At 66.0% G+C, this 56,528-nt stretch carries 50 protein-coding genes, 1 tRNA gene and 1 pseudogene (1 of these 52 only partly in view); 40 read left to right on the forward strand and 12 right to left on the reverse strand.

The window, feature by feature from the left end:
• Nucleotides 1-110 precede the first annotated feature (110 nt).
• The 6 genes from H7U20_RS08810 (at nucleotide 111) to pth (ending at nucleotide 4,493) form a co-directional block, all read left to right on the forward strand.
• On the forward strand, nucleotides 111-719 hold the full coding sequence (locus H7U20_RS08810) for an outer membrane lipoprotein LolB (protein ID WP_199758762.1): 609 nt from the start codon (nucleotides 111-113) through the stop codon (nucleotides 717-719).
• Nucleotides 720-775: 56 nt separating this feature from the next.
• Complete coding sequence (gene ispE, locus H7U20_RS08815) at nucleotides 776-1,654, forward strand: 4-(cytidine 5'-diphospho)-2-C-methyl-D-erythritol kinase (RefSeq protein ID WP_199758763.1); 879 nt, start codon at nucleotides 776-778, stop codon at nucleotides 1,652-1,654.
• A gap of 75 nt (nucleotides 1,655-1,729) precedes the next feature.
• Nucleotides 1,730-1,806: transfer RNA gene (locus H7U20_RS08820), tRNA-Gln, on the forward strand.
• 157 nt (nucleotides 1,807-1,963) lie between these two features.
• On the forward strand, nucleotides 1,964-2,914 hold the full coding sequence (locus H7U20_RS08825) for a ribose-phosphate pyrophosphokinase (protein WP_199758764.1): 951 nt from the start codon (nucleotides 1,964-1,966) through the stop codon (nucleotides 2,912-2,914).
• A gap of 176 nt (nucleotides 2,915-3,090) precedes the next feature.
• A complete protein-coding gene (locus H7U20_RS08830) occupies nucleotides 3,091-3,729 on the forward strand; it encodes a 50S ribosomal protein L25/general stress protein Ctc (RefSeq protein ID WP_199758765.1) in 639 nt (212 codons plus the stop codon).
• A gap of 179 nt (nucleotides 3,730-3,908) precedes the next feature.
• On the forward strand, nucleotides 3,909-4,493 hold the full coding sequence (gene pth, locus H7U20_RS08835) for an aminoacyl-tRNA hydrolase (RefSeq protein WP_199758766.1): 585 nt from the start codon (nucleotides 3,909-3,911) through the stop codon (nucleotides 4,491-4,493).
• Between the two features lie 319 nt (nucleotides 4,494-4,812).
• On the opposite strand, the gene H7U20_RS08840 is transcribed toward pth, so the two are convergent.
• The 3 genes from H7U20_RS08840 to H7U20_RS08850 all read right to left on the reverse strand — a co-directional run bounded on the left by H7U20_RS08840 (nucleotide 4,813) and on the right by H7U20_RS08850 (nucleotide 11,656).
• Entirely contained in the window at nucleotides 4,813-6,348 is a 1,536-nt protein-coding gene (locus H7U20_RS08840; protein ID WP_233410588.1) for a DUF3999 family protein, read from the reverse strand.
• Complete coding sequence (locus H7U20_RS08845) at nucleotides 6,345-9,632, reverse strand: DUF2339 domain-containing protein (protein ID WP_199758767.1); 3,288 nt, start codon at nucleotides 9,630-9,632, stop codon at nucleotides 6,345-6,347. The genes H7U20_RS08840 and H7U20_RS08845 overlap by 4 nt, the downstream gene beginning before the upstream one ends.
• A gap of 176 nt (nucleotides 9,633-9,808) precedes the next feature.
• Complete coding sequence (locus H7U20_RS08850) at nucleotides 9,809-11,656, reverse strand: DUF885 domain-containing protein (RefSeq protein WP_199758890.1); 1,848 nt, start codon at nucleotides 11,654-11,656, stop codon at nucleotides 9,809-9,811.
• Between the two features lie 103 nt (nucleotides 11,657-11,759).
• Here H7U20_RS08850 and H7U20_RS08855 point away from each other — a divergent pair, with 103 nt between their 5' ends.
• The 5 genes from H7U20_RS08855 to H7U20_RS08875 all read left to right on the forward strand — a co-directional run bounded on the left by H7U20_RS08855 (nucleotide 11,760) and on the right by H7U20_RS08875 (nucleotide 14,884).
• The gene (locus H7U20_RS08855; protein ID WP_199758768.1) at nucleotides 11,760-12,368 is read left to right on the forward strand and encodes a DUF1579 domain-containing protein; all 609 of its coding nucleotides are present in this window, start codon (nucleotides 11,760-11,762) and stop codon (nucleotides 12,366-12,368) included.
• 266 nt (nucleotides 12,369-12,634) lie between these two features.
• Nucleotides 12,635-12,847: a FitA-like ribbon-helix-helix domain-containing protein gene (locus tag H7U20_RS08860; protein WP_199758769.1), complete on the forward strand. Its 213-nt coding sequence runs from the start codon at nucleotides 12,635-12,637 to the stop codon at nucleotides 12,845-12,847.
• An 8-nt stretch (nucleotides 12,848-12,855) separates the two neighbouring features.
• Nucleotides 12,856-13,266: a type II toxin-antitoxin system VapC family toxin gene (locus tag H7U20_RS08865; protein ID WP_199758770.1), complete on the forward strand. Its 411-nt coding sequence runs from the start codon at nucleotides 12,856-12,858 to the stop codon at nucleotides 13,264-13,266.
• An 82-nt stretch (nucleotides 13,267-13,348) separates the two neighbouring features.
• Complete coding sequence (locus tag H7U20_RS08870; RefSeq protein ID WP_199758771.1) at nucleotides 13,349-14,119, forward strand: DUF4262 domain-containing protein; 771 nt, start codon at nucleotides 13,349-13,351, stop codon at nucleotides 14,117-14,119.
• Nucleotides 14,120-14,233: 114 nt separating this feature from the next.
• Complete coding sequence (locus tag H7U20_RS08875; RefSeq protein WP_199758772.1) at nucleotides 14,234-14,884, forward strand: glutathione S-transferase family protein; 651 nt, start codon at nucleotides 14,234-14,236, stop codon at nucleotides 14,882-14,884.
• 45 nt (nucleotides 14,885-14,929) lie between these two features.
• On the opposite strand, the gene H7U20_RS08880 is transcribed toward H7U20_RS08875, so the two are convergent.
• A complete protein-coding gene (locus H7U20_RS08880) occupies nucleotides 14,930-15,376 on the reverse strand; it encodes an acyl-CoA thioesterase (protein ID WP_233410589.1) in 447 nt (148 codons plus the stop codon).
• Nucleotides 15,377-15,568: 192 nt separating this feature from the next.
• On the opposite strand from H7U20_RS08880, the gene ychF reads away from it, so the two are divergent.
• The 4 genes from ychF (at nucleotide 15,569) to H7U20_RS08900 (ending at nucleotide 21,185) form a co-directional block, all read left to right on the forward strand.
• On the forward strand, nucleotides 15,569-16,660 hold the full coding sequence (ychF, locus tag H7U20_RS08885) for a redox-regulated ATPase YchF (protein ID WP_199758773.1): 1,092 nt from the start codon (nucleotides 15,569-15,571) through the stop codon (nucleotides 16,658-16,660).
• Nucleotides 16,661-17,023: 363 nt separating this feature from the next.
• Nucleotides 17,024-17,248 carry a DUF6429 family protein gene (locus H7U20_RS08890; RefSeq protein ID WP_199758774.1) on the forward strand — a complete coding sequence of 75 codons (225 nt, stop codon included), beginning with the start codon at nucleotides 17,024-17,026 and terminating at the stop codon, nucleotides 17,246-17,248.
• Nucleotides 17,249-17,391: 143 nt separating this feature from the next.
• A complete protein-coding gene (locus tag H7U20_RS08895; protein ID WP_199758775.1) occupies nucleotides 17,392-20,148 on the forward strand; it encodes a DEAD/DEAH box helicase in 2,757 nt (918 codons plus the stop codon).
• 11 nt (nucleotides 20,149-20,159) lie between these two features.
• A complete protein-coding gene (locus H7U20_RS08900; protein WP_199758776.1) occupies nucleotides 20,160-21,185 on the forward strand; it encodes an SWIM zinc finger family protein in 1,026 nt (341 codons plus the stop codon).
• 330 nt (nucleotides 21,186-21,515) lie between these two features.
• Here H7U20_RS08900 and H7U20_RS08910 read toward each other — a convergent pair whose 3' ends face one another.
• The gene (locus H7U20_RS08910; protein ID WP_199758778.1) at nucleotides 21,516-23,105 is read right to left on the reverse strand and encodes a pyridoxal-dependent decarboxylase; all 1,590 of its coding nucleotides are present in this window, start codon (nucleotides 23,103-23,105) and stop codon (nucleotides 21,516-21,518) included.
• A 276-nt stretch (nucleotides 23,106-23,381) separates the two neighbouring features.
• Here H7U20_RS08910 and H7U20_RS30890 point away from each other — a divergent pair.
• The 3 genes and pseudogenes from H7U20_RS30890 to H7U20_RS08925 all read left to right on the forward strand — a co-directional run.
• Nucleotides 23,382-24,201, forward strand: a pseudogene (locus H7U20_RS30890) (NYN domain-containing protein); the annotation flags it as partial.
• A 1,352-nt stretch (nucleotides 24,202-25,553) separates the two neighbouring features.
• Nucleotides 25,554-26,405 carry an MOSC domain-containing protein gene (locus tag H7U20_RS08920; RefSeq protein ID WP_199758780.1) on the forward strand — a complete coding sequence of 284 codons (852 nt, stop codon included), beginning with the start codon at nucleotides 25,554-25,556 and terminating at the stop codon, nucleotides 26,403-26,405.
• Between the two features lie 136 nt (nucleotides 26,406-26,541).
• The gene (locus H7U20_RS08925) at nucleotides 26,542-27,708 is read left to right on the forward strand and encodes a GGDEF domain-containing protein (protein WP_199758781.1); all 1,167 of its coding nucleotides are present in this window, start codon (nucleotides 26,542-26,544) and stop codon (nucleotides 27,706-27,708) included.
• Here the strand turns inward: H7U20_RS08925 and H7U20_RS08930 are convergent.
• Nucleotides 27,705-29,687: a monovalent cation:proton antiporter family protein gene (locus tag H7U20_RS08930; protein WP_199758782.1), complete on the reverse strand. Its 1,983-nt coding sequence runs from the start codon at nucleotides 29,685-29,687 to the stop codon at nucleotides 27,705-27,707. The genes H7U20_RS08925 and H7U20_RS08930 overlap by 4 nt on opposite strands.
• A gap of 109 nt (nucleotides 29,688-29,796) precedes the next feature.
• On the opposite strand from H7U20_RS08930, the gene H7U20_RS08935 reads away from it, so the two are divergent.
• From H7U20_RS08935 to hpf, 7 genes are all read left to right on the forward strand, one after another.
• Nucleotides 29,797-30,804, forward strand: a complete 1,008-nt coding sequence (locus H7U20_RS08935; RefSeq protein ID WP_199758783.1) for a KpsF/GutQ family sugar-phosphate isomerase — start codon at nucleotides 29,797-29,799, stop codon at nucleotides 30,802-30,804.
• Nucleotides 30,804-31,355 (forward strand): KdsC family phosphatase, encoded by a 552-nt coding sequence (locus tag H7U20_RS08940; RefSeq protein ID WP_199758784.1) that lies wholly within the window; start codon nucleotides 30,804-30,806, stop codon nucleotides 31,353-31,355. Before H7U20_RS08935 ends, H7U20_RS08940 begins: the two co-directional genes overlap by 1 nt.
• A 10-nt stretch (nucleotides 31,356-31,365) precedes the next feature.
• Complete coding sequence (gene lptC, locus H7U20_RS08945) at nucleotides 31,366-31,983, forward strand: LPS export ABC transporter periplasmic protein LptC (RefSeq protein ID WP_199758785.1); 618 nt, start codon at nucleotides 31,366-31,368, stop codon at nucleotides 31,981-31,983.
• Between the two features lie 58 nt (nucleotides 31,984-32,041).
• Entirely contained in the window at nucleotides 32,042-32,611 is a 570-nt protein-coding gene (lptA, locus tag H7U20_RS08950; protein WP_199758786.1) for a lipopolysaccharide transport periplasmic protein LptA, read from the forward strand.
• Complete coding sequence (gene lptB / locus H7U20_RS08955; protein ID WP_199758787.1) at nucleotides 32,611-33,366, forward strand: LPS export ABC transporter ATP-binding protein; 756 nt, start codon at nucleotides 32,611-32,613, stop codon at nucleotides 33,364-33,366. The genes lptA and lptB overlap by 1 nt, the downstream gene beginning before the upstream one ends.
• Before the next feature lie 2 nt (nucleotides 33,367-33,368).
• Nucleotides 33,369-34,847 (forward strand): RNA polymerase factor sigma-54, encoded by a 1,479-nt coding sequence (locus tag H7U20_RS08960; protein WP_199758788.1) that lies wholly within the window; start codon nucleotides 33,369-33,371, stop codon nucleotides 34,845-34,847.
• A gap of 75 nt (nucleotides 34,848-34,922) precedes the next feature.
• A complete protein-coding gene (hpf, locus tag H7U20_RS08965; protein ID WP_093390043.1) occupies nucleotides 34,923-35,279 on the forward strand; it encodes a ribosome hibernation-promoting factor, HPF/YfiA family in 357 nt (118 codons plus the stop codon).
• A 184-nt stretch (nucleotides 35,280-35,463) separates the two neighbouring features.
• Here hpf and H7U20_RS08970 read toward each other — a convergent pair whose 3' ends face one another.
• Nucleotides 35,464-36,447 carry a threo-3-hydroxy-L-aspartate ammonia-lyase gene (locus tag H7U20_RS08970; protein ID WP_199758789.1) on the reverse strand — a complete coding sequence of 328 codons (984 nt, stop codon included), beginning with the start codon at nucleotides 36,445-36,447 and terminating at the stop codon, nucleotides 35,464-35,466.
• Between the two features lie 202 nt (nucleotides 36,448-36,649).
• Between H7U20_RS08970 and H7U20_RS08975 the strand changes: the two genes are divergently transcribed.
• A complete protein-coding gene (locus H7U20_RS08975; RefSeq protein ID WP_199758790.1) occupies nucleotides 36,650-37,735 on the forward strand; it encodes an enoyl-CoA hydratase/isomerase family protein in 1,086 nt (361 codons plus the stop codon).
• 189 nt (nucleotides 37,736-37,924) lie between these two features.
• On the opposite strand, the gene rapZ is transcribed toward H7U20_RS08975, so the two are convergent.
• The 5 genes from rapZ to ilvA all read right to left on the reverse strand — a co-directional run bounded on the left by rapZ (nucleotide 37,925) and on the right by ilvA (nucleotide 43,452).
• Nucleotides 37,925-38,788 (reverse strand): RNase adapter RapZ, encoded by an 864-nt coding sequence (rapZ, locus tag H7U20_RS08980; protein ID WP_199758791.1) that lies wholly within the window; start codon nucleotides 38,786-38,788, stop codon nucleotides 37,925-37,927.
• Between the two features lie 180 nt (nucleotides 38,789-38,968).
• Nucleotides 38,969-39,904, reverse strand: a complete 936-nt coding sequence (hprK, locus tag H7U20_RS08985; protein WP_093390040.1) for an HPr(Ser) kinase/phosphatase — start codon at nucleotides 39,902-39,904, stop codon at nucleotides 38,969-38,971.
• A 97-nt stretch (nucleotides 39,905-40,001) separates the two neighbouring features.
• Nucleotides 40,002-40,484, reverse strand: coding sequence for a PTS sugar transporter subunit IIA (locus H7U20_RS08990; RefSeq protein WP_199758792.1), 483 nt, complete (start codon nucleotides 40,482-40,484; stop codon nucleotides 40,002-40,004).
• A gap of 479 nt (nucleotides 40,485-40,963) precedes the next feature.
• Nucleotides 40,964-41,797, reverse strand: coding sequence for an NADPH-dependent 7-cyano-7-deazaguanine reductase QueF (gene queF / locus H7U20_RS08995; protein ID WP_199758793.1), 834 nt, complete (start codon nucleotides 41,795-41,797; stop codon nucleotides 40,964-40,966).
• Nucleotides 41,798-41,916: 119 nt separating this feature from the next.
• A complete protein-coding gene (ilvA, locus tag H7U20_RS09000; RefSeq protein WP_199758794.1) occupies nucleotides 41,917-43,452 on the reverse strand; it encodes a threonine ammonia-lyase, biosynthetic in 1,536 nt (511 codons plus the stop codon).
• Nucleotides 43,453-43,665: 213 nt separating this feature from the next.
• On the opposite strand from ilvA, the gene H7U20_RS09005 reads away from it, so the two are divergent.
• From H7U20_RS09005 to aspS, 14 genes are all read left to right on the forward strand, one after another.
• A complete protein-coding gene (locus H7U20_RS09005; RefSeq protein ID WP_199758795.1) occupies nucleotides 43,666-44,157 on the forward strand; it encodes a YqaA family protein in 492 nt (163 codons plus the stop codon).
• Between the two features lie 223 nt (nucleotides 44,158-44,380).
• Nucleotides 44,381-48,406: a DUF3683 domain-containing protein gene (locus H7U20_RS09010; RefSeq protein ID WP_199758796.1), complete on the forward strand. Its 4,026-nt coding sequence runs from the start codon at nucleotides 44,381-44,383 to the stop codon at nucleotides 48,404-48,406.
• Nucleotides 48,403-48,849: an HIT family protein gene (locus H7U20_RS09015; RefSeq protein WP_199758797.1), complete on the forward strand. Its 447-nt coding sequence runs from the start codon at nucleotides 48,403-48,405 to the stop codon at nucleotides 48,847-48,849. Before H7U20_RS09010 ends, H7U20_RS09015 begins: the two co-directional genes overlap by 4 nt.
• 153 nt (nucleotides 48,850-49,002) lie before the next feature.
• Nucleotides 49,003-49,437 carry a gamma-butyrobetaine hydroxylase family protein gene (locus H7U20_RS09020; RefSeq protein WP_199758798.1) on the forward strand — a complete coding sequence of 145 codons (435 nt, stop codon included), beginning with the start codon at nucleotides 49,003-49,005 and terminating at the stop codon, nucleotides 49,435-49,437.
• 103 nt (nucleotides 49,438-49,540) lie between these two features.
• Nucleotides 49,541-49,822, forward strand: a complete 282-nt coding sequence (locus H7U20_RS09025) for a type II toxin-antitoxin system RelE/ParE family toxin (protein WP_199758799.1) — start codon at nucleotides 49,541-49,543, stop codon at nucleotides 49,820-49,822.
• 11 nt (nucleotides 49,823-49,833) lie between these two features.
• A complete protein-coding gene (locus tag H7U20_RS09030; protein WP_199758800.1) occupies nucleotides 49,834-50,130 on the forward strand; it encodes a HigA family addiction module antitoxin in 297 nt (98 codons plus the stop codon).
• Nucleotides 50,131-50,205: 75 nt separating this feature from the next.
• Nucleotides 50,206-50,940 carry a bifunctional demethylmenaquinone methyltransferase/2-methoxy-6-polyprenyl-1,4-benzoquinol methylase UbiE gene (gene ubiE / locus H7U20_RS09035; protein ID WP_199758801.1) on the forward strand — a complete coding sequence of 245 codons (735 nt, stop codon included), beginning with the start codon at nucleotides 50,206-50,208 and terminating at the stop codon, nucleotides 50,938-50,940.
• A 22-nt stretch (nucleotides 50,941-50,962) separates the two neighbouring features.
• Nucleotides 50,963-51,934, forward strand: coding sequence for a Tim44 domain-containing protein (locus tag H7U20_RS09040; RefSeq protein WP_199758802.1), 972 nt, complete (start codon nucleotides 50,963-50,965; stop codon nucleotides 51,932-51,934).
• Between the two features lie 110 nt (nucleotides 51,935-52,044).
• Nucleotides 52,045-52,707, forward strand: a complete 663-nt coding sequence (locus H7U20_RS09045) for a ubiquinone biosynthesis accessory factor UbiJ (RefSeq protein WP_199758803.1) — start codon at nucleotides 52,045-52,047, stop codon at nucleotides 52,705-52,707.
• Entirely contained in the window at nucleotides 52,704-54,272 is a 1,569-nt protein-coding gene (gene ubiB, locus H7U20_RS09050) for a ubiquinone biosynthesis regulatory protein kinase UbiB (RefSeq protein WP_199758804.1), read from the forward strand. Before H7U20_RS09045 ends, ubiB begins: the two co-directional genes overlap by 4 nt.
• Nucleotides 54,273-54,292: 20 nt before the next feature.
• On the forward strand, nucleotides 54,293-54,889 hold the full coding sequence (locus H7U20_RS09055) for a methyltransferase domain-containing protein (protein WP_199758805.1): 597 nt from the start codon (nucleotides 54,293-54,295) through the stop codon (nucleotides 54,887-54,889).
• 100 nt (nucleotides 54,890-54,989) lie between these two features.
• Complete coding sequence (locus tag H7U20_RS09060) at nucleotides 54,990-55,292, forward strand: FmdB family zinc ribbon protein (RefSeq protein WP_199758806.1); 303 nt, start codon at nucleotides 54,990-54,992, stop codon at nucleotides 55,290-55,292.
• 73 nt (nucleotides 55,293-55,365) lie between these two features.
• A complete protein-coding gene (locus H7U20_RS09065; protein ID WP_199758807.1) occupies nucleotides 55,366-55,983 on the forward strand; it encodes a DUF502 domain-containing protein in 618 nt (205 codons plus the stop codon).
• 74 nt (nucleotides 55,984-56,057) lie between these two features.
• Nucleotides 56,058-56,528, forward strand: the start of a protein-coding gene (gene aspS / locus H7U20_RS09070; protein WP_199758892.1) for an aspartate--tRNA ligase. It continues 1,329 nt past the right edge of the window; the window shows 471 of its 1,800 coding nt (coding positions 1-471); it begins with the start codon at nucleotides 56,058-56,060; the stop codon falls past the right edge of the window.

Below are 56,528 nucleotides of genomic sequence, written 5' to 3' on the forward strand. Positions count from 1 at the left end.
GGCCCCCCCCCCCGGTCCTGCGCCGCTGGGTTTTCCCGCCGTCGCCGGCCGGTGATGCCGAAGGCAAGCCGCCCCCGCCGGGGCCGATTCCACCTTTTTTCGCTACTTTTATGTCGATACGCCGTCTGCTTTCCTCCCTGCCAAGCGCGCTGCTGTGCGGCGCGCTGCTGAGCAGTTGCGCCACGCTGGCGCCGCCGTCCGGCGCGCCGGTGGCGGCCTACCGCGCCACGCTGGAGCTGAGCGGCCGCCTGTCGGTCAACTACAGCCGCGACGGCAAGGCCGAATCGCTGTCGGGCAAGTTCAACTGGACGCAGACGCCGCAGCGGGTCGACGTCAGCCTGGCCTCGCCGCTGGGCCAGATCATCGCCGCCATCAGCGTCACGCCGCGGCAGGCCACGCTGACCCAGGCCGGCAAGGCGCCGCGCACGGCCGACGACATCGACAGCCTGAGCGCGCAGACCCTGGGCTGGGCGCTGCCGGTGTCCGGCCTGCGCGACTGGTTGCAGGGCTACGCCACCGCCGCCGACGGCAGCCGCTTCGTCGCCAGCCCGGCGCACGACAGCGTCACCACGCGCGACGGTTGGCGCCTGCGCTACGTTTCCTGGCAGGAGGAGGGCGCCGCCGCGTCGCGGCCCAAGCGCATCGACGCCGAGCGCCTGGCCGGCGGCCAGGTCGACGAGATGGCGATCCGCATCGTCATCGACGAGCCCGCCTCCTGAGGCGGCCAGCCCCACTCCGAACAACCGCAACGCGCAAGCGCCAACCACTCCGCACCATGAACAGCCTGAAAAATTGCCCGGCTCCGGCCAAACTGAATTTGTTCCTGCACGTGAACGGCCGCCGCGCCGACGGCTACCATTTGCTGCAAACCGTGTTCCAGCTGCTCGACCACGGCGACAGCCTGGACTTCACGCTGCGCGACGACGCGCAGATCTGCCGCGTCAGCGAGATCGCCGGCGTGCCGGCGGAACAGGATCTGATCGTGCGCGCCGCGCGCCTGCTGCAGGCCGAGGTGCTGCGCCGCAGCGGCGCCTTGCCGCGCGGCGTGGACATCGCCATCGACAAGATCCTGCCGATGGGCGGCGGGCTGGGCGGCGGCTCGTCCGACGCCGCCACCACTTTGATGGTGCTCAACAAACTGTGGAATGCCGGCCTGACGCGCCAGCAGTTGATGGACCTGGGCCTGCCGCTGGGCGCCGACATTCCCTTTTTCATCTTCGGCCAGAACGCCTTCGCCGAGGGCGTCGGCGAGGCCTTGCAGCCGACCCGCACGCCCGACTGCTGGTATGTGGTGATCGAGCCCGGCGTCGCGGTGCCGACCGCGGCAGTTTTTTCGTCCGAGCTGTTGACAAGGGATAGTCCGCCTATCATAATAGCGGACTTTTCCAGCCACCTAGAAAGCCACACTGGTTTGACGGGCTACGGAAGAAACGATTTACAGCATGTGGCAACGAGTTTGTTCCCGCCGGTGGCCGAGGCGATAGAATGGCTCAGTGCCCACGGTGATGCCAGGATGACTGGTTCCGGTGCATGTGTATTTTGTGCAGTGGCAAACGAGGTTGACGCCGACGCGGTTTTGAGTAAAATGCCCGTCAAGTGGACAAGCTGGAAAGCCAAGGCGCTGATGCATCACCCGCTCGCCGCGATGTTGTAAGTAGGAAAAAAAGTTTTGGCTTGGCGTAATTTTGGTGATAGAATATCGCCGGTAACGACAAGCAGTCAGTTGCGTAGGGGAATCGCCAAGCTGGTTAAGGCACTGGATTTTGATTCCAGCATACCAAGGTTCGAATCCTTGTTCCCCTGCCATTCGTTTTCCCTGCAAATCTGTCGAGGCGAAGTTGGCCTCCAGTCAGGACGAAGACAGATGGTCCCGCCCAGCGCGGGTCATTCTTAGTACAGCGCCACGCGGACCTGCCGCTGGTGACCTTTCAAAAATTTTCATCGACTATCTCTGGGACTCCCAATGGCTTACGAAAACCTGATGGTTTTTACCGGCAACGCTAATCCTGCGTTGGCAGAAGGAGTCGCAAAAAATCTCGGCATCCCTCTCGGCAAGGCAAACGTCTCGAAGTTCTCGGACGGCGAAGTGATGGTGGAGATTAACGAAAACGTGCGCGGCAAGGACGTCTTCGTGTTGCAATCGACTTGCGCACCGACCAACGACAGCCTGATGGAATTGATCCTGATGGTCGACGCCCTCAAGCGCGCGTCCGCCGGCCGCATCACCGCCGCCATCCCCTACTTTGGTTACGCCCGTCAAGACCGCCGCCCACGTTCGGCGCGCGTCGCGATCTCGGCCAAAGTCGTCGCCAACATGCTGGAAGAAGCCGGCGTCGAGCGCGTCCTGATCATGGACTTGCACGCCGACCAGATCCAAGGCTTCTTCGACATCCCGGTCGACAACATCTACGCCTCGCCGATTCTGCTGGGCGACCTGCAAAAGAAAAACTACCAGGACCTGCTGGTGGTCTCGCCGGACGTCGGCGGTGTGGTGCGCGCCCGCGCCCTGGCCAAGCGCCTCGGTTGCGACCTGGCGATCATCGACAAGCGTCGTCCGAAGGCCAACGTGTCCGAAGTGATGAACATCATCGGTGAAGTCGAAGGCCGCAACTGCGTGATCATGGATGACATGGTCGACACCGCAGGCACGCTGGTCAAGGCCGCCGAAGTGCTCAAAGAGCGCGGCGCCAAGAAGGTCGTCGCCTATTGCACGCACCCGGTGCTGTCCGGTCCGGCGATCGAGCGCATCACCAACTCCTCGCTCGACGAGCTGGTGGTGACCGACACGATCCCGCTGTCGGACGCGGCCAAGGCCTGCGGCAAGATTCGTCAACTGACCTGCGCGCCATTGCTGGCCGAGACGTTCAAACGTATCATCAAGGGCGATTCCGTGATCTCCCTGTTTATCGACTAAGCTCAGACTAGAATAAACGAAAAAATCAGCGGTAACGGCGGCGCGCCTGGCTTTTAGCCGGCAGCGCCGTTGTGCATTTCCGGATTCATGGACGCGCGAGCGTCCATTCTCGAAGCACCCTGGTCGCGGGGGCTTCATAACACGGGGCGCGAGCCCTGTATATTTTGGAGTATCACATGAAAGTTGTTGCATTCAAACGCGAATTGCAAGGTTCCGGAGCGAGCCGCCGCCTGCGCATTTCCGGTCAAACCCCTGGTATCGTCTACGGCGGTACCGAAGCGCCGTTGAACATCACCCTGGACCACAACGCGCTGTACCACGCGCTGAAAAAAGAAGTGTTCCACTCGTCGATCCTGGATCTGGAAATCGACGGCAAGGTTCAACAAGTTCTGCTGCGCGACTTCCAAGTCCACGCATACAAACAACTGGTTCTGCACGCTGACTTCCAGCGCGTCGACGCGAACACCAAAGTGCACATGAAAGTCGCTCTGCACTTCGCCAACGCCGACGTGTCGCCAGCGGTCAAACTGCACGGCGCCACCATCAGCCACGTGCTGAACGAAATCGAAGTGTCGTGCCTGCCAAAAGACCTGCCAGAGTTCATTACCGTTGACCTGTCGAACATCGACGTCGGTCACTCGCTGCACCTCGGCGAAATCACCCTGCCAGCAGGCGTGGTCGCCGTGGCCCACGGTTCGAACCTGACCGTTGCCACCGCTTCGGTGCCAGCCGGCCACGTTGCCGCTGAAGCCGCAGCCGCTGCTCCAGCCGCCGCCGCCGCTGACGCTAAGCCAGCCGCCAAAGCCAAGAAGTAATTCGGCCGCCGCAGCGATGCGGTAGCAGATGGGAAAAACCCGCCGGCCCTGCTGGCGGGTTTTTTTTAGTCCGGGCCATCGGCAAAGTCCCCCGCGCGATACAGTGGCAGGCGGGAGGTTTTGCCGATTTTCCGCAAAATTTCATACCCACGTTCGCCTATTTTCGAAGACAGCACACCATGCCCATACGTCTCATCGTCGGCCTCGGCAACCCCGGCGCCGAATACGAACAAACCCGCCACAACGCCGGCTTCTGGCTGGTCGACAACCTGGCCAACAGCCTGCCCGGCGTCCGCCTGCAGCGCGAAACGCGCTTCAACGCGCTGATGGCCAAGACCGCCATCGGCGGCAACGAGGTGTGGCTGCTCGAACCGCAGACCTATATGAACCGCTCCGGCCAGTCGGTCGGCGGCCTGGCGCGCTTCTACAAGATCAATCCGGACGAGGTGTTGGTGGTGCACGACGAGCTCGACCTGATGCCCGGCATCGCCCGCCTGAAGAAGGGCGGTTCGGCCGGTGGCCACAACGGCCTGAAGGACATCACCGCCGCGCTCGGCACGCAGGACTACTGGCGGCTTCGGCTCGGCATCGGCCATCCGCGCTCGCTCAGCCTGCAGCAGCAGGTGGCCGACTTCGTGCTGCACCGCCCGCGCCGCGAGGACCAGGTGCTGATCGAGGAGGCCATCGAGAAGTCGCTGCTGGTCATGCCGCAGATTTGCGAAGGCAAGTTCGAAGCGGCGACGATGAAGTTGCACACGGCCTGAACCGGCTGGTGGTTGTGGCGGCGCGTCGTGGCGGCGGGCGGGCCGGCGATGGCAAAAACCACCCAAAGGCGGCAAGCCGGGGTCGGCAACTGTCTTGATCATTTAAAGGCACCTCCAAAAACCCGTCGCTCTCGCGTAGGCGGGAGCCTATACGTCGCATCTGGTCTAGCTCAGCATGGGTTCCCGCCTACGCGGCGGTCCGCCGATGCGGAACGACAATTTGGTGGTTTTTCGAGGTGCCTTTAAGTGCAGTTGCTGACCCCAGGTTTCTGCCTCGGGGCCTCTTCGCTATGCCATGGCCCGTGCCCGTGGCTGTGCGTCACCTTCCGGCATGGCCCTCGGCGTTCGCGCCCGCTTCCTCTTTTTTGGTCGTAGCCGGCTTGAGCAGGCGCCACACCATCAGGCCGAGCACGGCCACTCCCAGCAGCAACACCCCCCACAATACCCACAGCCGGCGCCGCGCGGCCGCGCCGGCCTGCGCCACCGCGTCGTCGGCGGCCGCCCCGGCGCCGGCCTGGCGTTGTTGCGCCGGGCCGGCGCTGGCCGTCTCCAGCGTTTGCAGTTCGGCGCTGGAAAAGCCCGGCGCCACCTGGCCCAGCTCGCGCGCGGCGGCGGCGGCCTTGTCGCGCCCCACGGCCAGCGTGTAGGGCGGCGCGCCGCTGGCCAGGAAGATCAGCGTGGCCGGTTCCCAAGCCAAACGCAGCACCGGTTTCAGGCCGGCGATGCCTTTGCCGCGCGCGGCCCATTGCAGGGTGTGGCGGGGTGCGACGTCGAGCTCGCCCGAGGCGCGCACCTGGCCGGCCTGGACGAGGCGATAGAAGGTGGCGCTGGCGACCGGCTCGAACAGCCAGCCGCCGGCCTGGCCGAGCTGGCGCGGCGGCAGCTCGCGGTAGCTGCCGAGCGCCACCGGCAGCACCACGGTCTGCGCGCCGAAATCCAGGCCGACCTGGCTGGCCGACACGGCCGGCGGCGTGGCGTACACCAGCTCGTCGGCCTGCCGGCCCGGCGCCGGTTGCAGCCGCAACTGGTCGCGGTAGGGCGGCGCCTCGCTTTGCAGCAGCTGTTCGGCGACCACGCCGGCGAACGGCAGCGGCGTGCCGCCGTGCCAGCGCAGGCGGGCGTAGCGGAAGCGGCGCGGGGCGAACTCCAGCTTGTCGTTGGCCAGCGTCTGCGCGTCCTGGCTGACCAGCCAGTTCAACTCGGTCGCGCCGGCCGGGTCCCAATGCTTCAAGTCGTCGCTGGTGTCCAGCCACACTTGCGCGTTGTACTCGCGCAGCCCGGCCGGCAGCGTGAAGCGTAGCGCGTCGATCAGCGGCGCCGCGTCGGCCGGGGCGGGCGGACCCAGGTCGAGTATCAAGGCGCTGAGCTGCGCCACCGCGCCGGCGGCCGCGCTGACACCGGCCGCCGCCTCCGGCCGCACGCGCACCGACAGCAGGCGGCCGTCCGTGGCGGTGCGCACGTCCAGGTCCAGCTGCTGCGTTTTGCCGGTGGAACTCAGCAGCGGGAAGATCTTCAGCGGCAGACTGCGATGGCTGGTCTGGCGCTTACCCCGGGCCGCTTGCAGCGTGAACGGCAGCGCCGCGCCGTGGGCGTCGAACACGCGCAGGTCGTCCAGTTGCGGCGAGCGGGCGTGCAGGTAAACATCGGCCGGCAGGCGTAGTTGCAGCACGCCCTGGCCGGTCTTGGCGCTGAGCGGCAGCGCCCAGGCGTAGTCCTGTGGCGTGTCGCTGACGGCGCCGGGCGTGGCCGCCGCCAAGGCCGGCAACGCCAGCGCCGTTTGCAGCGCCAGCGCCGCCATGAGAGCGCGTCGCGCGCGGCCTGGTGGCGTATGGCTTGCTGCGGTGAGCGCGGTCATGCGGCCTCCTGGCTGGTGGTTTGCCCGGCGGGCGAGGGGTAGGGGGCGAGATAGCCGATGCCGACCATCAGCGCGCCGACGCCGAGGAAGGAGACGATGCGCTCGACCCCGCCGACGTTGGACAGGTCGACCAGGAACAGCTTGGCCACCGTCAGCCCGAGCAGCGCGGCGCCGGCGATCCAGACCGGCCGGCTGGCGCGCTTGGCGGCGTAGCGCATCAGGATCAGCGCGGTGACGCTCCACACCAGCGACAGCATGGCCTGGACGAACTGCGAGGCGAACAAATCGTCGAAAGCGTAGTCGATATCGGCGTAGTGTGAAACGCTGCGCAGCAGCACCAGGTTGAACCAGACGTAGGCGGTCAGCGCGGCGCCGATCAGCAGGCGCGGACGCAGCGCCGCCAGCGCGGACGGGGCGCCGTTGGTGGCGGCCGGCTCGTCCTCGCGCAGCATGCGGTAGCAGGCCACCGCCAGCAGCATGGCGAAGCAGCTGCTCAGGTCGAGCGGATTGAGCAGCGGCAGGTAGGGCAGCGGCGCCATGGCGCCGTCCTGCGTCAGGTTCCACACCGCCAGCAGCAGCACCGACCAGGCGCAGGCCAGCGGCAGCAGGCGGCGTCGATACCAGGCGGCGAGCGGCGCCACCGGCCAGCCGCCGGCGCGGCCGCGTTGCATCAGCCAGGCCAGCGCCGCCATCATCAGCCAGGCCGGGATGAAGCGTGCCCAGCTGGCGTCGGTGTGCCAGCCGGCGTCGGCCAGCAGCAGCGCCTCGGCGTTGTTGCCGTCGCGTAGCCAGTGCGCGATGTTGAGCGCCGCCACCGGCCAGATCATCAACCACGGGCCGGCGCTGCGCACCGCGTGCAGCAGCTGGAGGGCAGGGGTGGCGATGCTCCAGCGGTTTGCCGGCCAGGCGCGCAGCAGCCATTCGGCCGCCAGCCACAGGGCGGCGTAGGCCAGCCAGGCTTCGCCGCCGGGCAGGCGGTTGTCCGGATAGAGCTGGACGAGGATGGCCAGCGTGCTGGCGGCCAGCGCGACCCAGGTCGGCAGCGTGGCCCAGCGCAGGGCCGGCCATTGCAGGCGCCGCGCCGCCAGCACGATGGGCGCGGTGCCGGCGGCTAGCAGCAGCATGTAGAAGGACCAGCACAGGCCGGCGTCGGGATGGTGGTTGCCGCTGTTGAAGAGCTGGTAGCGGGTGCTCAGCCAGCCCGCCAGCGGCGCCAGGATCTGCACAAACCACCACAGGGCGGACCACAGCAGCAGCAAGTTGGACAGCGGTGCCAGGCGGGATGCGTCGGCGTGCGCCTGGCGCATCAGCGCCCAGCTGCTGAACAGGGCGCCGGCGCAGATCAGCAGCGCGCCCAGCACGGGCCGGTCGAACAGGTTCGGCGTGGCATTGACCCAGCCGCTGTCCATCAGCGACAGCAAGGTGGCGCCGGCCAGCGCCTGCGCCGCCAAGGCCAGCCAGGAGGCCAGCGGCCAGGCCATGCGTTTGGCGATCAGTCCCAGCCCGACGGCGGTGAGCAGCGCGCTCAGCACCAGCAGGTTGGCTTGGCTGGTGGCGTGGGTGCGCAGGAAGATTTCGCTCCAGGCGCCGGCGATCAGCCAGACGGTGGCTGCGGCCAGGAACAGGCCGGCCAGCGGCGCGAAGGCGCGGCCCGGCGCGGCGTTTTCGTCGCCATCTTGGGCGCCGTTGGCGTGGGCGCGGAAGCGGGTCGCCATCAGGAAGGCGGTGGCGGCCAGCAGCAGGAAGCCCAGCCACAGATTGGACTCCAGCGCCGTCGCCGGCGCCAGGCCGCTGACGCTGCCGATGAAGCTGAGCCAGGCGCCGGCCTGCACCAGCAGGCCGAACATCCAGGTCAGCGTCTGGCGCTGGCGCAGGCCGACCCAGACGATGCCGGCGCCTTCCAGCGCCCAGGCGGCCGAGGTCCAGCGGCCGTCGAGCGCGAGCGGGACGGTCAAGGTGCCGAACACCACGCCGATGGCCAGGCAGGTGTCGCCCAGCAGCGCGTACTTGGCGCGGTTGCGGCGCAGCGCCACGGCCAGGCCGACGTAGAACAGGCCCAGCGCCAACGCCGAATAGGCCAGGCCGAATTCGATCTGGCGCACCAGGCCGACTTGCAGGCCGAAGGCCAGCATCGGCGTGCCGAAGATCAGCGTGCCGTCGACGTAGTTTTTCAACTGCACGGCCTGGCGGCGCGCGTAGGCCAGCGCGATGGCGACGTAGTAGAGGAAGAACAGCAGCAGGAACAGCTGGGCCGACAGGTAGTCCTCCGGCCGGTAGCGCAGCACGCCCCAGGCGGTGCCGATGGCGAAGGTGAAGGCGAAGCCGAGCAGGTTGAGGGCGCGCCAGGAGCGCAGCAGCGCCAGGCCGAACACGCCGGCGTTGAGCAGCGCGTAGTAGGAGAACAGGCCGATGTGGCTGCCGCCGCCGGTGGAGGCGAGGATGGGCGCGGCGAAGCCGCCGACGATGCCGAACAGGGCCAGCCACTGGGCGTTCTGCAGCGCCGCCAGCACGCAGGTGAAGCTGGTCAGCACGAACAGCAGGGCGAAGGCGAGCGGGCCGGGAATCAGGTGGTAGAGGCGGAAGGCGCCGAAGGTGACCAGCATCAGCACGGCCAGCGCGGTGCCCTGCACCGGCAGGCTGATGGCGGGGCGTCGCGTGCGGATGCGCCAGCCCCAGACGAGCAGGGCGAGGTCGCCCAGCACGATGCCGGCCAGGCGGAACTCGATCGGCACGCTGACCCGCGCGGCCGTGTATTTGAGCAGGAAGCTGATGCCGATGAAGAGGATCAGCAGGCCCAGCTTGGCCACCAGGTTGCCACCGAACAGCCAGGCCTTGGCGGCCAGCAGCCATTGTGGCGGCTGGCTCGGCGGCTGGCGCGGCGTCTGCGGCGCTGCCGGTTGCGGCTGGCGGGACGCGGCGGCCGGTGTCGATGGCGGCGCTGATGGCGGCGCTGATGGTGTCGCCGATGCCGACGATGCGTTTTGCGCTGGCGGCGTCGAGACGGTGGGCGGCGCGGCGAGGTCCGCCACGGTGTCGGCGTTGGCGCCGTCGTTGGCGGCCGAATGTTGCTTGAGGAAGGCGGCGCTGTCCGCGTCGGCCTCGGCCTGTGCCGACGGCGCCGGCGCCTGCCGCGTTCGCGCGCGCAGCGAGGCCAGGTCCACGCGCAGGCCGGCCATTTCCTTGCGCAGATCGTCGATCAATTTGTGCGCCTGGCGCGCGCTGGCCTTGGCCTGCCAGGCGTAGCGGAAGGTCACCACGCCAACAATAAATAAAATGAATTCCATCAAGTCGCTCTCCCGGAAATGCTCGATGGTGTCGCGCACGACATCACGCGCGGCCAAGCAGAAGCAACATTGACGATATCATAATTGAGCGCGGCCGCCGGCGTTTTCGACCATGCCGCCGCCGCACCACCGGCGCATGGCGCATGGCACCCGCGTCGGCCGCAGCCTGGCTTGGCCTATTTCGACGCGGCGATCCAGCGCTCGACCCGCGCCTCCAGGATCGGCAGCGGCAGCGTGCCGTCGCCGATCACCACCTCGTGGAACTTCGGATAGCTGAACTTGTCGCCCAGCGCCTGCTGGGCCCGGCCGCGCAGCTCCAATATCTTCAGCGAGCCGATCTTGTAGCTCAGCGCCTGCGCCGGGATCACCATGTAGCGCTCGATCTGGTTGCGCGCCCGCGCCTCGCTGTAGCCCAGCGTGTCGACGGTGTAGGCGATGGCCTGCTCGCGGCTCCAACCCAGCGCGTGCATGCCGGTGTCGACCACCAGGCGCACGGCGCGCAGCATCTCCGCGTTCAGGTGGCCGTAGTAGTAGGCCGGATCGTCGTACAGGCCGAACTGCTTGCCCATGGTTTCCGAGTACAGCGCCCAGCCCTCGGTGAAGGCGGCGTTGTTCGGATTCTCGGTGCTGAACTTGCGGAAGTCGGGCAGGCCGATCTCCTTGAGCAGGGCGGCGTGCAGATGGTGGCCGGGCAGACCCTCGTGCAGGAACAGGCTGGCCATCTCGACCCGGCTGTATTGTTTGGCGTCGTTGACCACCGGCCAGAACACGCCGGGGTGCGAGCCGTCGGCGGCCGACGGCGTGTAGTGGTCCGACGCCGTGGCGCGCGTCAGCTCCGGTTCCAGTTGCAGCTCCAGCTTGGCCTTGGGCACCAGGCTGTAGTAGGTTGGCAGCTTTTGCAGCACCGTCGCGTAGATCTGGCGGTAGGCGTCGAGCACCTCGGCCTCGCCGCGGAAGGGCTTGAACTTGTCCTGCGCGCCGACCCATTGCGGCAGTTGCTGCGGCGGGCCGTCGTAACCCAGTTGCGGGCCGAGGGCCAGCAGTTGCTGCTTGATCCGCGCCACTTCTTCCAGCCCCTTGGCGTGCACCTGTTCCGGCGTCAGCGGCAGGTTGGTGCTGTCCTGGATGCGCGCCAGATACCAGGCCTTGCCGTTCGGCAGCGCATCCCAGCCGCTGCTGGCGCGGCTGGCCGCCAGGTAGTCCGTTTCGAGGAAGCGCAGCAGACGTTCCAGCGCCGGGCCGAGCTTGGCGGCGACGGTGTGGCGGTAGGCGGCGCTCAGCTGTTGCCGGTCGGCGGCGGAGAACCCGGCCGGCAGGCGCGTCACCGGCGAGTAGAACACGCTGGCCTCCGGCGTGGCGCTGCGCAGCGCCTGGAACTGCGGCAGCATCGCCACGGTGATGGCCTTCGGCTGCACCACGCCGAGGCGGATGCCTTCCTTCATGTTGGCGATGGCTTGGTCTATCCATGCCGGCAACTGGTTCAGGCGGTTCAGGTAGGCGCGGTATTGCTTGACCGTGGCCAGCGGCTGCGAGCCGGTGCCGCTGGCGTAGTTGGCCAGCGTGCTGGGCACGTTGTCCATCTGGTTGAGCGGCAGCAGGTGTTCGGGGTAGGGCGCCAGGCTGAGCGCGCTGTCGAGCTCGTAGGCGAGCAGGTCGTAGCTCAGTTGGTCCTGGTCGCTCAGCGCGGCGCGGGCGATGCCGTGCAGGCGCAGCTGCAACTGGCGGTACATGGCGAATTGCAGCGCGCGCACCTTCGGCGAGATGCTCAGGCCGATCTGGTCGTCGTAGCGGCTGTCGCCGTTGGCGGTGGCGAACAGCAACGGGTCGTACTTGGCGCGGGCGACGTGGAAGGCGTCGGCCAGCCGGTCCAGCTGTTTCTTCGCTTGGGTGGGCGCCTGCGCCGAGGCCGGCGCGGCGGCCTGCGCCGGCAGCGCCGGCAGCGCCGTCAGCGCGGCGGTGGCGGCCAGCAGGCTGGCGACCAAGGTGGTGCGGCGGAGCAAAGCGAGGGAAAGCTGCTGCGGCATGGCGAGATCCTTGGCGGTGGTTGGGGTGGCCACAGAATACATCAACTCAATCTATCCAGTTAAAATGAACATCCGTACAACCGTTAGTCACGAGGAGGGCATCATGAGCGTTCCCAGCATCGTGCAACACCTGGTACTTGTCGTTGGATTGGCCGTCGCCGCAGCGGCGCCGGCCGCAGATAAAGCGAAGAAGGCCGCCGCGCCGCCGGATGAAAAGGCGGCGATGGAGGCGATGGCGAAGGCGGCGACGCCGGGCGAGGCGCACAAGAAACTGGAGCCGCTGGCCGGCAGCTTCGACGCCAAATCGCGCTCCTGGATGGACCCGTCCAAGCCGCCCGAGGAGTCCAGCGCCACCTCGGTGCGCAAATGGATACTCGGCAATCGCTATCTGCAGGAAGACTACAGCGGCACCTTCATGGGGCAGCCGTTCAGCGGCATCGGCTTCCAGGGTTACGACAATATCTCCAAGCACTATGTCGGCTCCTGGATGGACACCATGGGGACGGCGATGATGACGAGCACCGGCAGCATGACCGGCAAGGTCCTCAAATCGACCAGCGTGATGACCGACCCCGCCACGGGCAAGAGCGCCAAGTACACCATGACCATCACGATCGCCGACAACGACCACCACACGCTGGAGATGTGGGGACCGGATGCCGCCGGCAAGAACGCCAAGTGGATGGAGATCAACTATACCCGTAAGAAGTAGCTGTTCGCGGCGGCCGCCCAGCGCACGACGACTTCATTGGCCGGGTACGGGGCCATCTCATTCCCGCTCCTTCCTACGGCGTCGGGGACGTCGCGGCTGCGGGCGTATAAGCTGCCTGGTCACGGCAGCGAGAACGGCGTCCTGCACATCGTTGGCCATCCGAAATAGCCAGACAGCGCCGAAGCGTTGGCTGCCGTCGCGCTATTGCGCGGCCCATTCTGCGCGAGTATATTGCAATCAATGATTGCGTTTTTTTTGGAGGGGCTATGGCGACAAATTTGGTTGTGCGAAACGTTGACGAAGATATCGCCTTGGCTTTGAAGCAAAGAGCGGCGGTCCACGGGCGCAGCGCCGAGGCCGAGCATCGCGAAATTTTGAAGGATGCCTTGCAACGACCGCAGCGGCGACCGTTCAGTGATGTGCTTGCAAGTATGCCCAACGTGGGAAAAGACGCCGACTTCGATGTTCGCAAGAGCTAGGAGATACGATGTATCTTGTCGATACCAATGTGATCAGTGAGGCGCGCAAGGGTAGCAAGGCGAATGTTGGCGTCGTCGAGTTCTTTCGAACCAAACCGCCCGGTGAACTATATCTTTGCGTTCAAACCATTGGTGAAATTCGACGCGGCGTTGAGAATATCCGTGGCCGGGGCGATCAGTCGCAAGCCGCTCGGCTTGAGGTTTGGCTCACACTCGTCGTGGAAGTGTATGCGGATCGCATCTTGGACTTTGATGTCGACTGCGCCCAAGTTTGGGGCCGCTTGATGTCTCCGGGCGCCAGTCACCCGATTGACAAGCAAATTGCCGCAATTGCATTGATTCACGGACTTGAAGTCGTCACACGAAACACGCAGGACTTTGCCGGCACGGGTGTCAAGTTGTTGAATCCGTTCGCATAAAATCGTAAGAAATAGGCTTGCCGCTCTGTCTGCGAACGCGCGTCAAACACATGAATATTGAGACCAAAGTAAAAGGTTTTTCGTGACTGAACATACCCACCAATTTTCCGATTGGCCATTCCTGGATGCGGTGAATGCCCTCGCTTTCTGCACTGCCGACGTGGCGCAGCAACATTTACCGATATTACAGGTGTCGCATGACTTCGATGGCGACTGGCAGTTTCTGGATGCGACGACGGAAACGCCAGGCGAGTGCGTGATGCTCTGTTTGGGTTGCGTGTACGAACGGGACGCCACGCTGGCGCAGATTGGCGACTTGCCCCGTGGTTGGAGCGCCTATCGTATTTGCATCGGTGCCGACTGGGAGCGCTGGGAAAAATCACCTGAAGCGGACGACTGCGAACAAGAGGTAAACGACGGCGAACAAAAGGCGCTCGCCCATATTGAAGAATACGGCCTTCACATCATTAGTGTGAATGAGGAAGACGATTTGCCACCATTTTCTTATTCCATTGGCATCGAGCAGTCGCTGGCCATGCCCGACTTAATTGTCGTCGGGCTGAGGCATGAAGTTGCTCAGGCCGTTATCAACGAGTGTTATCGGCAAATGAAGTCGGGCAAGCTCATTGCGCCGGGTTCGCGCGTCGCCGACCTGCTCGGTGGCGAATTCGAATGCGTGATTGGCGAAGTCTCCCCAGCGAACATCAAGGAATACATGGGCTGGGCCTTATGGCTATATAAAGGTGCTAACTGCCGTGCACACCAGATCATTTTCCCCAGCACCGCCGGCGTTTTCCCATGGGAGCCGGAAGCCAGCGAATGGTTCAGGAACTGGCAGCCCTTACTTGCTTGAACGACAAATAGAGCTAGGCCTGATGGGCTGGGCAGGGTGCGCTTAGGCATAGCACAACTGTGCCACAGCGAAAGTTGTCCGTATTCCCTGGCAAACATTCACGGAGACCAACTGATGAACACCGCAATCAAACCGATCACCCTCACCACCTTCGACTGGGTTCCGCAAATGCCGCGCGGCTATGTACGTGATATCCGCGTGCGTTGGGCTCTGGAAGAGGCCGAATGGCCATATAGAGTCGACAGCGTACCCTTCCGTCCTCGGCATGCCGAGCATTACTCGCACCAACCCTTCGGGCAAGTGCCATGGATGAGCGATGGCGACGTTTCGATCTTTGAGAGCGGAGCGATGCTGCTGTATTTGGGCGAGCGCAGCGCTGCGCTGATGCCGGTCGATCCGCGCGCTCGCAGCGAGGCGAAGGAGTGGTTGTTTGCGGCGCTCAATTCCGTCGAGATGGCAAGCCTGCCGTGGTCTCTCCTCCATTTCTCAGGCGAGACGGGCGACACGCCGGCATTCAAGCTTTTTGACGACTTCCTCAAGGCGCGTCTCCAACATATGGAGCCGGTGCTGGCGGGACGCGAGTGGTTGGCGGGAACCTTTTCCATTGCGGACATAATGATGGCCGATGCGCTGCGCCTGGTGGATCGCTTCGACGGGCTGGCGGAACATCCCGCCTGCCGCGCCTACGTCGCGCGCGCCACGGCCCGTCCATCCTTTTTGAAGGCGCATGCGGACCAGATGGCGCATTTTGCTGCCGCGGACTAATCCACCCGCATGCTCGTATCGGAGCGTCGATTGACGCAGGGGCGGTCAGTCGGCCGGCGCCGCGCCGTGTATGGTTGCCAGCACATCGCGCACGGCCGCTGGAATCGGCACCGAACGATTGCTGCCGCGTTCGACGTAGACGTGGACGAAATGGCCGGCGGCGCAGGGCAGGCGATCGTCGTTGCGGAACAGCGCGATCTCATAGCGCACGCTGGAATTGCCCAGCTTGGCCACGCGGATGCCGGCGTGCACCAGGTCGGGGAAGGAGACCGGGCTGAAGTAGGAACAGCCGGAATCGACCACGAAGCCGACCACGTCGCCGTGGTGGATGTCGAGCACGCCGCGCTCGATCAGGAACTGGTTCACCGCCGTGTCGAAATACGAATAATAGACAACATTGTTGACGTGGCCGTACTGGTCGTTGTCCATCCAACGGGTCGGGATGGTCATGAATTGGGGGAAATGTTCCCGTCCGGCGTCGCGCAAAGACATGCAAGCTCCTGTTCCAGGGTGATCGGCCATTTTAGCGCGGGAAAGCGGGGATTTTTTTGAACAGAACAGGCGAGGGGGGTACAATTGACCCCCTGAATGCTGCAAGACAGTACCAATTCCAGAAAACGCCGCCCCGCGCTGGCCGTTTTTCACACGCCGCTTGCCGGCAATATTGATTATTAAAGGTTTTTCATGAGTCTCCAATGCGGCATCGTCGGCCTGCCTAACGTCGGCAAGTCCACCCTCTTCAACGCCCTGACCAAGGCCGGCATCCCGGCCGAGAACTATCCCTTCTGCACCATCGAGCCGAACGTCGGCGTGGTCGAGGTGCCGGATCCGCGCATGGACGCGCTGTCGGCCATCGTCAAGCCCGAGCGCATGGTCAACGCCATCGTCGAGTTCGTCGACATCGCCGGCCTGGTGGCCGGCGCCTCGCAGGGCGAGGGCCTGGGCAACCAGTTCCTGTCGCACATCCGCGAGACCGACGCCATCGTCAACGTGGTGCGCTGCTTCGAGGACGACAACGTGATCCACGTGGCCGGCAAGATCAGCCCGCTGGACGACATCGAAGTGATCCAGACCGAGCTGGCCCTGGCCGACATGGGCACCGTCGAGAAGGCGATCCACCGCGAAAACAAGAAGGCCCGTTCGGGCGACAAGGACGCCGCCAAGCTGGTCGCCGTGCTGGAACGCATGATGCCGCACCTGAACGACGCCAAACCGGTGCGCGCGATGGGACTGGACGCCGACGAGATGCTGCTGATCAAGCCGCTGTGCCTGATCACCGCCAAGCCGGCCATGTACGTCGCCAACGTCTCCGACACCGGCTTCAAGAACAACCCGCTGCTGGACCAGCTGACCACCTACGCGCAGTCGCAGAACGCGCCCATCGTCGCCATCTGCGCCTCCATCGAAGCCGAGATCGCCGATCTGGACGACGCCGACAAGGGCGCCTTCCTGGGCGACATGGGCATGGAAGAGCCGGGCCTGGACCGCCTGATCCGCGCCGCCTACAAGCTGCTCGGCCTGCAAACCTACTTCACCGCCGGCGTCAAGGAAGTGCGCGCCTGGACCATCCACGTCGGCGACACCGCGCCGCAGGCGGCCGGTGTGATCCACACCGACTTCGAACGCGGCTTCATCCGCGCCCAGACCATCGCCTATGACGACTTCATCACCTACAAGGGCGAGAGCGGCTCCAAGGAAGCGGGCAAGATGCGCGCCGAGGGCAAGGAATACGTCGTCAAGGACGGCGACGTGTTGAACTTCCTGTTCAACGTCTAAGTAAGTCAGCAGGACGTCGGATTCCAGCGGATTCCGGCAGACAACGAAGAATTCGGCCTCCTTGTGGGGCCGTTTTTTGTCCTCCGGATCGCCTTGGCGGCGCCGCGCGGGTTCGGATGGAATCGGATGGGAATGGACGCCGTTTGGACCTTTTTGGACGTGTTTGGATGTCGCGCGGTAAATAAATTTCATTGAAATCAAACGCTTACATGTTTCAAGAGGGGGCTGATGAATTTGGAATTGGACGAAGTCGAAAGCCCACTGGTCGAGCAACTCGTCGCGACGGTGTGGGGCATTTCAAAACGGCCACGCCGCCCGATGCGCTGCGCCGGCTAACGTCAGTAACGCTGAGGAGGCAATATCATGGAACTTGATATGGACCGGATCGACGACGCCGTTCTGGCGTTGATGTACCTTGGGCTGCATGATGAGGCGCGGACATGGAAAGGCTTCGATTGGGACGCGATGGCCCGGCTGTATGAGAAGGGGCTGATCTCGGACCCGGCGGGGAAGGCCAAGTCGGTGGTATTTACTGAGCATGGCCGGCAAGAGTCGGCACGCTTGCTCAAAAAGCTGTTTGGAGTCTAGTTGTATGTGGCCGGACGACTAACATCGTTGCCGCGGCAGGGCCGCTGGTTTGTGCTGCGGCGGGAGCCGTCATGCCGGCCGTGCTTGCCGCGCCGCCCTGATAGCCGCAACTCGCCGATGCCGGCGATGGTAAAATCGCGCCGATGAACCGATCGTCCCATTTCACCTCCGCGCCCGCTAACGACGGGCTTGCGCCGGCGCTCGCCGTCACCCCCAGCGGCCGCTTCTATCTTGACCCGGGGCCGGCCGAGACGGCCCCGGGCGTGGCGGCCCTCCCGCCTAAAATACGCGGCGCGTTCGAGCGCGATGCGCTGGCCGGCCTGCTGCATCTAGGGGCCAGCGAACTGGCGACACCACTGCCGTCCTCCCTGGCGTTCGGCCGCGAGTTGGCCCATCTGTTCATGGCGCGCCTGTGCGCCAGCCCCGACCTGGCGGCGCAATGGGACAGCCTGGAGTTGGCCGCGCCGCAGGCGGAACTGGCGCAACTGCTGGCCGGCATGCCGCCCATGGTCGGCGCCGAATATGTCGACCTGGCGTGCCTGACAACCGTATGGGCCGAGCTGTTGGGACAGGCCCGCGCGCAGATCGCGCTGGCCGACGGCGACGTGCAGGCCTGGTTGGCCCGCCAGCATCCGCACTGGACCTTGTTGGGCCGGGTGTGCTTCCATCTGGCCGAGAACAAGGCCAACCCGGACGCCCCGTTCGCCTTCCTGGCCACCTATGCCGCCAGCGTGTCGCAGCAGGCCAGGGTGCAGCATCTTCCCCTTGGCCGCGCGCTGCAGGAATACGCCGGCGAGGCCAACAGCGAGGCCTTGTTGCGCTTGCTGATGCCGGTCCACAAAGCCGCCGAACACTGCCCGTGGTTGGCCGCGCTGGTCGCCTCGGGCGCGATTTTCCACGCCCGCGCCTGGTCGCCGCACGAGGCGCACCAGTTTTTGCAGAACGTCCCCTTGTTCGAAGCGAACGGCATCGTCGTGCGGATTCCCGACTGGTGGCGGCCGAGCCAGCCGGTGCGACCGCAGCTGCGGGTCAATCTCGGCGAGAAAGCGGCCGGCCTGGGTCTTGGCGCCATGCTCGACTTCAATGTTTCCTTCGCGCTTGGCGATGAGACGCTGAGCGACGCCGAGTGGGCCGAACTGCGCGCCGCCGGCTCCGGCCTGGTTCGGCTCAAGGGGCGCTGGGTCGAAGTCGACCAGGCGCGGCTCGATGCCGTGCTGACGCATTGGAAGAAGGTGCAACGCGGCATCGACGGCGGCGGCGACGGCATTTCCTTCCTCGACGGCATGCGACTGTTGGCCGGCGTCGGCGGCGCGGGGGCGGCGGCGCAACTCGACGGCGTCGGCGCCGACTGGTCCCGCGTGGTGGCGGGGGACTGGTTGCGCGGCGTGCTCGACGAGCTGAGCGATCCGGCCCATGCCGGCCGGCTCGACGATGCGGCGCGGCCCGGCGCCGAGCTGAAGGCGCAACTGCGCCCCTACCAGCAGGACGGCGTGCGCTGGTTGTATTTGCTCAACCGCCTGGGCCTGGGCGGCTGCCTGGCCGACGACATGGGACTGGGCAAGACGGTGCAGGTGTTGGCGCTGCTGTTGCTGGCCAAACGCGGCGGCGACCCGGGGCCGCATCTGTTGGTGTTGCCGGCCTCCCTGATCGGCAACTGGCAAGCCGAGATGGCGCGTTTCGCGCCCGGGCTGACGGTGCTGGTGGCGCATCCCTCGGCGCTGCCGAGCAAGGCCTTGGCGGCCCTGCCGGTCGAACGTTACGGTCAGGTCGACGTCGTCGTCACCAGTTACGGCTCCTTGACCCGCCTGCCCGCGCTGCAGGAAACGCGCTGGTCCATCGTCGTCCTCGACGAGGCCCAGGCGATCAAGAATCCGGGTGCGCAACAAACCCGCGCGGTGAAGCAGCTGCACAGCCGGGTGCGTTTCGCCCTCAGCGGCACGCCGGTCGAGAACCGCCTGGGCGACCTGTGGTCGTTGTTCGACTTCATCTGCCCGGGCTTGCTCGGCGGCGCCAAGGCCTTCGGCGCCTTCGTCAAACGCTTGGAGCAGGGCGAACACGCGGCCTACGCGCCGTTGCGCAATCTGGTGCGGCCGTATATCCTGCGCCGTCTGAAGAGCGACAAGCGCATCATCGCCGACCTGCCGGACAAGACCGAGGTCAAGGCTTATTGCGCCTTGTCGCATGCGCAAGTGGGCCTGTACCAGGCGGCGGTGCGGGCCCTGCAGGAGCAACTGGGCGCGCTCGACGGCATCGCCCGGCGCGGCGTGGTGCTGGCCTCGCTGATGCGCTTCAAGCAGATCTGCAACCACCCGGCGCAATGGACGGGCGATGGCGACTACGCCCCGCAAGGCAGCGGCAAGTTCGCCCGCTTGCGCGAGATCGCCGAGGAGATCGCGGCCCGCCAGGAAAAGGTGCTGGTGTTTACCCAGTTCCAGGAAATGACGGCGCCGCTGCACGATTTCCTGCGCACGGTGTTCGGCCGCCCCGGCCTGGTGCTGCACGGCGCGACGCCGGTGAAGACGCGCAAGAGCCTGGTTGAACAGTTCCAGCAGGAATCGGGACCGCCGTTCTTCGTGCTGACGATCAAGGCCGGCGGCACCGGGCTGAACTTGACCGCGGCGGCGCATGTGATCCATTTCGACCGCTGGTGGAACCCGGCCGTCGAAAACCAGGCCAGCGACCGGGCCTATCGTATCGGGCAACAGAAGAATGTCCTCGTGCACAAATTCATCTGCCGCGGCACGATAGAGGAAAAGATCGACGCGCTGATCGAGGCGAAGCAGGGCTTGTCGAACGAGATATTGGAAGGCGGCGCGGAAACCCGCCTGACCGAAATGAGCAACGATGAATTGATCCGCATGGTGTCGCTCGACATCCACAGCGCGGCGCTGGAAAAATAGGAGCGGTGGCGATGGCTGGTTATGGCGGTTGGGGGAAGTATGTGTCGGTGGCGGAAAAGCGCGCGCAGGCGGAAAAGAAGATCAAGGCACTGCGGAAAAAGGGCCGGGTCTGCCTTCCCGTGTTGATCGACAAGCGCGCCATCGCGCACACCTTCTGGGGCAAGCAATGGTGCGACAACCTCGAAAACTATAGCGACTACGCCAACCGCCTGCCGCGCGGACGCACCTACGTGCGCAATGGTTCGGTGGTCGATCTGCAGGTCGACGGGGAAAAAATATCGGCCCTGGTGGCCGGTTCGAGCCTGTACGAGGTGAACATCACGATCAAGGCGCTGGCGCCGGCGCTGTGGCAATCGATCCTGCGCGACTGCGCCGGCAAGATCGCCTCGCTGGTGGAGTTGCTGCAGGGCCGCTTGTCGTCCGGCGTGATGGAGGTGGTCAGCCAGGCCGGCAGCGGACTGTTCCCGACGCCGCAGCAAATCAGCTTCCGTTGCAGCTGCCCCGATTCGGCGTCCATGTGCAAGCACGTGGCAGCCACCCTGTACGGCGTGGGCAACCGGTTCGACAGCGCGCCGGAGCTGCTGTTCCAGTTGCGCAATGTCGATCCGGCCGAGCTGGTCCAGACGGCGGTTGGCATGTCGCTGACGCAGACGCAGGCCGATGCCGAGAACAACCTGACGGGCGCCGACTTGTCTGCCCTGTTCGGCATCGACCTCGACGGGCCGGGCTTGACGGCGCCGCCGCCGGTCGGCGGCGCGCAGCCGGCGGACGCCGACAAGGCTGTGACGGGGAAGGCGGTCATCGGGGCGGCGGTCGCGGCGGCCAAGCCGGCCGCGCCCGCCAAGCCGGCAAAGGCGGGCAAACCCGCCAAAACGGTCAGCGCGCGCGAACTGACCGCGCGCGGCGTGCCAACCCACATGCGGCAATGCTGGCTCAAGTCCGGCGTGTTGTTGGCCACCGACGCACGCGCCGTGTACGCGCTCGCCACACACGGCGAGCAAGCCATCGCGGCCTACCTGGCGCGTCGCGCGTCTTGACTGTGAATCGACGCGCCGAAACGGTTGGGTGATAGTTGGGGGATTCCAGTGCGGCGAGTCTGGTGGAGAAAACTCAGGCCGCCAGCGGCGCGGGCCGAACCCGCATGGGGGTATCCACGAAGCGCTGTGCGGCTTGCCACACGTCGTATGCGCTTTGCTCCGCTTAATCTACAAGGAGCGCGTCCGTGCCTTCGAATTTGAACGTCAGCCGCCAGTTGCCATTTACCCGGACGGAAAAATGGTCCTTGAGTTTTCCGCCTTTGAGCGGATGCCGACCCCAGCCTGGCAAGTTCATTCCTTGCGGGGAGGTGGCCTCGCCGCCATGGGCAACTATAGTCCCATCTGCTCCAGCAAGCCCTCGCCAATCCCGGCCTGCTCGGCAAGGATCTCGCGCAGGTGTTCCTCGGTCGTCGTCATATTCGTCAGCACCACGCGCAGCACCGTCGTCTGGCCGGGGTAGGCGGTCGATTCGAGCACGGTGCGCGAGACGAAGCTGTGGCCGCGTTCCTTCTGCCGCGTTTGCAGTTCGCTGTTGAGCGCGTTGAGCTGCCGGTTCAGCGCGGCGGCTGCTTCCAGCAGGCCGTCGGCCAGCAGCTGCGCCATGCGCCGGCGCAGGCGCTGCGGCACATAGCGGTAGGTCAGGATGAAGGTGTCCGAGTCGGTGACCAGTTCGAAGTCGGCCTGCTCGCGCAGCAGCGCGCGCATCTGTCCAGTCAGCGTCGCCGCCTGCTCCAGCAAGGTGCGGTAGCCGCTGACGCCGAGCACCTTGAACGAGGTCCACAGCTTGAGCGCGTCGAAGCGGCGCGAGCCTTCCAACGAAGTCTGGCCGAGGTCGCCGGAGTTGTCGCGCAGGATGTAGTTGGCGTTGTGCTTGAGCAGGTTCAGGCTGGCGCTGTCGCGGAACAGCACCATGCTTTGCGGCATGGGCACCCACAGCAGCTTGTGGCCGTCGAGCACCACCGAGTCGGCCAGCTCGATGCCGTCGTACAGCGGCCGGAACTGCTCGGCCAGCAGCAGCGCGCCGCCCCAGGCCGCGTCGACGTGGAACCAGGCGCCCTCGCGCCGGGCCACCGCCGCCAGTTGCGCCAGCGGGTCGATGCTGCCGGTCTCGGTGGCGCCGGCGATGCCGACCACGGCGACCAGCTTGACGCCGGCGGCCTTCAGCGCGGCAATCTCGACCTCCAGCGCGGCCAGGTCGATGCGGTTGTCGCGCCCGACCGGCACCACGCGCAGCGCGTTTTCGCCCAGCCCCAAGGTGGCCAGGGCTTTCTTCAGCGAGTAGTGGCTGCGCGCCGAGCCGATCACGGCCAGGCCGCGATGGCCCGAGCGTTGCAGCGCGGCCAGCAGGCCGTCCTTGCGGTAGCCGGGCAGTTGATGCTCCAGCGCCACGGCCAGCGCCGTCAGATTGCCCATCGTGCCGCCGCCGACCATATTGCCCAGCGCGATGTTGGGCGCCGCCATCGCCTCGGCGTACAGCGCGTCGCCGCCCCGGTAGACCTGGCGGTGCAACCAGCCCAACACCTGCTTCTCGATCAAGGTGGCGGCGTAGGCGGTTTCGATCTTCACCAGGTTCTGGTTCAGCGCCGCCGTCAGCGCCTCGGCCACCACGCTGATCCAGGGCAGCGCCTGGGTCATGTGGCCGATGTATTTCGGATGGTTCAGCTGGGCCGTGTTGGCCAGCACGGTGGCGTCGAGCTGGTCGAGGAAGGCCTCGACCGACATGCCGTCGGCCGGCAGCGCCGGCGCGCCGAACAGGGCGGCCAGCTCGGCCAAGGGCGTGCTGGGATAGGGCCGGGCGCGGCTGGCACCGAGCCAGTCGCGCAGCAGGCGCAGGGCGTGCCGCAGCGGCGCGGGGGCGCGCTCCAGGGCGTCGATGGAGAAATGCTGCTGCAACAGGGCCGCCAGGCGGGAGTCGGTCATCGGTGTCAACGTTTTCAGGTAAGGGGGGCGTTGCCGCGACTTGCTAGCCGCCTGACACTCGCTCAGCCGCGCAGTTTACCAAACCCGGGCCGCCCACGCCCGGATCCGCTCGCCGCCCGGCCCCGGCCGCCCCGGATTACCTGTTCGGCAACAGCAAATGCGCGCCCGGCAACGCGTTCGCGCGCTGTTGCGCGACGTTGTTGGGTATAATCAATGGATTGCCTGCGTCCATCTGACGTGTCTGCCTCCCTCTCATCTCTAGAAAATATCAATCTCATGGCTTCTTCCAACGATAACGTCAGCATGGCGCTGTTCTGCGATTTCGAAAACGTCGCGCTCGGTGTGCGCGACGCCAACTACGACAAATTCGATATCAAGCCCGTGCTGGAACGCCTGCTGCTCAAGGGCAGCATCGTGGTCAAGAAGGCCTATTGCGACTGGGACCGCTACAAGGCGTTCAAGGCGCCCATGCACGAGGCCAACTTCGAGCTGATCGAAATCCCCCACGTGCGCCAGTCCGGCAAGAACTCGGCCGACATCCGCATGGTCGTCGACGCCCTCGACCTGTGCTACACCAAGTCGCACGTCGACACCTTCGTCATCATCAGCGGCGACTCCGATTTCTCGCCGCTGGTCTCCAAGCTGCGCGAGAACGCCAAGAAGGTGATCGGCGTCGGCGTCAAGCAGTCCACCTCGGACCTGCTGGTGGCCAACTGCGACGAATTCATCTTCTACGACGACCTGGTGCGCGAGAGCCGCCGCGCCGCCGCCAAGCGCGACCCGCGCGAAGCCCAGCAAGCCGTCAAACGCACGCCGGAAGAGGAAACCCGCCGCCGCGAAGAGATGGACAAGCGCCGCAGCCAGGCGGTCGAGATCGCCGTCGGCACCTTCGACGCGCTGGTCTCCGAGCGCGGCGACAGCGGCAAGATCTGGGCCTCCGTGTTGAAAGAGGCGATCAAGCGCCGCAAGCCGGACTTCAGCGAGTCCTACTACGGCTTCCGCACCTTCGGCAATCTGCTGGAGGAAGCCAAGGCGCGCGGTCTGCTGGAATTCGGCCGCGATGAGAAATCCGGCGCCTACGTCTACCGCAGCAGCGGCGCGGCCGCCGTCAACGCCGAAGGCGGCGCCGTCGTGTCGGACAACGGCCTGTCGTCGGAAGCGGGCGAGGGCCGGCCGGAAGGCAAGGGCGAGATGCGTCGCGGCCGTGGCCGTGGTCGCGACCGCGACCGCAGCGAACGCAACGCCGAGCGCGGCAACGCCAACGCCGGCGCCGAGCGCAGCAATGGTTACACCGACGCCGACACCGACAACGCCGATGTCACCGAGCAGCCGCAGGACGAGGCCGACGTGCTCGAATCGAGCGCCGTGGTCGAGGCCATCGTCGAGTCGCAGCCAGCGGCGCAGCCGCAGCCGTCGGCACAGCCGGCCGGCCAGCAGGAACGCGGCCGTGGCCGTGGCAACCGTGGCGGCCGCAAGGGCGAACGCGCCGCCGAGCGCGCACCGGAACGCGCCGCCGAGCGCGCACCGGAACGCGCCGCCGAGCGCACCGCCGAGCGCACCCCGGACCTGGACCTGACCCGCTACCCGGACGACGAGTATGTGATCAGCGACGAGGAAGCCGCCGCCATCGCCAACGCGCTGACGGTGCAGCAGCAGACCGAGGGCCGCCATGCGCGCGCCGGCGGTCGTGGTGGCCGCAACCAGGCCGCCCAGCAGCCGCGCCAGGACAAGCAACAGCCGCGCAAGGACAATCAGCAGCCACGCAAGGACGCGCAGCAAAAGCCGCGCAACGGCGCGCCGCAGCAGAACCAGCAGCCGCGCAAGGACAAGCAGCAAGCCCAGCGCAAGGGTGGCAACGGCCGCCGTCCGGAAGCGAACGAAACCGTCCAGGCCGCGGCCCAGATCGACAGCGCGGCTCTGTACAGCCTGCCGGTGGCGCCGGTCGTGGCGCATTCCGCGCCGGTCGAATTGACGCCTGTGGTGGTGGCGCCGGTCGCCCACAACGCCGCCGCCGCGCCAGCCGCCAAGCCGGCGCGCAAACCAGCCGCCGCCAAGGTCGCCAAGGAAGCCAAGGCCGCCGTGGAAGTCACGCCAGCCAACGAAGCCAAGCCGGCCGCCGGCAAAGCCAAGGCCAAAGCCAAGGCCGAGGCCGAACCGAAAGTCAAGGCCGAACCGAAAGCCAAGGCCGAGCCAAAAGCCAAGGCCGAGCCGAAAGCCAAAGTGGCCGCCGAGGCGCCAGCCGCCGCCGCCGACACAGCGGCGGCCAAGCCGGCCCGCAAACCAGCCGCGCGCAAGCCGGCCGCCAAGAAGGGCGCCGACAAGGCCGCCGCCGGCGACGCCGAGTAAGACCCCGGGCGGGGCGCCGCATTGTCGGCGCCCCGCTTTACTGCCATACTGCGAATCCGATCAATCGATGGGTGGCGCGGGCGCCGCCAGCAGGCGGCGCACATGGCAATCCTCTCCGACATCTCCCTCTATCCGATCAAATCCTGCGCCGGCATCACGCTGCGCGAGGCGACCCTGACCGTCGCCGGTTTGATGAGCGAAAACATCTACGACCGTGAATGGATGGTGGTCGACCCCGACGGCCACTGCCTGACCCAGCGCGAGCATCCGCGCATGGCCTTGATCGTGCCGCGCATCAAGGCCGAAACGCTGGAGCTGCGCGCGCCCGGCATGCTGCGGCTGGAACTCGAACTGGGCCTGCCCGACCCCGAGCTGGCGCCGACCCTGCAGGTGCGGGTGTGGGACGACGTCGTCAACGCCTACGACTGCGACGAGCTGACCGCCGCCTGGTTCAGCAACGCCGTCGGCGTGCCTTGCCGGCTGGTGCGCTTCCACCCCAACGTCGAACGCCAGGTCAGCGCCAAGTGGACCGGCGGCGTCGCCGCCCACACCCTGTTCTCCGACGGCTATCCGGTGTTGCTGGCCGGCAGCGCCTCGCTGGACGACCTGAACCGCAAGCTGGTGGCGGCCGGCCGCGCCGCCATCCCGATGAACCGTTTCCGCCCCAACCTGGTGGTCGACGGCATCGAGGCCTTCGAGGAGGACTACGTCGACACCTTCCAGTTCGGCGACGCGCTGTTGAAACCCGTCAAGCCGTGCTCGCGTTGCCCGATGCCATCGGTCGACCAGGACAAGGGCGAATTCGGCCCCGACCCGCTCGACATCCTGCAGGGCTACCGCGCCAAGGCCGAGCTGGACGGCGCCATCTGCTTCGGCATGAACGCCATCGTCACGGCGGGCGAAGGCCAGCGCCTTTACGTCGGACAGGAAATTAGCGTTACACTGGCGTTTTAATGGTTGATCGCACTTTTTTGCATTCCCAACAACGCCAACTTGGCGTAATGTTGCAACTTGCAAGTTAGATTGATCGCCGAACTGTTTCCGCTATCGCAGTAACGCCATTGCTGGTCGTAATCGAGTAAGGGTTTATATGACGCACACTGTCCCAGGCACCAAGCCGCCGCACGCCGATCCGGCCTCGCGCCCGGTCGATCTGGCGGCCGAGAACCAGGCGCTGCGCGCACGCATGGCCTATCTGCTGGAACAGGCCGAGCGCAACCATTCGATCATGTGCCGCCACCAGGCCTTCGACCTGGAGATCGTCGGCGCCGGCAGCTTTCCCGAGCTGGTCGGCACCATCTTCCGCACCCTGCCGGTCATCTCCGAGTTGGAGAGCGTGACCCTGAGCCTGATCGACGAGGACGCCGACATCCGCACCGTCATGCTCAAGCTGGGCGTGGTGTTCGAGGACTTCCCCGACCTGATCTTCGTCGAGACCATCGACGAGCTGGGCTTCGACCTGGGCCGGCGCAACGCCTATTCGGCGCCGCCCAAGCCGCTGCTGGGCATGTACGACGCGGCCCGCCACGGCGGCGCCTACCCGCGCGCGCCGGCCGGCCTGCAAAGCGTGGCGTTGGTGCCGCTGCTGCGCAACAAGCGCATCATCGGCAGCCTGAACCTGGGCAGCGTCGACCCGACCCGCTTCACCCCCAGCCTGGGCACCGACTTCATCGAGCACATGGCCTCGATCATCGCGATCTGCCTGGAAAACGTGATCAGCAACGAGATGCTCAAGTACATCGGCCTGACCGACTCGCTGACCGGCGTCTACAACCGCCGCTACATCGACCGCCGTCTGCTCGAGGAGATCGGCCGGGCCCGTCGCCAGACCTATCCGATCTCGGTGATGTACATCGACATCGACCATTTCAAGCGCGTCAACGACACCGTCGGCCACCAGGGCGGCGACGAGGTGCTGCGCGAGGTGGCCGGCCGCATCAAGGCCGAGCTGCGCCTGTCGGACGCGCTGGCCCGCTTCGGCGGCGAGGAGTTTGTGGTGCTGCTGATCGACGCCGACCTGGATAGCGCCGCCTTCGTCGCCGAGCGCATCCGCGCCAGCGTGGCCGGCAGCATGATTTCGATTTCGCAGGAGACGCAGGTGTCGATCACCGTCTCGATCGGCGTCGCCTGTTTGAACGACGGCGACCCCGACGCCGGCGCCGAGGCGGTCTCGCGCAACCTGATCGCCCAGGCCGACTCCTGCCTGTACCAGGCCAAGGAGGGCGGCCGCAACCGGGTGATCAGTTACCGCGGCTAGCTGCGCAGCAGCCGCGTCTCGGCCCGGTTGACCGCCTCGGCGGCGCCGCGCAGCACCACCACGTCGCCCGCCTCGAACAGCGTCTCCGGCGTCAACTCCAGCCGGCCCTTGCCGCGCCGGATGGTGGTCACCTCGGCGCCGGCGCCGGCCACGTCGACCTCCTTGAGTTGCCTGCCGACGCAGGCCGCCTTGCCGTCCAGCGTGACCGAATGCAGGCGCACCATGTCGGCCTCCTCGCCGACGTCGCTGGCGCCGTGGAAAAAGCCGCGCAGCGAGGCGTAGCGCTCCTCGCGCGCCGCCTGCACGCGGTGCACCACGCGGCGCAGCGGCACGCCCAGCATGACCAGCGCGTGCGAGGCCAGCATCAGGCTGCCCTCCAGCAATTCCGGCACCACCTCGGCGGCGCCGGCCGCCTTCAATCGGTCGAGGTCGGTGTCGTCGTGCGCCCGCACGATCACCGGCAGCGTCGGCGCCAACTCGTGCACCAGTTGCAGCACGCGCAGCGCCGACGGCGTGCTGGTGTAGGTGATCACCACCGCGCTGGCGCGGTAGATGCCGGCCGCCACCAGGCTCTCGCGCCGGCCGGCGTCGCCGTAGGAGACGTTGGCGCCGGCCGTCTGCGCCTCCTGCACCCGCTCCGGGTCCAGATCGAGCGCGTGGTAGTCGATCTTTTCCTCGGACAGCAGGGTGGCCAGGCTCTGGCCGCTGCGGCCGAAGCCGGCGACGATGACGTGCTTCTGCGTCGCCATGGTGCGGCTGGCGATCTTGGTCAGCGCCAGCGATTGCATCATCCACTCGTTGCTCGACACCTTCATGACGATCTGGTCGGACTTGGCGATGATGAACGGCGCCAGCAACATCGACAGCACCATCGAGGCCAGCACCACCTGGATCACGAACGGGTCCATCAGACGCATGCCGCCGGCCAGGTTGAGCAGCACGAAGCCGAACTCGCCGGCCTGGGCCAGCGCCAGCCCGGTACGCATGGAGACGCCGTCGGAGGCGCCGAACAGCTTGGTGAGCCCGGCGATCAGGGCGAACTTCAGCAGCACCGGGCCGCACAGCAGGATCAGCACCAGCCACCAGTTTTCCAGCACCAGGCGGACGTTGAGCAGCATGCCGACGGTGATGAAAAACAGCCCCAGCAGCACGTCGCGGAAGGGCTTGATGTCCTCCTCCACCTGGTGCTTGTATTCGGTCTCGGAGATCAGCATGCCGGCGACGAAGGCGCCGAGCGCCAGCGACAGGCCGGCGCGCTCGGTGATCCAGGCGGCGCCCAGGGTGATCAGCAGCAGGTTGAGCATGAACAACTCTTGCGAGCGGCGTTTGACGACGATGGTGAACCAGCCGCGCACCAGCTTCTGGCCGAAGAACAGCAGCAGCACCAGCACGATCACCGCCTTGCCACTGGCCAGCGCCAGGGTTTGCAGCAGGTCGTCGGGGTTCTGCGACAGCGAGGGGATGAGGATCAGCAAGGGCACCACGGCCAGATCCTGGAACAGCAAAATGCCGATGATCTTGCGGCCGTGCGGGCTTTCCAGCTCCAGCCGCTCCGTCAGCATTTTTGACACGATGGCGGTCGACGACATGGCCAGCGCGCCGCCCAGCGCGAACGAGGCCTGCCAGCCGAGGTGCACCGAGGCCGGCAATTGGGTCGCGATGGCCCAGCCGAACAGCATCGTGGCGGCGATGGTCAGGCCGACCTGGGCCATGCCGAGGCCGAAGACGATGCGCCGCATCGCCATCAATTTGGCCAGCGAGAACTCCAGGCCGATCGAGAACATCAGGAACACCACGCCGAACTCGGCCAGCGTGTGGCTGGCTTCGTTCTCCTCGGCCAGGCCGAGCGCGTGCGGGCCGATCAGGATGCCGACGGCCAGATAACCGAGCATCGGCGGCAGATGCAGCATGCGGAAGGCGACCACGCCGAGCACCGCGCTGCCCAGCAAAAGGAGGGTTAGTTCGAGAGAGGAAAACATGGGTTTGACATGGATCGTGGTGCTATTCCGTTGTTTGTTACATCTGGCAAGTTTTTTGCTTTCTCAATTCGGCTATACTTTGGGCATGAGTGTAACCCATGAAAAAACAATGCTGAAAGCTTTTGATCGAATTGACCCGCACACCGCCGCGCGGGCCCTGCTGCTGGCGCGCGAGACGCTGCAGATCGAGGCGGACGCCATCAACGCGCTCAACGCGCGCCTGGCCAGCGACGACAGCGTCGGCCGCGCCGTCGCGCTGTTGCTCGCCTGCAAGGGACGGGTCGTCGTCTCCGGCATCGGCAAGTCCGGCCACATCGCCCGCAAGATCGCCGCCACCCTGGCCTCGACCGGCACGCCGGCGCTGTTCGTCCATCCGGCCGAGGCGGCCCACGGCGACCTCGGCATGGTCACCGCCGACGACGCCTTCATCGCCATCTCCTACTCGGGCGAAAGCGCCGAGTTGATGGCCATTTTGCCGGTGGTCAAACGCATGGGCAGCGCGCTGATCTCGATGACCGGCAAGCCCGGCTCCAGCCTGGCCCAACTGGCCGACGTCCACCTCGACGTTTCGGTGGCCAAGGAAGCCTGCCCGCTGAACCTGGCGCCGACCGCCAGCACCACCGTCACCCTGGCGCTGGGCGATGCCCTGGCCGTCGCCCTGCTCGACCTGCGCGGTTTCAAGGAAGAAGATTTCGCCCGCTCGCATCCCGGCGGCGCGCTGGGTCGCCGCCTGCTGACCCATGTGCGCGACGTCATGCGCAGCGGCGCCGCGGTGCCGGCCGTCGGCGCCGACGTCAAGCTGACCGACGCGCTGCTCGAGATCACCCAGAAGGGCATGGGCATGACCGCCGTGGTCGACGCCGACGGCCGTCCGCTCGGCGTGTTCACCGACGGCGACCTGCGCCGCATGATCGAGAAGGTGCAGGACTTCAGCAAGGTCGTCATCCGCGACGTGATGCACGCCAATCCGCGCAGCATCTCGCCGGAAAAGCTGGCGGTCGACGCCGTCGCCGTGATGGAGCAGTACCGCATCAACCAGATGCTGGTGGTCGACGCCGACGGCAAGCTGGTCGGCGCGCTGCACATCCACGACCTGACCCGCGCCAAGGTGATCTGATGAGCGCCGCAGAAACCACACCCGACCCGCTCGACAAGCTGGCCCGCGCCGCCAGGGTGCGCTTGATGATCTTCGACGTCGACGGCGTGCTGACCGACGGCAGCCTGCACTACGGCGCCGACGGCGAGGCGCTGAAAACCTTCAACGTGCACGACGGCCTGGGCATCAAGCTGTTGCAGGAGTCCGGCGTGCAGACCGCCATCATCAGCGCGCGCGTGTCGCCGCAGGTGGTCAAACGCGCCGCCGACCTGGGCATCGGTTTCCTGCACCAGGGCGGCCACGACAAGCTGACGCCGTTCCGCGCCCTGCTGGAGAAGACCGGGTTGACGGCCGAGCAGGTCGGCTTCATCGGCGACGACGTGGTCGACCTGCCGATCCTGAGCCGGGTCGGCTTCGCCGTCGGCGTGCCGAACGGCCGCGCCGAGGTGCACCGCCGCGCCCACCACATCACCGAGGCGGCCGGCGGCCGTGGCGCGGTGCGCGAGATCTGCGAGTTCGTCCTGCGCGCGCAGGGCAGCTACGACCAGGTCATGGCCCAGTTCCTGGTCTGAGGCGGCGAGCATGCGTAAAAGAACCGCTCACCGCTGGCGCCTGTCGCTCACCATGCTGCTGTTCGTGCTGGTGGCGCTGGGCACCTTTTGGCTGGTCGAGCTGATGAACCAGAGCGGCCAGGAAATGCAGGCCGACCGCTACCGCAACGAGCCGGACTACATCATCGAGCGCTTCAGCTTCGTGCGGATGAACCAGGTCGGCCAGCCCAGCTACATCATTTCCGGCGACAAGCTGACCCACCGTCCGGTCGACGACTCGTCCGACGTCGAGCGGCCGGTGGTGCGCAGCCTGTCGGGCAGCCAGCCGCCGATGTTGATGCACTCGGCGCGCGGACGCATCGACCAGAACAACAGCCGCGTGCGGCTCGACGGCGACGTCAACCTCGACCGCAGCGCCTCGGCCACCAGCCAGGCCATGCATTTGCAGACCGAGGCGCTGACGGTGTTTCCCGACGACGACACGATGGAGACGGCGTTGCCGGTGGCGCTGAGCCTGGGCAAGTCCACGGCCAAGGGCGTCGGCATGCACGCCAACAACGCCACGCGCCAGATCCACCTGGGCGGCCGTGGCCAGATCGACCTGCCGCCGCGCGGCGCGCCGGCGGCACCGGCGGCGGCGCCACAGTAGCGTGGCCGCCGGCAGGTCCCAAGACTATCGATTGCAACACTGACAAAACGGAACCACGATGAAACAATTACTCCTCTCGGCCTTGCTGCTGCTGGGCGCCACCAACGCGGCGCTGGCGGAAAAAGCCGACTCCAGCAAACCGACCGAGATCAAGTTCGACAACGTCGACATCGACGACGTCAAGCAGATCCAGACCTTCACCGGCAACGTCGTGCTGACCCGTGGCACCCTGCTGATGAAGGCCGCCAAGGCCGTCGTCACGCAGTCGGCCGAAGGCTACCAGTACGCCACCCTGACCAGCGTTGGCGGCGTGCCGGCGACCTTCCGCCAGAAGCGCGACGGCGCCGGCGACCAGTGGGTCGAGGGCGAGGCCGAACGCATCGAATACGACGGCAAGATCGAGCTGGTCAAGCTGTTCTCCAAGGCGCGCGTCAAGCGCATCGAGGGCAGCAAGCCGGGCGACGTGGTCGAGGGCGAGTTCATCTCCTACGACAGCCGCAAGGAATTCTTCAGCGTCAAGAACACGCCGACCGGCGACAGCAAGCCGGGCGCCGGTCGCGGCACCATGGTGATCCAGCCGAGCGGCGTCAACGCGGCGCCGGCCGCCAGCACGCCGGCGGTGAAGTGATGGAGGCGAAGAGCTGCGGCAGCACCCTGATCGTGCGCGGCCTGCAAAAGAGCTACGGCAAGCGCCAGGTGGTGCACGACGTCTCGTTGCAGGTCGAATGCGGCGAGGTGGTCGGCCTGCTCGGCCCCAACGGCGCCGGCAAGACCACCTCGTTCTATATGATCGTCGGCCTGGTGCCGTCGGACGCGGGCAGCATCGACATCAGCGGGGTGGATATCTCGAGCCTGCCGATCCACCGCCGCGCCATGCTGGGCCTGTCCTACCTGCCGCAGGAGGCTTCGGTGTTCCGCAAGCTGACCGTGGAGGAAAACATCCGTGCCGTGCTGGAAATCCAGCAGGTCGACGGCAAGCCTTTATCCAAGGCGGAAATCGATGAACGGCTCGATACCCTGCTGGCCGAACTGCAAATCGAGAAGCTGCGCGAGAACCAGGCGCTGTCGCTGTCCGGCGGCGAACGCCGGCGGGTGGAGATCGCCCGCGCCCTGGCCACCAATCCGCGCTTCGTGCTGCTCGACGAACCATTCGCCGGGGTCGACCCGATCGCCGTCATCGAGATCCAGCGCATCGTGCGCTTCCTCAAGGAACGCGGCATCGGCGTGTTGATCACCGATCACAATGTGCGCGAGACGCTGGGCATCTGCGACCGCGCCTACATCATCAACCAGGGCACGGTATTGGCGTCAGGCCGGCCAGACGACATCATCGCCAACGAATCGGTGCGTCGCGTGTATCTGGGTGAACACTTCCGCATGTAAAAATGAAACAGTCCTTGCAGCTGCGCACCTCGCAGCACCTCGCGCTCACGCCGCAACTGCAGCAGTCGATCCGTCTGCTGCAGTTGTCCACGCTGGAATTGCACCAGGAGCTGGAACAGCTGCTGACCGACAATCCCCTGTTGGAACGGCTGGACGATCCCTTGGACCATTCGCTGCGCCTGCTGGCCGACGGCGCCATCAGCCAGCAGTCGGCGCCCGCCGAGGCCGGCGCCGAGGGGCCGCCGCAGCAGCCGCAGGACGCCGCCGCCGCGCCGGCCGAGGCGGAGAACTTCGACGCCGCCGACAACGAGCGCGGCGGCGAGGCCGACATGGACTGGAGCGACGCCGGCCGTGGCAAGGCGCCCGACGACGAGGATTCGCGGCCCCAGCTGGAGGCCAGCCACCGCACCCTGCGCGAGCACCTGATGGAGCAGATGCGGGTCACCGTGCACGAGTCGCGCGACCGCGCCCTGGTCGAGCTGATCATCGACGCCCTCGACGAGAACGGTTACCTGGAAGACCCGCTGGAGGACATCTTCACGCGCATCCCGGCGGAGCTGGAGATCGAGTGCGAGGAGCTGCAGACGGCCCTGTCGTTGCTGCAGAGTTTCGACCCGGCCGGGGTCGGCGCGCGCAACGCCAGCGAGTGCCTGGCGCTGCAAATCAAGCGCTTGCCGCAGATTCCCCTGGTGACGCGGCGCATGGCGCTGACCATCGTCGAGCAGCACCTGACCTGGTTCGCCCAGCGCGACTTCAACAAGCTGAAAAAGGCCCTGGTCTGCGACGACGAGGACTTGCGCGAGGCGCAGACGGTGATCCGCCAGTGCAACCCGCACCCCGGCGCCGCCTTCGCCTCCGACGTCTCCGACTACGTGGTGCCGGACGTGGTGGTGAAGAAATCGCGCAGCGGCTGGCAGGTCAGCCTGAACAACGACGTCATGCCGCGCCTGCGCGTCAACGCCATGTACGTCAACCTGCTCAAGCAGGGCAAGGGCGAGGGCCAGATGGGCGCCCAGCTGCAGGAGGCCAAGTGGCTGATCAAGAACATGCGCCAGCGTTTCGACACCATCCTGCGCGTCGCCGAGGCGATAGTAGAACGACAAAAGAATTTTTTCTCGCACGGCGCCGTCGCCATGCGCCCCCTTGTGCTCCGCGAAATAGCTGATACACTGGGTTTACACGAGAGTACTATTTCTCGGGTAACAACTCAGAAATACATGCTGACCCCGCATGGCATGTTCGAGTTGAAGTACTTCTTTGGCAGCCATGTCGCCACCGAAGCGGGGGGGGAAGCTTCCTCGACGGCGATACGGGCGCTGATTGTGCAACTCACAGGAGCAGAAGACCCTAAAAATCCTTTATCCGACAGTAAGATTGCGGACATGCTGGGAGAACAAGGCATGGTGATTGCGCGACGAACTGTTGCCAAATATCGCGAAGCGTTGAAAATCCCGCCAGTCAGTCTCCGCAAGTCTTTGTAGTATTGTTGGTTCCTGCGTGCCCGGCAATCAAGGGCAAGGCACTAACCGTAAGCGACATCATCTCTAGGAGTGTGTATGAATCTCACCATCAGTGGACATCATCTCGAAGTGACACCAGCGATTCGCGAATACGTGCAGAACAAGCTGGAACGGGTCAAACGCCACTTCGATCAAGTGATTGATATTGCTGTCATCCTGACCGTAGATAATCTGACTGAGAAAGATAAACGCCAGAAGGCCGAAATCAACCTGCGCATGTCGGGCAAGACCGTCTACGTGGAAAGCCTGTCGCAGGACCTGTACGCGGCGATCGACACGCTGATCGACAAACTGGACCGCCAGGTCATGAAGTACAAAGCAAAAGTGCAAGAGCACGGCCACGATGCGATCAAGCATCTGCCGGACACTTTTGAACCGGCCGCCACCGCTTAAGCGGTCCCGCCGCCATCCAAACAAAGGGCGCATCAGGCGCCCTTTTTTGCGCCCGTCGCCGACGCCGGCCGGTAAATCATATAAACGATATGCGGCATAAGCGGCCGCTACGAACCGCTCCGCTTGCCGGCCGCGCCCGGCGCCGCCACGGCGCCGGGTGTGGCCGAAGCGCGCCCTGGCGCGGCTAGACTTCGGCCGCGCCGCGCGCCATGCATTCGGCGAACAGCGCCATGTCGATGTTGCCGCCGCTGACGATCACGCCGACCCGCTTGCCGGCCACGTCGACCAGCCGGTTCATCACCGCCGCCGCCGCCAACGCGCCGGCGCCCTCGACGACGATCTTCATGCGCTCGGCGAAGAAGCGGATCTGCCGGCGCAACTGGTCGTCGCTGACGGTGACGATGTCGCGCACGTGGGCCTGCAGGATGGGCAGCACCAGCTTGCCGATGTGCTGGGTCTGGGCGCCGTCGGCGATGGTGTCGGGCACGGCGATGTGGACGATTTGGCCGCTGCGCAGCGAGCGCTGGGCGTCGTTGCCGGCCTCCGGCTCGACGCCGATCACCACGCAGTCCGGCGCCAAATGGGCGGCGGCGATGGCGCTGCCCGACAGCAGGCCGCCGCCGCCGGTGCAGACGAACAGGTAGTCGAGCGGGCCGACGCTGTCGAACAGCTCCTTGGCCGCCGTGCCCTGGCCGGCGATCACGTCGGCGTGGTCGTAGGCCGGGATCACCGCCAGGCCGCGCTCGGCGCCGAGGCGGGCGGCGATCGCCTCGCGGTCCCCGGTGGCGCGGTCGTACAGGATCACCTCGGCGCCGTATTCGCGGGTGGCGGCCAGCTTCATCGCCGGCGCGTCGCTGGGCATGACGATGGCCACCGGCACGCCCAGCATGCGGGCGGCCAGCGCCATGCCCTGCGCGTGGTTGCCGGAGGAGAAGGCGACGACGCCACGGCGGCGCTGCTCCTCGCTCAGGCAGCTGATCGCGTTGTAGGCGCCGCGGAACTTGAAGGCGCCGACGCGCTGGAAGTTCTCGCACTTGAAGAATACCCGGGCGCCGCTGATGGCGTCGGCCTGGGCCGAGGTCAGCACCGGGGTGTGGTGGGCCACGCCGCGCAGGCGTTCGGCGGCGGCCGCCACGGCGGCGTAGTTCACGGCAAGGGCGCTGCTCATCGGCGTTTCCTTTGTGGGGTTGCAGGGTTGCGGGGTTGCTGTCTCAGCGGGCATGGTGCCAGCAATCGCCCGCGCTGTACACCGCGCCATCACGCACCCGGTCGCATATCCATGCGGCCGTGTTCGTGATGGCGGCGCATGCTCCGTAGTCGCCCCGGCCGCGCTAAAATAGCCGCTCGATCAATCACCACTATCCAGCCACATGAGCGAATTCGTCCACACCAGCGTCGGCAAGCGTACCGGCTTCATCACCCTCGACCGTCCGAAGGCGCTCAACTCCCTGTCGCTGGCGATGGTGCGCGCCCTGGCCGCCGCCCTGCAAGCCTGGCGCGACGACGCCGGCGTCGACGCCGTGGTGATCCGCAGCAGCAGCGAGAAGGCCTTGTGCGCCGGCGGCGACATCCGCTTCTTCTACGACGTCGGCCGCGCCGGCGTGCAGGGCGGCAGCGCCCAACTGGAGGACTTCTTCACCGAGGAATACGCGCTCAACCACCTGATCCACTTCTACCCCAAGCCCTACATCGCGCTGATGGACGGCGTGGTGATGGGCGGCGGCATGGGCGTGGCCCAGGGCGGGCCGGACTGCCGCCTGCGCATCGTCACCGAGCGCAGCAAGCTGGCCATGCCGGAGGTGAACATCGGCCTGTTCCCCGATGTCGGCGGCAGCTACTTCCTGTCGCGCGCGCCCGGCCAACTGGGCAACTACCTGGGCCTGAGCGGCCTGACCATCGGCGCCGCCGACGCGCTGTACAGCGGCCTGGCCGACTACTTCGTGCCCGGGGCCGAAATGGCGGCCCTGGCGGCGCTGATCGAGGCCACCCCTGGCGCCGGCCTGCGCCAGGCCATCGCGGCCTTTGCCGCGCCGTTCCAGGCCGCTGTCGGGGCCAGCGCGCTGCAGGCCGAGCGCGCCGGCATCGACCGCCATTTCGGCGCCGGCTCGGTGGCCGCCATCATGGCCTCGCTGGCCGGCGACGAAGGCGCCTTCGCGCAAAAGGCACTGAAGGCGATGGCCACGCGCTCGCCGCTGATGATGGCGGTCACCCACGAGTTGCTGCGCCGTGGCGCCGCGCTCGACGTGGCCGGCTGCCTGCGCATGGAACGCACGCTGGTGCGCCACAACTTCGAGGACGGCGAGGTGCTGGAGGGGGTGCGCGCGCTGGTCATCGACAAGGACAACGCGCCGCAATGGAAGCCGGCCACGCTGGCCGGGGTGACGTCGGCGATGGTCGAGCGCTTCTTCACGCCGGTCTGGCCCGACCACGCGCATCCGCTGCGCCACCTGGCCTAAGGCGAATCAGCGGGCGAGCGCGGGGAATTGAGGCCGTGCCGGATCTGCGCCCGCCAAGAAACCCCACAGGCGTAAATCTGGGGTCGGACCCCGAGGGGTCCGACCCCGGCTCTTTGCCTGTGGGTGCTGTTGAGGCCGCAGGTGCCTTAACTTGGCGGCACCGGCAGGAGCGCGCCCGGCGCTACAGGTTCAGGACTGTTCGCGGTGGCGCAGCACCACGCGCTCGCTGGCGTGGAAGTATTGCGCCAGCCGCTCGGCCATGTAGACCGAACGGTGCTGGCCGCCGGTGCAGCCGAGCGCCACCGTCAGATAGCTGCGGTTGTCGGTCTTGAACGAGGGCAGCCATTTTTCGATGAAGGCGCGGATGTCGGTGAGCAGCTCGTTGGCGCTTGGTTGGGCGTCGAGGAAGGCGATCACCGGCGCGTCGCGGCCGTCGAGGGGGCGCAGCGCCAGGTCGTAATAGGGGTTGGGCAGGGCGCGCACGTCGAAGACGAAGTCGGCGTCGAGCGGCACCCCCAGCTTGAAGGCGAAGGACTCGAAGAACAGCGTCAAGGGCGCGCGCTCCGAGGCCACCAGGTCCTTGACCCAGGCGCGCAGCTTGTTGGCGCTGAGCTCGGAGGTGTCGATCACATGGCCCAGCTGCTCGATCGCCGACAGCCGCTCGCGCTCCTCCTGGATGCACTCGATCAGCGTGCGGCGCGCCGCCGGATTCTGCCCCGGGCGCAGCTCGTGCGACAGCGGATGGCTGCGCCGCGTCTCGGAAAAGCGCGCCACCAGCGAGTGCGTGTTGGCGGTCAGGAAGACAACCTTGACGTCGTGGCCCTGTTCCTTCAGCGTGCGCACGTCGCCCGGCAGGCTGGCCAGCGAGGCGGCGCTGCGCGCGTCGACCGCCACGGCCAGCGCCTGCAGGCCCTCGTCGACCAGCGTGGTGACCAGGCTGGCGAGGAGGGCGGGCGGCAGATTGTCGACGCAATAATATCCCGAGTCTTCCAGGACGTTGAGGGCTACCGATTTGCCGGAGCCGGAGATACCGGTGAGAAGTACGATGCGCATAGGTGTCGATGATACCGCAAGCGGCCCCCGCGCGCACAACCGGCCGGCACCGCCGCAGGGACGGAACGGCGGGGTCAGTGCCGACATTCGGACATTTTCAGGCCAATGTATGCGCCGCTGCGGTCGCAATGCTTGAGGTCGTGTCCGAATGTCGGCACTGACCCCGGGGGACGGGGGGATTTAATCGCCGCTCATGGCTTGGCGTTGGCGTTCCATGAACTCTTGCAGGGTGTCGATGCCGCGCAGTTGCAGGATGGTGTTGCGCACGGCCGCTTCGAGCAGCACGGCGATGTTGCGGCCGGCGGCGACGGGGATCACCACCTTGCGCACCGGCAGGCCGAGCACGTCCTCGGTGGGGAACTGGAACGGCAGCCGCTCGACTTCCTCCTCCAGCGCGCTGCGCCGCACCAGGTGGACGATCAGCTTGAGCCGCATCTTGCGCCGCACCGCCGTCTCGCCGAAGATGGCTTTGATGTCGAGCAGGCCCAGGCCGCGCACTTCCAGCAGATTCTGCAACAGCGCCGGGCAGCGCCCTTCGATCATGTTCGGCGCGATGCGCGAGAACTCGACGGCGTCGTCGGCCACCAGGCCGTGACTGCGCGAGATCAGCTCGAGACCCAGCTCGCTCTTGCCGAGTCCGGAATCGCCGGTGATCAGCACGCCCACGCCCAGCACGTCCATGAACACGCCGTGCATGATGATGCGCTGGGCCAGCTTCTTCGACAAATACACGCGCAGGAAGTCGATCACCTGGGCCGCCGGCAGCGGGGTGGAAAACAGCGGGATGTTCTTCTCGTCGCAGATGGCGAGGATGTCGGGCGGCGTCTCGAGCCCCTGGGCGATGATCAGCGCCGGCGGCCCGCCGGCGATCAGCTCGCCGATCACGTGGGTGCGGGTGAGCGACTTGAGGCGCTGGTAGTAGTTGATTTCCTGGTGCCCGAAGACCTGGATGCGGCCCGGGTGGATGGTGTTCAAGTGGCCGACCTGGTCGGCCGCCGAGGCGACGTCGCCGGAGATCAGCCGCTCGCCGCCGGGGAAGCCGGCGAACCAGCCGAGCTGCAAACTCTCGCGATTGTCGTCATACAGCCTTTGGATCGTCAGCGGGGTTTGCAGCATGGGCGGTGGTCTTTACTCGGAAATGATCGGTAAGCCCTAGTGTACCTCATGCGTATGCGGACGGCGATCTTGCCTTGCTAGCCACCGGCGCTCCGGCTCAGCCGGCCGCTTGCAGGCTGGGCAGCCAGTTGACGATGCGCGTGTGCACCGATTTCTGATCGGGGTCGGTCGACAGCGCCGTGCGGAAGGCGTCGTCCGAGAACATCTCGGCGATCTCCGAGAGGATCTCCAGGTGTTGCTGGGTGACGTGGTCGGGGATCAGCAGGAAGAACAAGAGGTTGACCGGCTTGCCGTCGGGCGATTCGAACGGAATCGGTTCGACCAGGCGGACGAAGGCGGCCAACGGCGACTTCAGGCTCTTCATGCCCTTGATGCGGCCGTGCGGCACGGCGACGCCATGGCCCAGGCCGGTCGAGCCCAGCCGTTCGCGGGCGAACAGGTTGTCCGACACCGTGGAGCGGGCGATGCCGCAATTGTTCTCGAAGATCAGTCCCGCCTGCTCGAAGGCGCGCTTCTTGCTCGACACTTCCAAATCGAGCAGGACATTTTCAAGAGAGAGTATTTTGCTGAGGTTGTTCATAACGCGACATAAAATGGTGCGACGCACAAAAGGTGGCTTGCGAGCAGAATTATAGGCTTCTTTATGAAGCCTGTAACATGAAATCGCTGTTGCCAGCCGTCCCGCCGCGCTGCGCCGCTGGGCGCGCGGGGCGGCCCGATTTATTGCAAAAAATGCATTATGACGAAGATTCGCTATTTCTGGACAGTAAATTGGGGAAACACCGGTTTTTTTGCATCCAGCCGCCGTATTGGCCGATTTTTTCCCGGTTTTTGCCGACCTGCCACATGGCGGGCGGGCCGGCGCCGGTTCGCGGTCCCCGGGCGGGGGCTGGGCACCAGGTGGCCGCGTCGTCCATCATACGCCGAAGTTGTGTTGTCCGATTGTAAAATGTATTTCCCAACGCGGGCTTGTAGCCAGATCAACCACACCCCACCGTCCGCTTGATCCGGCGCAAGGCGGCGGCGCCGGAATCGGCGTAGCGCCGGCCCATTTGCGACCTACTGGCGGGCGCCGCGCAGGTTGGCCGGCGCGGCGGCGGTGCTGAAGTTGCTGCGCCAGGGATTGATGTCCAGTCCGCCGCGCCGGGTGTAGCGGGCATACACGGCCAGCTGCTGCGGCGCGCACTGGCGCAGGATGTCGGTGAAGATGCGCTCGACGCATTGCTCATGGAACTCGTTGTGCTCGCGGAAACCGATCAGGTAGCGCAGCAGGCTTTCCTGCTCGATCTGCGGGCCGCAGTAATGGATCTGCACGCTGGCCCAGTCGGGCTGGCCGGTCACCAGGCAGTTCGACTTGAGCAGGTGGGAGAGCAGCTTCTCTTCCACCGGGCCGTTGTCGAAGTTGGCCTTGAGCAGCTCGGGCGCCGGGCGGTAGTGCTCGACCTCGATGTCGAGGCGGTCCAGCAGCACGCCGTCCAGCTCGCCCATCTTCAGCCGGGCGAAATCCTCCGGCAGACTCAGCGCGATGTGCACGCTGGCGCCGAAGCCCTGCGACAGATCCTGTTGCAGCAGGGCCTTGAGCGCCTCGACGCTGTCGAGCCGGGTCTGGTTGAAGGAGTTCAGGTAGAGCTTGAAGGACTTCGACTCGATGATGTTGGGCGAGTCGGCCGGCACGGTGATGCGGGCGATCGCCACCTGCGGCTTGCCGCGTCCGTTCAACCAGGAGATCTCGTAGGCGTTCCAGATGTCGACGCCGAAGAAGGGCAGGGTGCCGCTCAGGCCCAGCTCGTCGCGCTTGCCCTGGCGCGGGATGGGAAACAGCAGCTCGGGCGCGTAATCGGTGCGGTATGCGGAGGTTTTGCCTAGCGGCGACAGGTCGACAGGGTTGGTCATGATGGCGGGAAGGTGGCAATGGGTAAATTCGGACAAGGCCGCATGGTAGCGCAAGTGGCCGCCGCGCGCGCGGCGGCGTCCGCCGCCGCCGTGCCGGGGCGGTGGCGGCGGCGCTCCGCTCAGCCGAGGAACAGCTTGTAGACCGGGTTGGCCGTCTCGTCCCAGTGGCGGTAGCCCAGGGTGGTGAGGAACTGGCCGAAGGCGCCCATCTCGTCGGGCGGCACCTGCAGGCCGATCAGGATGCGGCCGACGTCGCCGCCCTGGCTGCGGTAGTGGCACAGCGAAATGTTCCAGTTCGGCGCCATGCTGTCGAGGAAGCGCATCAGCGCGCCCGGCCGCTCGGGGAACTCGAAGCGGTACAGCAACTCGTCCCGCGCCAGGCTGCTCTTGCCGCCGACCAGGTGGCGGATGTGCGCCTTGGCCAGCTCGTCGTGGGTCAGGTCCAGGGTCTGGAAGGCGTTCTCCTCGAAGCGGCGGGCCAGCGCGCCGGACTCGTGGCGGTCGGCGATCTGGATGCCGACGAACACATGGGCCTGGTCCTGGTCGCTGATGCGGTAGTTGAACTCGGTGACGTTGCGCGGCCCGACCAGCGCGCAGAAACGCTTGAAGCTGCCGCGCTGCTCGGGCAAGGTGACGGCGAACACCGCCTCGCGCGATTCGCCCAGCTCGGCCCGCTCGGCGACGAAGCGCAGGCGGTCGAAGTTCATGTTGGCGCCGCTGGCGATGGTGATCAGGGTCTCGTTGCGGATCGGTTCCTTGCTCAGCGCGGCCCGTTCGATATAGGCCTTGGCGCCGGCCACGGCCAGCGCGCCGGACGGTTCCAGGATGCTGCGGGTGTCGGTGAAGACGTCCTTGATGGCGGCGCAGATGGCGTCGGTGTCGACCACGATGATGTCGTCGACGTAAAGCTGGGCCAGGCGGAAGGTTTCCTCGCCGACCAGGCGCACGGCGGTGCCGTCGGCGAACAGGCCGACGTCGGCCAGGGTGACCCGCTCGCCGGCCTTGCGGCTGCGCGCCATGGCGTCCGAGTCCAGCGTCTGCACGCCGATGATCTTGATGTCGGGACGGATCTGCTTGACATAGGTGGCGATGCCGGAGATCAGGCCGCCGCCGCCGATCGGCACGAAGATGGCGTGGATCGGGCCGGCGTGCTGGCGCAGGATCTCCATGCCGATGGTGCCTTGGCCGGCGATCACGTCGGGGTCGTCGAAGGGGTGGACGAAGGTCAGCTTCTGCTCTTTTTCCAGCGACAGCGCGTGGTTGTAGGCGTCGGTGTAGGACTCGCCATGCAGCACCACCTCGACGTCGGCGCCACCGCGCGCCTTGACCGCGTCGACCTTCAACTGCGGCGTGGTGGTCGGCATCACGACCACCGCGCGGCAGCCCATGCGCGCCGCCGACAGCGCCACGCCCTGGGCGTGGTTGCCGGCCGAGGCGCAAATGACGCCGCGCTTGCGCTGCGCCTCGCTCAGGTGGGTCATCTTGTTGTAGGCGCCACGAACCTTGAAGCTGAACACGCTCTGCATGTCCTCGCGCTTGAAATAAATTCGGTTCTCGTAACGCTGCGACAGGGTCGGCGCGAGTTCCAGCGGGGTCTCAGTGGCGACGTCGTAGACGCGCGCGGTCAGGATTTTCTTCAGATAGTCGATAGTCATGGTCTGCAAACAGTGTGGTTCTGGGCCAGATGCGGCGGGCGCAACTTCTGGTTCGTTCGATGCGAAGACATGCTTCTAACCGGCTGGTGACCGGGGACGGCAGGGGCTGGACGGGCGCCGGTGGGCGCGCTGCCGAACTGTTCAAGCGTGCGGGGTGCGCTTGACGGGTGTGCCTGATTATAATGGACACCTTTCGCCCTCCACAAAAATCCGATGATCGAATCCGCAATAGCCTGGTTGCTGCACCTGCTGGCGGCGCCGGAGGTGGGACTGACGTCGGTCTTCATCATCAGTTTCATCTCCGCCACCCTGCTGCCGCTGGGCTCCGAGCCGGCCGTGTTCGCCGTGGTCAAGGCCAACGCCGCGCTGTTCTGGCCGGTGATCGCCGTCGCCACCCTCGGCAACACCCTGGGCGGCGTGGTCGACTACTGGCTGGGCTACCGCGCCAAGGCGGCCTTCGCGCGCGAGCGCGAGAGCCGCTGGTTCGGCTGGCTGGCCCGCTACGGCGCCAAGACCATGTTGCTGGCCTGGCTGCCCGGCATCGGCGACCCGCTGTGCACCCTGGCCGGCTGGCTCAAGCTGCCGTTCTGGCCCAGCGTGTTCTACATGGCTTGCGGCAAACTGTTGCGCTACATCACCATGACCAGCCTGCTGTTGTACGTGCCGGACGGCGTGTGGCAGCGGATCGGCCATTTGCTGGGATGATGCGCCTGCATACGACGTTCCGATATATCCCACAATCCATTAATATTATTCACTTTGAATGATTGCTTTTGGCTGGACATGCCAATGAAATGCGTTTTTGGCGAATTTATTTCGGTGCGACGGTCGGCCGAGAGCCCTTGGGCGGGCTAAGGCTGTTCCCGCATGGTGCGGCGCAATACGCTAGAATGGTCCTTTAGGGTCCAGTCCACAAGTCCAATCTCACATGAACGCCCCCGCACAAATCCAAGCATTGCTGGCGGAAACGCCCCACGGTCCCGCGCCGACCCGTCTGCGCGAAATCCCCTACAACTACACCTCGTTTTCCGATCGCGAAATCGTCATCCGTCTGTTGGGGGAGGACTCCTGGAGCCTGCTCGACGCCCTGCGCGGTTCGCGCCAGACCGGCCGTTCGGCCCGCATGCTGTACGAGGTGCTGGGCGACATCTGGGTGGTGCGGCGCAACCCGTATCTGCAGGACGACATGCTGGACAACCCCAAGCGGCGCCAGGAGTTGATTGACGCGCTGCACCACCGCCTGGCCGAGGTCGACAAGCGCCGCCTGGCGGTCGACGCCGTCGGCGAGGGCGCCGACGGCGAGCAGGCGCGCCAGCGCAGCGCCAACGTCGAGCAGTTGTTGAAGGCGGCCGGCAAGGCCGTGGCCGACTTCGGCGACGAGTTCCGCGCCACCTGGGACCTGCGCAAGCGCACCACCAAGATCCTCAGCCGCTACACCGAAAAACACAACATCCGCTTCGACGGCATGACCCGCGTCGCCCACGTCACCGACGCCACCGATTGGCGCGTCGAATACCCCTTCGTGGTGTTGACGCCGGACACCGAGGACGAGATGGCCGGCCTGGTCAAGGGCTGCATCGAGCTGGGGCTGACCATCATCCCGCGCGGCGGCGGCACCGGCTACACCGGCGGCGCCGTGCCGCTGACGCCGCTGTCGGCCGTCATCAACACCGAGAAGCTGATCGACCTGGGCCAGGTCGAGATGACCGTGCTGCCCGGCCTGGACCACGAGTACGCCACCATCCACTCGGGCGCCGGGGTGATCACCAACAAGGTGTCGGAGGCGGCCGAGAAGGCCGGCTTCGTCTTCGCCGTCGACCCGACCTCGGCGCACGCCTCCTGCATCGGCGGCAACATCGCGATGAACGCGGGCGGCAAGAAGGCCGTGCTGTGGGGCACCGCGCTGGACAACCTGGCCTCGTGGCGCATGGTCGACCCGAACGGCGACTGGCTCGAAGTGACCCGGCTGGAGCACAACCTGTCGAAGATCCACGACGCGCCGGTGGCCAAGTTCCTGCTGGAATGGACCCATCCGAACACCCGCGGCGCCAGCAAGAAGAACGCGCCGTTCAAGACCGAAACGCTGGTGATCGAAGGCCGCAAGTTCCGCAAGGAAGGCCTGGGCAAGGACGTCACCGACAAGTTCCTCTCCGGCCTGCCCGGCATCCAGAAGGAGGGCTGCGACGGCCTGATCACCTCGGGCCGCTGGATTCTGCACAAGATGCCCAAATTCGCCCGCACCGTCTGCCTGGAGTTCTTCGGCCAGGCGCGCGACGCCATCCCGTCCATCGTCGAGATCAAGGATTACCTGGACGGCCTGCCGGCCAAGGGCGAGCAGTTCAAGACCATCCGCCTGGCCGGGCTGGAGCATTTGGACGAGCGCTACCTGCGCGCGGTGGGCTACTCGACCAAGTCGAAGCGCGGCGTGCTGCCGAAGATGGCGCTGTTCGGCGACATCGTCGGCGACGACGAGAACGCGGTGGCCCAGGCCGCCTCGGAAGTGGTGCGCATCGCCAACACCCGGGTCGGCGAAGGCTTCGTCGCCGTCAGCGCCGAGGCGCGCAAGAAATTCTGGCTGGACCGCGCCCGCACCGCCGCCATCGCCAAGCACACCAACGCCTTCAAGATCAACGAGGACGTGGTGATTCCGCTCAACCGCATGGGCGAGTACACCGACGGCATCGAGCGCATCAACATCGAGCTGTCGATCAAGAACAAGCTGCAACTGGCCGCCGCGCTGCACGACTTCATCGCCGCCGGCAACCTGCCGGTGGGCAAGAGCGACGACGCCTCCGACGACCGCGTCGGCGACGCCGAGATGCTCGGCGACCGCGAGCAGCAGGCGCTGGCCCTGCTCGAGCAGGTGCGGGCGCGCTGGAGCTACACGCTGGAGGCGTTGGACCTGCCGCTGGCGCAGGCGCAAGCACGCCTGGCCGAACTGGGCCTGGAACGCCTGCTGCCGGTGTTCGCCCAGCGCCTGGAGCAACAGCCGAACGCCACCCTGTTCGACGTGGTGCAGGACCGCACCGTGCGCATCACCTGGAAGCAGGAAATCCGCGCCCAGTTGCGGCAGATCTTCAACGGCGCCGCCTTCAAGCTGATCCTCGACGAGGCCACCGCGGTCCACCAGCGCGTGCTGCGCGGCCGCGTCTTCGTCGCGCTGCACATGCACGCCGGCGACGGCAATGTGCACACCAACCTGCCGGTCAACTCGGACAACTACGAGATGCTGCAGGACGCCCACCAGGCCGTCGCCCGCATCATGGTGCTGGCCCGTTCGCTCAACGGCGTCATCTCCGGCGAGCACGGCATCGGCATCACCAAGCTGGAGTTCCTCACCGAGGACGAGATCAGCGAGTTCCGCGACTACAAGCAGCGCATCGATCCGGAAGGCCGCTTCAACAAGGGCAAGCTGCTCAACCTGCCGGGCCTGGGGGCCGACCTGCGCAACGCCTACACGCCGTCCTTCGGCCTGATGGGCCACGAGTCGCTGATCATGCAGCAGAGCGACATCGGCGCCATCGCCACCAGCGTCAAGGATTGCCTGCGCTGCGGCAAGTGCAAACCCGTCTGCGCCACCCACGTGCCGCGCGCCAACCTGCTGTACTCGCCGCGCGACAAGATCCTGGCGACCTCGTCGCTGATCGAGGCCTTCCTGTACGAGGAGCAGACCCGCCGCGGCATTTCGATCAAGCACTGGGAAGAGTTCGAGGACGTCGCCGACCACTGCACCGTGTGTCACAAATGTGTGACGCCGTGCCCGGTCAACATCGACTTCGGCGACGTCTCGATGAACATGCGCAACCTGCTGCGCAAGATGGACAAGAAGAGCTTCAAGCCGATGGCCGCCGCCACCATGTTCTTCCTCAACGCCAGCGATCCGACCACCATCAACCTCTACCGCAAGGTGATGTTGGAGTGGGGCATGAAGGCGCAGAACCTGGGCCACGACCTGCTCAAGAAATTCGCCAAGAAGCAGACCAAGGCGCCCAAGCCGAGCACCGGCAAGCCGCCCGTGCGCGAGCAGGTGATCCACTTCATCAACAAGAAGATGCCGGGCAACCTGCCGAAGAAGACCGCGCGCGCCCTGCTCGACATCGAGGACGACAAGGTGATCCCGATCATCCGCAATCCGCAGGCCACCACGGCCGACACGGAGGCGGTGTTCTACTTCCCGGGCTGCGGCTCGGAGCGCCTGTTCTCGCAGGTCGGCCTGGCCACCCAGGCGATGTTGTGGGAGGTCGGCGTGCAGACCGTGTTGCCGCCGGGTTATCTGTGCTGCGGCTATCCGCAACGCGGCAACGGCGAGTTCGACAAGGCCGAGAAGATGATGACGGACAACCGCGTGCTGTTCCACCGCATGGCCAACACGCTCAACTATCTGGACATCAAGACCGTGCTGGTTTCCTGCGGCACCTGCTACGACCAGTTGGCCACCTACGAGTTCGACAAGATCTTCCCCGGCTGCCGCATCATGGACATCCACGAGTATCTGTTGGAGAAGGGCGTCAAGCTGGAGGGCGTCAACGGCACCCGCTATATGTACCACGAGCCTTGCCACAACCCGATGAAGCTGCAGGACTCGGGCAAGACCATCAACTCGCTGATCAGCACCATCGACAACGTCAAGATCGAGAAGAACGACCGCTGCTGCGGCGACGCCGGCACCCTGGCCGTGTCGCGGCCCGACATCTCGACGCAGATCCGCTTCCGCAAGGAGGAGGAGATGATCAAGGGCGCCGACAAGCTGCGCGCCGACGGTTTCACCGGCGAGGTGAAGATCCTCACCAGCTGCCCGGCCTGCCTGGGCGGCGTGTCGCGCTACAGCGAGGACGCCGGCACCACCGCCGACTACATCGTCATCGAGATCGCCAAGCATCTGCTGGGCGAGAACTGGTTGCCCGACTACGTGGCCAAGGCCAACAGCGGCGGCATTGAGCGGGTGCTGGTATGACGGCCGCCTGCGACCTGTGCCAGTTGTTGGCGACGACGCCCGGCCAGACCGGCGGCGCCGTCATCTGGCGCGACAGCCAGGTGTCGGTGGTGGCCGTCGACGAGGCCGAGTATCCGGGATTCTGCCGCGTGGTCTGGAACGGCCACGTCAAGGAGATGAGCGACCTGCAGCCGCGCCAGCGGCACTGGGTGATGGACGTGGTCTGGCAGGTCGAGTTGGCGGTGCGCGAGATCATGCAACCGGAAAAGGTCAACCTGGCCAGCCTGGGCAACATGACGCCGCACGTGCACTGGCACGTCATCCCGCGCTTCCTCGACGACGCGCATTTCCCCAATCCGGTCTGGGCCACGGTCCAGCGCAGCTCGCTGCCCGAGGTGCTGGCGGCGCGCCGCGCCCTGCTGCCGCAGCTGCACGCCGACATCATCGAGCGTTTGGGCGGATAATAGCGGCAGCAAGCGTGCCGCCAGACCAAGACAACCCTGTGGCGCAAACCGGGGTCGGACCCGTCGGGTCCGACCCCGGCTCGTGGCCTTGGGTTAAAGCCGGCCCGTCCCGCTCCTCCAATCAACCAAGCAACCCAAGTCCGCATCCCGCCCATGAGCTTAAGTAAAAACAGCCCCCAGCCCACCGGCTTCACCGTGCACAGCAAATCCCGCCTGCTCGACGTCAGCTTCGACGACGGCGCCAGCTTCGCCATTCCCTTCGAGCTGCTGCGGGTGTATTCGCCGTCGGCCGAGGTGCGCGGCCACGGCCAGGGCCAGGAGGTGCTGCAGGTCGGCAAGCGCGAAGTCGGCATCACCGCCCTCGACCCGGTCGGCAACTACGCGGTGCAGCCGACCTTCAGCGACGGCCACAACACCGGCCTGTTCAGCTGGGACTATCTGTACAAGCTGGGCAGTGAGCAGGCCGAGCTGTGGCAGAACTACCTGACCCGCCTGCACGCCTCCGGCTTCGAAGGCGACAGCGGCCGCGAACCCGGCACCACCCTGACCGCCCCGGCCAAGGCCCACGGCTGCGGCGGCAAGCACTAAACCAGGCAGCGAAACGGCGGGCCTGTTGCTGTTCATCTGAGCGCGCGCAACCGCGCTTTGTTGAGGAATTGACGGTGATGAGGGGCGGTATTAACGTCGCGGCATGATCCTCAATTTTCGCGATAAGATGACAGCGCTGGTGTGGAATGGCACATTGGTGCATGGATTGCCGGTGACGGTACAAAATGTTGCCCGGCGAAAGTTGAGAATGCTGAACAGTGCCTTGCTGCTTGGCGACTTGCGGGCGCCGCCGGGCAATCGCCTAGAGGCCTTGAAGGGCGCGCGCAAGGGGCAATATAGTATTCGCATCAACCAGCAGTGGCGCATCTGTTTCCTCTGGCAGGATGGGGATTGCGCCGAGGTCGAGATAGTCGACTATCACTAGCGGAGAACTTGATGGCGAAATTGAAGAATATCCATCCAGGGGAGATTCTGCTGGAGGAATTTCTTAAACCGATGGGCATCAGCCAGAATGCACTGGCCCGCGCCATTGGCGTACCTTCGCGCCGCATCAATGACATCGTTTTGGAAAAACGTGGCATCAGCGCCGACACGGCGCTACGTCTGGCGCGCACCTTCGGCACCAGCGAATCTTTTTGGATGGGCTTGCAGGTCGACTTTGAGCTGGAAAAGGCGCGACAGGAGATCGGCACCCATTTGAAGGCGATTCAGCGCCTGTCCGCGCCCGGATAGTGGCGCTTTGCAGGAATCGGAATCCAACGGGGCGGGCCGCTTGTATAATGCAGGCAAACTAACAGGCCGCCCAATATGACCAATACCACCCATTTCGGTTACAAAACCGTCGCTGAAGACGACAAAGTCCGCGAAGTCGCCAAGGTTTTCCACTCCGTCGCCGCCAAATACGATGTGATGAACGATCTCATGTCGGCCGGCCTGCACCGTTTGTGGAAGACCTTCACCATCGCCCACGCCGGCGTGCGTCCCGGCTTCAAGGTGCTCGACATCGCCGGCGGCACCGGCGACCTGGCCAAGGCCTTCGCCAAGCAGGCCGGCCCGTCCGGCGAGGTCTGGCTGACCGACATCAACGAGTCGATGTTGCGCGTCGGCCGCGACCGTCTCTTGAATCGCGGCCTGTTGACCCCCACCTTGTTGTGTGACGCGGAAAAATTGCCCTTCCCGGACAATTATTTCGACCGCGTCAGCGTCGCCTTCGGCCTGCGCAACATGACCCACAAGGACCAGGCGCTGGCCGAGATGCGCCGCGTGCTCAAGCCGGGCGGCAAGTTGCTGGTGCTGGAATTCTCCAAGGTGCCGGCGGCCTTGCAAAAACCATATGACCTGTATTCCTTCCAGGTGCTGCCGTGGCTGGGTCAAAAGATCGCCGGCGACGCCGAAAGCTACCGCTATCTGGCCGAGTCGATCCGCATGCATCCGGACCAGGAGACCCTGAAGACGATGATGCAGGACGCCGGGCTGGAAAAAGTCCAGTATTACAATCTGACGGCAGGTGTGGCCGCTTTACACACCGGTATCAAACTGTAAGACTTTTGTAGGAAGCAAAGATATGAACATGAAGAAAATCCTGATCGGCGCCATGCTGGCCGTGTCCGCCTTTTCGATGATGGCCGAGTCGATCGCCCGTCCCATGGGCGGTGGCCGCTCGATCGGCCGCCAGTCGTCCAACGTCAGCCGCACGGCGCCAACGCCGGCCCAGCAGGCGCCGCGTCCGGCCGCCGCGCCGGCCCCGGCGCCCGCCGCGCCAGCCATCCCGCCCAAGCCGGCCAGCCCTTGGAAGGGTATCCTGGGCGGCGCGCTGCTCGGTCTGGGCGTGGGCGCCTTGCTGTCGCACTTCGGCATGGGCGGCGCCCTGGGCAGCATGTTCGGCTCGATCATCATGCTCGCCCTGCTGGCCGGCGCGGCCTTCTTCATCATCCGCATGATCCGCAACCGCAGCGCCGGCAACGCGCCGGCCGCGCCCGGCGCCTTCGGCGGCGGCGGCAATGGCAACTTCGGCGGCGGTGGCTTCAGCAACGCCATGCCGCAGGGCGCCGGCGCCACGCCGGAAATCGGTTCGCGCCTGCCTAGCCAGGCCTTCGAGCCGCTGCAAGCGGGCTCGTCGGGCGTGGCCCTGGACAAGCCGGTCGCCCACACGCCGTGGGGCGTGCCGGCCGACTTCGACGCGCCGGCCTTCCTGCGCGTGGCCAAGAGCAACTTCATCCGCCTGCAGGCGGCCTGGGACAAGGGCGACGTCGCCGACATCCGCGAGTTCACCACGCCCGAGGTGTTCGCCGAGCTGAAGATGCAGATCAGCGAGCGCGGCGCGCAGGCCGACTTCACCGACGTGGTCAGCATCGACGCCGAGCTGCTCGGCATCGAGACGGCCGCCAACGAGTACCTGGCCAGCGTCAAGTTCATCGGCAGCATCAAGTCGGCGCCGACCGCCGCCGCCGAACCCTTCCAGGAGGTGTGGAACCTGAGCAAGCCGGTGTCCGGCGGCGGCGGCTGGATGCTGGCAGGTATCCAGCAACTGTCCTGACACTCGCGGGTGCAGGTAATTTGACCAGGCCGCCGGGATATTGCCCGGCGAACTGGTAAGATCAAGACCGCCCACTTTTCGGGCGGTTTTGTTTTTTGAGCGGCGAACGCATGACACCACCGAATTCATCCCATTTCCCCTCCCTCCCGGACGCGGCCGCGCCCGTCATCGCCACCGTCAACCACCTGTTGGCCCAGGAACCCTGGGCGCGGCGGGAATTGCTGCGGCACGCGGGCAAGGTCGCCTGTGTCGACGCCGGCAGCCTGGCGCTGCGCCTGCGCGTCGGCGGCGACGGTCTGCTGGAGGCGGCCCCGGCCGAACAGGAGGCCGCCGTCACCATCCGCGTCAAGCTGTCCGACCTGCCGCTGATCCTGCGGCAGCGCGAGCGCGCCTTCTCCTACGTCAAGATCGACGGCGACGCCGAGTTCGCCAACGCCATCTCCAGCCTGTCCAAATCGCTGCGCTGGGAGGCCGAGCACGACCTGGAGAAAGTGATCGGCCCGGTCGCCGCCGTGCGCGTGGTGGCCGGCGCCAAGGCCGCCTTCGGCGCCGTCAAGGCGGGCCAGCGCAAGCTGGCCGAGAACCTCGCCGAATATTTCCTCGACGAGCAGCCGATGCTGCTGCGTCCGGCCGTGGTGGCGGCCTTCTCGGCCGACGTGGCGCGCCTGCGCGACGACGTCGAACGGGCCGCCAAGCGCCTGGCCAAGCTGGAGCAGAAGCTGGCGGCGCGCGCGGCCGCCACACCCCCGCAACACGATACGGACCCTCAATGATCTTGAAATTCCTGCGCCTGCTGAAAATCCTCCGCGTCGCCGTCCGCTACGGCCTCGACGAAATCGCCATCTCCGGCCTGAAGGTGCCGCGCATCGCCAAGCTGATCGACACCGTCATCTTCTGGCGCGACATCTCGGCGCCGCGCGGCGAACGGCTGCGCATGGCGCTCGAAGACCTCGGTCCGATCTTCGTCAAGTTCGGCCAGGTGCTGTCGACCCGGCGCGACCTGATTCCGCTCGACCTGGTCGAGGAGCTGGCCAAGCTGCAGGACCGGGTGCCGCCGTTCCCCTCCGACCTGGCCATCGCGCAGATCCAGAAGTCGCTCGGCGCCCACCCGGACCAGCTGTTCGCCTCGTTCGAACGGACCCCGGTGGCCTCCGCCTCGATCGCCCAGGTGCACTTCGCCACCTTGAAGGACGGCAAGCAGGTGGCCGTCAAGGTGCTGCGCCCCGGCATGAAGAAGTCGATCGACGAGGACGTCGCGCTGATGCACATCGCCGCCGAGTGGATCGGCCGCATCTGGGCCGACAGCAAGCGCCTCAAGCCGAAGGAGGTGGTGGCCGAGTTCGACAAATACCTGCACGACGAGCTCGACCTGATGCGCGAGGCGGCCAACGCCAGCCAGCTGCGGCGCAACTTCGCCGGCTCCGACCTGCTGCTGGTGCCGGAGATGTACTGGGACTATTGCTCCAGCAGCGTGATCGTCATGGAGCGCATGCACGGCATCCCGGTGTCGCAGATCGACCGGCTGGAAGCGGCCGGCGTCGACCTGAAAAAGTTGTCGAGCGACGGCGTGGAGATCTTCTTCACCCAGGTGTTCCGCGACGGCTTCTTCCACGCCGACATGCACCCCGGCAATATCCTGGTGTCGATCGAACCGGCCACCTTCGGCCGCTACATCGCGCTCGACTTCGGCATCGTCGGCACCCTGAACGACTTCGACAAGGACTACCTGTCGCAGAACTTCCTGGCCTTCTTCCGCCGCGACTACAAGCGCGTCGCCGAGGCCCACATCGAGTCCGGCTGGGCACCCAAGGAAACCCGCGTCGACGAGCTCGAATCGGCCGTGCGCGCCTGCTGCGAGCCGATCTTCGACCGGCCGCTGAAGGACATCTCCTTCGGCCAGATCCTGCTGCGCCTGTTCCAGACCTCGCGCCGCTTCAACGTCGAGGTGCAGCCGCAACTGGTGCTGCTGCAAAAGACCCTGCTCAACATCGAAGGCCTGGGGCGCCAGCTCGACCCCGACCTCGACCTGTGGAAGACCGCCAAGCCCTACCTGGAAAACTGGATGGCCGAGCAGGTCGGCTGGCAAGGCATGTGGCAGCGCCTGAAGGCCGAGGCGCCGCGCTACACCCACATCCTGCCGCAACTGCCGCGCCTGCTGCACCGCGCGCTGGAGCAGGGCGGCGAGCCGGCGGCCGACAACAGCGAACTGATCAAAACGCTGATCGGCGAACAGCAGCGCACCAATCGACTGCTCAGCCTGGTGATCTATTTCGCCGGCGCCTTCGCCATCGGCGTGCTCGGCTTCCAGCTCTACCTGCGCTGGCAGCACATGCAGTAAATGAATCAAAGGCGGCAAACATGCAACAATTTCATGAACGCGACCCGCTGACGCCGGCCTTCTGGGACGAGCGCTTCGCCGGCAATTTCACCCCCTGGGACAGGGGCGGCGTGCCGCAGGCGCTGCGCGATTTCGCCGCCGCCGCGCCGACGCCGTTGACCACCCTGATTCCCGGCTGCGGTTCGGCCCACGAGCTGGCCTGCCTGGCCGAAGCCGGTTGGGACGTGACCGCCATCGACTTCTCGCCGGCGGCGGTGGCCGCCGCCAAGGCCGCCGTCGGCCCTTGGGCGGGCAGGGTGGTCGAAGCCGACTTCTTCGCCTGGCGGCCGGCCGCGCCGCTGCAACTGATCTACGAACGGGCCTTCCTGTGCGCCATGCCGCGCGCACTGTGGCCGCGGGTGGCGGCGCGCTGGGCCGAGCTGCTGGCGCCCGGCGCCCTGCTGGCCGGCTATTTCTTTTTCGACAATGCGGCCAAGGGGCCGCCGTTCGGCATCGCCCGCGAACAGCTCGACGCGCTGCTGGCGCCGCACTTCGACTGCGTCGAGGACGCCGCCGTGGCCGACTCGATCGCCGTCTTCGAGGGCAAGGAGCGCTGGCTGGTCTGGCGCCGCCGCTGACGCCGTGTTGCCCGGCCGCCCGGCGGCCAGCGGAAAACCGCGATGGGCCGGAAAAAAGCTTTATAATTCAGGGTTTTTGATGATTTTTGCGGAGTAATAGATGCCGATCTACGCTTACCGCTGCGAGGAATGTGGCTTTGCCAAGGATGTCTTGCAAAAGATCTCCGACCCGCAGCTGACTGATTGCCCGACGTGTGGCAAGGCAAGTTTTAAGAAACAACTGACCGCCGCCGGTTTCCAGCTGAAGGGTACCGGTTGGTACGCCACCGATTTCCGTGGCGGCACCGCGCCGGCCACCGGCGTCTCCAGCGGTCCGGTGGAGGGCGCCGCCAAGGCCGACGCCGCCCCGGCGCCGGCCGCGCCGGCCGCCGCCGCGCCGTCCGGCAACTCGGGAGCCGACTAAACCAGAGGATCTGCTCAGGCCGGGCGGACGCGGCATCTTGCCGCCGCCGCCATCACCCTTCACCGAGAACACGATGCGCAAATATTTTATTACCGGTTTGCTGATACTGGTGCCGCTGGCGATCACCGCCTGGGTGCTGAATCTGGTGATCGGCACCATGGACCAATCGCTGTTGATCGTGCCCGAGCGCTGGCAGCCGCGCACCCTGATCGGCTTCGACATCCCCGGCCTGGGCACCATGCTGACGGTGTTGATCGTGTTCCTGACCGGCCTGTTGACCAACAACCTGGTCGGTAATTATGTGGTCAAGCTGTGGGAGCGCCTGTTGCAGCGCATCCCGGTGGTCAGCTCCCTGTACGGCAGCGTCAAGCAGGTCTCCGACACCTTGTTCTCGTCGTCCGGCAACGCCTTCCGCAAGGCCGTGCTGGTGCCGTATCCGCACCAGAACTCCTGGACCATCGCCTTCCTCACCGGCACGCCGGGCGGCGATGTGAAGAACCACCTGGTGGGCGACTATGTCAGCGTGTATGTGCCGACCACGCCCAACCCCACGTCGGGCTTCTTCCTGATGATGGCGCGCAAGGATGTGGTCGAGCTCGATATGAGCGTCGATACCGCCCTGAAATACATCGTCTCGATGGGTGTGGTGGCGCCGGATGCGCCGCCGGCCAACGAGGCGGCCAGCAAATGAACGCGCCGCGCCTCGTTGCGGCGAACTGAGAATCAAACGAAATTTAACCTGAACTGAGAAATAACATGTCCTCAATGCGTACTCACTACTGCGGCCTCACCACTGAAGCCCTGCTCGGCCAAACCGTCAGCCTGTGCGGCTGGGTACACCGCCGCCGCGACCACGGCAGCCTGATCTTCATCGACCTGCGCGACCGCGAAGGCCTGGTGCAGATCGTCTGCAATCCCGAGCAAGCCGAGATGTTCAAAGTCGCCGAGGCCGTGCGCAACGAGTTCTGCCTGCGCGTGACCGGCGTCGTCACCGCCCGCACCGAAGGCACCATCAACAACAACCTGAAATCGGGCAAGGTCGAAGTGGTCTGCGTCGAACTGGAAGTGCTCAACGCCTCGGTGCCGGTGCCGTTCCAGCTGGACGACGACAACCTGTCCGAAACCACCCGCCTGACCCACCGCGTGCTCGACCTGCGCCGTCCGCAGATGCAAAACAATCTGCGCCTGCGCTACAAGGTGACGATGGAAGTGCGCAAGTACCTCGACGAGCTGGGC

The organism is Rugamonas violacea, from assembly GCF_016461825.1.
Lineage (GTDB): Bacteria > Pseudomonadota > Gammaproteobacteria > Burkholderiales > Burkholderiaceae_D > Rugamonas.

Coding starts and splice junctions, on each gene's coding strand:
- lptA (WP_199758786.1), top strand. CDS start 32,042: ATGAAACAATTACTCCTCTCGGCCTTGCTGCTGCTGGGCGCCACCAAC.
- ubiE (WP_199758801.1), top strand. CDS start 50,206: ATGACCAATACCACCCATTTCGGTTACAAAACCGTCGCTGAAGACGAC.
- H7U20_RS08895 (WP_199758775.1), top strand. CDS start 17,392: ATGAACCGATCGTCCCATTTCACCTCCGCGCCCGCTAACGACGGGCTT.
- H7U20_RS08830 (WP_199758765.1), top strand. CDS start 3,091: ATGAAAGTTGTTGCATTCAAACGCGAATTGCAAGGTTCCGGAGCGAGC.
- lptC (WP_199758785.1), top strand. CDS start 31,366: ATGCGTAAAAGAACCGCTCACCGCTGGCGCCTGTCGCTCACCATGCTG.
- H7U20_RS08940 (WP_199758784.1), top strand. CDS start 30,804: ATGAGCGCCGCAGAAACCACACCCGACCCGCTCGACAAGCTGGCCCGC.
- H7U20_RS08865 (WP_199758770.1), top strand. CDS start 12,856: ATGTATCTTGTCGATACCAATGTGATCAGTGAGGCGCGCAAGGGTAGC.
- rapZ (WP_199758791.1), bottom strand. CDS start 38,788: ATGCGCATCGTACTTCTCACCGGTATCTCCGGCTCCGGCAAATCGGTA.
- H7U20_RS08860 (WP_199758769.1), top strand. CDS start 12,635: ATGGCGACAAATTTGGTTGTGCGAAACGTTGACGAAGATATCGCCTTG.
- ilvA (WP_199758794.1), bottom strand. CDS start 43,452: ATGACTATCGACTATCTGAAGAAAATCCTGACCGCGCGCGTCTACGAC.
- ispE (WP_199758763.1), top strand. CDS start 776: ATGAACAGCCTGAAAAATTGCCCGGCTCCGGCCAAACTGAATTTGTTC.
- H7U20_RS09025 (WP_199758799.1), top strand. CDS start 49,541: ATGATCCTCAATTTTCGCGATAAGATGACAGCGCTGGTGTGGAATGGC.
- H7U20_RS08845 (WP_199758767.1), bottom strand. CDS start 9,632: ATGGAATTCATTTTATTTATTGTTGGCGTGGTGACCTTCCGCTACGCC.
- H7U20_RS09040 (WP_199758802.1), top strand. CDS start 50,963: ATGAACATGAAGAAAATCCTGATCGGCGCCATGCTGGCCGTGTCCGCC.
- H7U20_RS09065 (WP_199758807.1), top strand. CDS start 55,366: ATGCGCAAATATTTTATTACCGGTTTGCTGATACTGGTGCCGCTGGCG.
- H7U20_RS09010 (WP_199758796.1), top strand. CDS start 44,381: ATGAACGCCCCCGCACAAATCCAAGCATTGCTGGCGGAAACGCCCCAC.
- H7U20_RS09005 (WP_199758795.1), top strand. CDS start 43,666: ATGATCGAATCCGCAATAGCCTGGTTGCTGCACCTGCTGGCGGCGCCG.
- H7U20_RS08925 (WP_199758781.1), top strand. CDS start 26,542: ATGACGCACACTGTCCCAGGCACCAAGCCGCCGCACGCCGATCCGGCC.
- H7U20_RS09060 (WP_199758806.1), top strand. CDS start 54,990: ATGCCGATCTACGCTTACCGCTGCGAGGAATGTGGCTTTGCCAAGGAT.
- H7U20_RS08900 (WP_199758776.1), top strand. CDS start 20,160: ATGGCTGGTTATGGCGGTTGGGGGAAGTATGTGTCGGTGGCGGAAAAG.
- H7U20_RS08880 (WP_233410589.1), bottom strand. CDS start 15,376: ATGTCTTTGCGCGACGCCGGACGGGAACATTTCCCCCAATTCATGACC.
- ubiB (WP_199758804.1), top strand. CDS start 52,704: ATGATCTTGAAATTCCTGCGCCTGCTGAAAATCCTCCGCGTCGCCGTC.
- H7U20_RS08920 (WP_199758780.1), top strand. CDS start 25,554: ATGGCAATCCTCTCCGACATCTCCCTCTATCCGATCAAATCCTGCGCC.
- H7U20_RS09030 (WP_199758800.1), top strand. CDS start 49,834: ATGGCGAAATTGAAGAATATCCATCCAGGGGAGATTCTGCTGGAGGAA.
- H7U20_RS08810 (WP_199758762.1), top strand. CDS start 111: ATGTCGATACGCCGTCTGCTTTCCTCCCTGCCAAGCGCGCTGCTGTGC.
- H7U20_RS09020 (WP_199758798.1), top strand. CDS start 49,003: ATGAGCTTAAGTAAAAACAGCCCCCAGCCCACCGGCTTCACCGTGCAC.
- H7U20_RS08935 (WP_199758783.1), top strand. CDS start 29,797: ATGCTGAAAGCTTTTGATCGAATTGACCCGCACACCGCCGCGCGGGCC.
- lptB (WP_199758787.1), top strand. CDS start 32,611: ATGGAGGCGAAGAGCTGCGGCAGCACCCTGATCGTGCGCGGCCTGCAA.
- pth (WP_199758766.1), top strand. CDS start 3,909: ATGCCCATACGTCTCATCGTCGGCCTCGGCAACCCCGGCGCCGAATAC.
- H7U20_RS08840 (WP_233410588.1), bottom strand. CDS start 6,348: ATGACCGCGCTCACCGCAGCAAGCCATACGCCACCAGGCCGCGCGCGA.
- H7U20_RS08930 (WP_199758782.1), bottom strand. CDS start 29,687: ATGTTTTCCTCTCTCGAACTAACCCTCCTTTTGCTGGGCAGCGCGGTG.
- H7U20_RS08970 (WP_199758789.1), bottom strand. CDS start 36,447: ATGAGCAGCGCCCTTGCCGTGAACTACGCCGCCGTGGCGGCCGCCGCC.
- H7U20_RS08910 (WP_199758778.1), bottom strand. CDS start 23,105: ATGACCGACTCCCGCCTGGCGGCCCTGTTGCAGCAGCATTTCTCCATC.
- hprK (WP_093390040.1), bottom strand. CDS start 39,904: ATGCTGCAAACCCCGCTGACGATCCAAAGGCTGTATGACGACAATCGC.
- H7U20_RS08875 (WP_199758772.1), top strand. CDS start 14,234: ATGAACACCGCAATCAAACCGATCACCCTCACCACCTTCGACTGGGTT.
- ychF (WP_199758773.1), top strand. CDS start 15,569: ATGAGTCTCCAATGCGGCATCGTCGGCCTGCCTAACGTCGGCAAGTCC.
- hpf (WP_093390043.1), top strand. CDS start 34,923: ATGAATCTCACCATCAGTGGACATCATCTCGAAGTGACACCAGCGATT.
- H7U20_RS08825 (WP_199758764.1), top strand. CDS start 1,964: ATGGCTTACGAAAACCTGATGGTTTTTACCGGCAACGCTAATCCTGCG.
- H7U20_RS09055 (WP_199758805.1), top strand. CDS start 54,293: ATGCAACAATTTCATGAACGCGACCCGCTGACGCCGGCCTTCTGGGAC.
- queF (WP_199758793.1), bottom strand. CDS start 41,797: ATGACCAACCCTGTCGACCTGTCGCCGCTAGGCAAAACCTCCGCATAC.
- H7U20_RS08990 (WP_199758792.1), bottom strand. CDS start 40,484: ATGAACAACCTCAGCAAAATACTCTCTCTTGAAAATGTCCTGCTCGAT.
- H7U20_RS09015 (WP_199758797.1), top strand. CDS start 48,403: ATGACGGCCGCCTGCGACCTGTGCCAGTTGTTGGCGACGACGCCCGGC.
- H7U20_RS08890 (WP_199758774.1), top strand. CDS start 17,024: ATGGAACTTGATATGGACCGGATCGACGACGCCGTTCTGGCGTTGATG.
- H7U20_RS08850 (WP_199758890.1), bottom strand. CDS start 11,656: ATGCCGCAGCAGCTTTCCCTCGCTTTGCTCCGCCGCACCACCTTGGTC.
- H7U20_RS09045 (WP_199758803.1), top strand. CDS start 52,045: ATGACACCACCGAATTCATCCCATTTCCCCTCCCTCCCGGACGCGGCC.
- H7U20_RS08855 (WP_199758768.1), top strand. CDS start 11,760: ATGAGCGTTCCCAGCATCGTGCAACACCTGGTACTTGTCGTTGGATTG.
- H7U20_RS08975 (WP_199758790.1), top strand. CDS start 36,650: ATGAGCGAATTCGTCCACACCAGCGTCGGCAAGCGTACCGGCTTCATC.
- H7U20_RS08960 (WP_199758788.1), top strand. CDS start 33,369: ATGAAACAGTCCTTGCAGCTGCGCACCTCGCAGCACCTCGCGCTCACG.